Here is a 55,942-nt window from a genome sequence, read left to right as displayed (position 1 = left end):
TTGAGTCCAGTCGAATACCGAACTCAATCCAGCCAATCAGCTGCATAATAAAACTCTAATTTTTGGGGGTAACCACCCAATCCAAGCGTTTTCATCAATATTATTTAGAAACAGTGGTTCCTTGGAAGTAGTGGGTAAGGATTTGTACAGCGGTCCAGCCCTTTTCTGCATAGCCGCGTGCGCCGTATTGGCTCATCCCAATTCGGTGTCCCCATCCTTTTCCGTTTAGTGTAACAGAGGTAATGCCTGATCCGCCTTCATTGGAAACAACCCCGCCAGCTGTTTGAATGGATACTTTTGAATCGGAAAGGGTTACTTCGCCATTTGCTGTTAGCACCTTTTGACCTTTCATATCCTTAATGGTTTCAGTGCCGTTTGCTGTTTGAACAGACAGCTCCGATGGTGAACCATTTACCTGAATATCAAACCAGTTTGTATACAATTGATTATAAAGGTTTGAATCAGGAAGAGGGAATAGCTTGCGGATGACTGATTCATTTCCGGTTACCGTTTTCTCTCCTGCAGAAGTCTTTAGTGTTACTCCGCGAACTTCGCCGTTTGCTCCTGTTTTTGCTAAGGTAATATCAAGGATTTGGGCTGTTTCAGCAAATCCGAATGATTTTAATACTTGCGCAGCTGTAAACGTTTCACTCCAGCTGCTGTAAGGAGAGTTTTCATATGGATCTTCGACAGATACTAAGTAAGGAAAGTCGGATTGTCTAGAGTTCCATACATCGCCTACATTTGCCGTTCTGCCTCCGCTCGTTGAGAAGAAGAAGGTTTGGATCGGTTTGCCATTATATTTTACTAAAAGTCCTTCTGTTTCTTTAATGGCCGCATTCGTTCTAGCATCCTCTCCAGTGTATCCACGGTATACTTGGCTTGCTGCTGTTGTTGTTAACATGATCATGTTAGCTGCATAGCTTCGTGCAGAAATAGCTTGTGCCTTTAAAGCTTCCTTATGCCATGAAGCAGGCATTTCGCTAGGGACAACGCCCTTTAAATAGTCTTCCATATCTAGAATATTAATCACTTCTACTTTAGTGCCATTTGGTTTCAAAAAGAAGCTGCCACGATAAGTGACCCCATTGCTTACTCTTGCTAGAGATAAGCTGCTGCTGACCTGCTCTTGAACATCAAAACCTTTAGAAGCAGTTTCGGTAAAACCAGTGTAGCTTACAGTGACCCCAGCGCTGTCCTTTTTCACACTAATTGTCGTGTTCGGGGGAACTTCCGTTACATTTCCTGTATCCTTATTGCTGAGCTGATAAGAGCCGTTTAAAGAGATAGTCAAGTTTGCATTTAATAGAATCGATACATTTACTTTCGTTGGGTAGTTTACTAGTTCCGCTGCTTTTGAGTTAGTTGGTAAATAAACTAGCAGCAATAGAAGACTAGCAAAAATGGAAATAAACCTCTTCAATTTATTTCACCTCGCTAAGGCTGCCGATGATCCATCCTTTGACTCCTGCAGCTGTTTGAACATTATGCCAAACCTCGCCAGCCGCATTTGTGAAGGAGGAAATATACTTTAACGTTGTCCCTTTTGGAATCACTTGAAGGGATGCATAGCTTGTCGTCGCTCCTTTACGCAAATTCACATCTCCAAATGTAACAACCGTTTTCTCTGCATTCGCTGGCTTTTCTACAGAAACATCTCCAGAAAATACCCATCCCTTTAACGTAGAAGAAAGCTCAACACGATACCAAAGACCTGTTGCAGATTTATGTGAATCAATAACCTTTAATGAGGAGCCACTTGCTCTAGTAGCAACGACTTTATATTCTTTTGTTGCACCAGAATGAATGTTGACTGTTCCTTTTGCATAAACAGCTGAAGGCAGATCGCCAGTAACTGGTGGAGTAACGGGTGGTGGTGTTGTTCCTGGCTGAGAAATTTGAGCTTTCAGATTATTTATTTCCTGCTGCTGTGAGGCAATCTTTGATTCTAGCTCAGAAATCTTCGTTTTCATCGGATTTAATTGAGAGGTCACCCAATCAACACTTGCTAATACAACATTACTTGAAGCTTTCATTACTTGTGGAGTCGAAATAACCGCACCCGCTCCGAGGCCCAGTGTTAGCACACCTGCAGCCATTAATTTTTTTGATCGATTCATTTTTTTTCCTCCTTTTATATAAAAAACAAAAACTAGTAGTCCCAAAAAAGGATAACTCTGAAAAATGAGACATTCGTCCATGAAAAAAAATTTGGGTAACTAATAATAATTACCCAAATTTATATTCCTTTAGTAGAGTAGCATAATTATGCGTAATGGAAAATAGTTTACAAGTTTTTAGAAATTGTTAAAGTATTCCTCAAGCCCATTTGTAATTCCAACGGCAGCCTTTTTGCGGAAGTCGCTAGAATTAAGCAATTTTTCCTCTTTCGGGTTAGAAATAAAAGCAAGTTCTACTAAAATACTTGGCAGGTCATTCATACGATTTACATAGAAGTTTTGTTCCTTAACACCGCGATTATACGTGCTAAGAGAAGATATCATATTCTTCTGAACGGCGCTTCCTAATGTTTTGCTTCGAGGGCCGTTAAAGTTCACCGTAGAATTATAATAAGTCGTTGATCCATTAGAGGAAGAAGAGAAAGAATCTGCATGGACGCTTATAAACGCATCAGCACTTGATCTGTTGGCAATATCTGTTCGTTCTGATAATTCGAGAAATACATCTGTACTGCGAGTCATGATCACTGTTGCGCCATATTTTTCTATTTCCTCTTTAAGAGCTAATGCCGTTGAAAGAACAACATTCTTTTCTTTAATGCCAGTTGGTCCAACTGCACCAGAATCTTTTCCGCCATGACCAGCATCAATAATAATTGTTTTACCTTTCAAACCGAAGGGTACAATTTTAATAGATAGCTTGTCATTATAATTTCTCATCGTAAAGGAGTATCCTGGTTCAAACGTTAATACAACTGACTTTTCAGCCCCTGAAGCAAAGGTTTCAACAGATTGAATTCCAGGGACTTTTCCAGAAGGCAGTTCAACATCTGTTAATCCTCCTGTCAGTTTTAGACGATTGGAAGACAGCGTTGTGTAAGAAACGGAAAAGTTGCTCGCTTTTTTCCAGTTTAAGTATTGATCTCCACCCGATGTGGTTACTGTTGGAGAAAGCAGCTTCTTAGATACTAATTGGAAGGAAGCCATATCAGAGCTTAGAACCCAGCCTTTTTTTCCAGATGAGCTCAGAATATTGTACCATTGCTGACCAAGAGAATTCTTGAACTCGCCTAGTATCGTTACAGTTGTACCTTTTTTCAGTACTTCTGCTACCTTATACTGTGTAGAAGCTCCAGATCGTAAATTTATATTTGCTGCCCCTACTATGTACTTAGAGCCTACACTATATCCCGTCTGTTCCTGAGTGGAAACAATCGTTTCACTGATCCATGCTAATTGATTGGAGCTTGTTAGTACTTGATACCATACGTGGCCATCTGAACCCTTTTCAGATTTTACTGCATTTAAAAGTGATCCTTTAGTTGCCTGATCCAAAATCGAATAGCTCGTAGATGGGCCGCTTCTTAAATTAGCTACATCGGCAGTTACATACAAATCAAGATTCAATGACTCGGATGTACTAACTGAATCTGCTGGAATCCAGCCCGCTAATGATGAATTTACCTCAACTCTTAGCCAAGCTGTACCGTCTGTATGGGTAAAGTGGTCGATGACTTTTACTTTCTGGTTTAAAGAAAGCTTGTAGACGGACGCGTAAGAAGTGGTTGCTCCTTTTCTTACATCCAGTCCATTTTGTCCGCTATAGACATAGCTGCCAATATCGGGGAGGTCTGTTGTTTCAGAACCCGGAGGACTTGGCGGATTGGCAGTTGAATCAAATGCATCCTGATGAATCCACCCTTTTAATGACCCTAAATCTGCACGATACCATGTTTCGCCAGCTGCATTCTTAAACGTATCAATAATTGTCACCTTTTGGTTCTGGTAAACATATGAAACGATGCTGTATGAATTCGTTGCACCTTTTCGAACGGGAGCCTTAGCTGCATAAATTGTTTTGACTTCCGTGCTTGGCGGAGCAGGCTTATCATCATTGGATGGTGCGACATAGTCTTGGATTACCCAGCCTTTTACTGAGCCAACCTCAATACGATACCAAAGTTCGCCTGTGCTGTTTGTAAAGCTATCAATTACTTTGACTACTGTATTTTTTGAAAGTTTTGTTACTACTTGATAAGAGGTAGTAGCACCTTTCCTGACGTTTACATTGTTTTCAGTAATCAAAGCGTTCTTACCTGTTTGAATCATACTGCTGTTTGTTTTAATTTGTTCTACTAACGTACTTGCCGATGTATCTAGGCTTTCTGCTTGTACGATGGCAGGAAAGAGAGCAGCAGTAGCAAGAACAGAAGAAGCAATCAGTTTTTTCAAAGTTTTTTCCCTCCGTCGACAAAATTTTATTTCCGTATCTTATTCTAGCGAACTTTGTCAAATGTTCCAACCATAAATACTAAATATAGTCATTTATTATTAGAAAAATATAAATGAGAGTGGGTGCAAAGGGATATTCTTGGAATATTATTCAAAAAAAAGCCTGTTGCTGCGCATTTACGCTCACACCAGGCTTTAAATATATTAATTTAGTATTCTTCGTTATCCGCATTCTGTTCACTTTGCGAATCTTGTGTAGACTGGTAATCCGTTCCTACTGTTTTCTTTGTCTTTGTTAAGCTATCGTTTAAAGTCGTGCTTAATTCTTCAAGAGATTCATCGTCTGGAATATAATAATAAACACCATTAATATATTCGTCTTCACCTTCTAGTGTCAGGTTCTGAATTTCTGTATTCTTAATTTTGCTGTAAAGTTTTATGAAATTTGCAAATTTAGACGGGGGAATGTTTGTTTTTACATTCTCTCCTAAGTCACCTAATATATCATTAATTTTCGTAATCGTACCGAAGGATGTTCCTTTATCAATAATTGCCTTAATAACTTCCTTCTGTCTTTCGTTTCGTCCTTTATCCCCTTGAGGATCCTTTTTTCTCATTCTTACATAGGCAAGTGCTTCATTTCCGTTCAGGTCCATTGGTCCTTCATGAAAGGTTTTCCACTTTAAACTGCCTGTAAGCTGTGATTTAAAAGTAAACGGTACATTAACTTCTACTCCGCCAAGAGTGTCAACGATATCTTCAAAACCCTCAAAGTTAGTCGTAACATAATAATCGATTGGCACATCCAGCAATTCATCAACTGTTTCTATAGTCGATTCAACACCGCCGTAGCTAAAGGACTCTGTAATCTTTGTTTTCTTTCCAGCAGCCGGAACCATAATTCGTGTATCACGAGGAATACTTAACATGGAAACTTCTTCAGTAATTGGATTAACAGTTACAAGCAGAAGGACATCAGAACGCTGTCCGCCACCTTGTTCTTCAATTCCTAATAATAGGATGTTAAAAGGATCCTTCGTGATTTTAACTTCTTCTGTGCGATGATTTTCGACTTTTTCGCGATCAATTTCTTGGTAAATATTATCAGTAGCCTTTTTTGCGTGGTAAGCAATATCAAATGCAAAATACGATCCGCCACCAACTAAAAGGAGCAGGAGTAAAAGGACAAAAGTGCGCCAAAAACGCTTCTTTTTGCTTTTTCTCCTATTTGACCTAAGATTAGACATTTTATCCCCACTTTTTGTTTTATTAGTAAAAAACTTAGTGACTTTATTCTTTGTATGTTCTATTTGTTTCATTAAAAAAGACACATATTGCAGGCTGGGTTTGTAAAACACTAGTAAATCAATAGTTAATTTTACCGAAATTATCAGTAATCGTAAATATAATTATTTTTCCACGTCTTCCTCTAAATAAACAACTGCACCTTCTGCAATTTCTCCCTGTCCATTCGTTAGCTCAATCATCCACTCGGTAAAGGCAGAAGTTTGTTCTTCCTCCACATATGTTTCAATCTCCACTGTATCAAGATAATGGATTTCCTTAAGTGCATAGATTGAGGAGCGCAGTTCGTTTTCGAGCTTTCCAAGCCACGTATAGTCAACCTTCGTATGCATGACCCGCATCAGCTTTCTTTCAACAACCCCGGTGGCGTCGATTCCTTCTGAGGTGGATTTTCCGTAAGCGCGAATAAGTCCGCCGGCTCCAAGCTTGATTCCGCCAAAGTATCGAGTGATAACAACCACTGTATCTTTCAGCTGCTTTTTCTTGAGTACTTCCAGGATGGGTACGCCTGCCGTCCCGCTTGGTTCCCCGTCATCGTTTGCTTTCTGGATCTGATCATTTTCTCCGATCATATAGGCAGAGCAATTATGTGTGGCATCCCAATTTTGCTTTTTTATTTTCTGGATAAATGCTTGTGCTTCTTCTTCCGATTCCGCTCTTTCGACATAAGCGATAAATCGTGATTTTTGGATGATGATTTCGTGTTCTCCGTAACCTTTTACAGTATAGTAACGGGGCAGCATATAACCGCTCCTTTCCAATCTAATTCGCCTTTTTTACATATGCTAAGTCAATATAAATATTGAATCGGAGAAATGTCTGTCATAATTACCTATTAAAGTTGAGGACTCCACCTTCCGATAAATCAACATCGATTCACTAATGCTCACGTGTTCTTTTATCGAAAGAATGTGCTCTCCAATTAGTATGACGAGGAACAAGGCTTTTTCGCCTTTCTTCATTATAATTCGACAAGTTGCCAAACTTCAATTATAAGCTGAATGTAATGAAACTTTAATATTGTAAAAAAGTCTCCGTGATATAATAACAATATTCGAATGGTAGAAACCTTCTATATGTATATATAGTTTGTTGGTTAATAAAGATAATTCATGGTCATATTATAGGATATAAGTCATATGCATGAAACATAATACTGAGTCTTTTTACGGAATTTTGTTCTTTTTCGCCTGTTTTTAGGTGTTCAGAGATAGTATAAGAAGCGATTTCAAGCTAGAATAAAAGGGATTAGTGGAAGAAATTTGTTTAAAAGTAGGTCTATGCTGGGTAGAAGAGAAGCATTTACAGTACATAAGCTTTTTTCATAAGCTATACAGTCCATAGGTCGCTAAGCGGTACGCTTTTCGATTGGAGGATATTTAATGAGTAAAAAAAAGAAACTTGATACAAAGACGCTTGATTTAATATTAGAAAAAATGATTGATACGGTTGACATCAGCAAGAATGAAATATTTCGCATTGGGGAGCAATGCCGCAAGGATCATATGACTTTAAGTGATGAGCTTAAAGAAATGAAGGAACAAGTTGCGAAAACCATTAGCGAAGGGGACAGGCTGGATGGCCAAACTCGCTTTGCAAGAAAACGCCTTTCTGAAGTCAGCATGCACTTTAAGGATTATACAGAAGCGGAAGTTCGTGATGCGTATGAAAAAGCGCATCAGCTGCAAATGAATTATTCGATGAACCAGCAATTGGAGAAGCAGCTTCGGGATCGTCGCGATGATATTGAGAGAAGGCTTGTTGGACTTCAGGAAACGATTGAGCGCGCAGAGCATCTCATTTCTCAAATTACGGTTGTAATGAATTATTTAACAAGCGATCTTCAGCAAGTAGGTGAAATGCTTGAGGATGCTAAGATGAAACAAGACTTTGGTTTGAAAATCATCGCAGCCCAAGAGGAAGAGCGGAAACGTGTATCAAGGGAAATTCATGATGGTCCTGCGCAAATGATGGCAAACGTTATGATGCGTTCGGATTTAATTGAAAGGGTGTATCGGGAAAGAGGCAGTAATGAAGCGTTCAAAGAAATTCGCGACCTGAAAAAAATGGTGCGAAATGCACTATATGAGGTCCGGAGAATTATTTATGACCTGCGTCCGATGGCTCTTGACGATTTAGGCTTAGTTCCGACCCTCAAAAAATACTTGCAGACAACCGAAGAATATCATAAGAAAACAAAAATAGTTTTTGCAAATTTAAAAGAAGAAAAAAGACTCCCAGCAAATTATGAAGTAGCCCTTTTTCGACTCATCCAAGAATCTGTACAAAATGCGATTAAGCACGCCCAGCCATCTGAAATACAAGTAAAGCTTGAAATCGATAAGTCTAAGGTTTCTGCTGTCATTAAAGATGATGGGATCGGCTTTGATACCTCTCTGAAAAAGACGAATTCATTTGGCTTAATCGGCATGAGAGAAAGGGTCGAGTTATTAGAAGGCGAGCTTTCCATTGATTCAAGAATAGGAAAAGGGACGGTTGTCCTTATACAGGTTCCTATTATTTGCGACTCGAAAAATTGAGGATTGGCAATAGGGAATTTGAATAATTATTTCACAAATATACTAGCAAATAGAAACTAGCAATTACTTAGATAAAATCTATGTGAAGAATGCAGGAGGGGTAAAGATGACTACGAAGATTGTCATAATTGATGACCACCAATTATTTAGAGAAGGCGTAAAACGCATCTTAGATTTTGAAAAAACGTTTGAGGTAGTAGCTGAAGGGGATGATGGAGGTGAAGCTGTTTCCATCGTAGAACAGCACCATCCAGATGTTATTATTATGGATATTAATATGCCAAGTACAAATGGCGTAGAGGCAACTCGTCAGCTGATTGAAAAATTTCCAGAATCAAAGGTTATTATCCTTTCTATTCATGATGATGAAAACTATGTTTCGCATGCGTTAAAAACTGGTGCAAGCGGATATCTGCTGAAGGAAATGGATGCAGACGCATTAATTGAAGCTGTTAAAGTAGTAGCCGATGGCGGTTCATACTTACATCCAAAGGTAACCCATAATCTAGTAAATGAATACCGCAGACTGGCATTAGAGGAATCAGGACAAGGTCAATCCTATATGCCTCGCGTAGAAATACGCCGTCCGCTTCATCTGCTTACTCGCCGTGAATGCGAAGTACTTCAGCTTCTTGCAGACGGAAAAAGCAACCGCGGAATTGGGGAAGCCATCTTCATTAGTGAAAAAACAGTTAAAAACCATGTCAGCAATATTTTACAAAAAATGAACGTTAACGACCGCACACAAGCCGTAGTTGTCGCAATTAAAAATGGCTGGGTAGAGGTTCGGTAGTATTATTGAGAAAAGAGCTGTTGCATAAAGGGCAATGGCTCTTTTTTAATTTCGGATCGGTTTGGTGAAAAAAGCGAGCTCGTATCTGGACCTGAGATAGGAATCATTTTAACACTGCAGCTGCGAGAGTTTGTAAAATACTTTTTATTTCGGAGCCTCTTTTTTGTGCACAGCGAATCATAAATAATACTTCTTCTATTTCCTGTGGAGTAGAAACTTCAGCGAGCCACTCGGCTAAATCCTCTCCAGTAATAGAATATTTAAGTGGAGAAATTCGAATTGTTTTATAAGGTTTTACGATATTTTTGAATGCATGAACATTACTCCTGTGTTCTTTGCCAAGGTAATGCGAATTAGAATGGGCCTTCTTCTGCATAGTGAACGCCACCTTAATTTTATAATCTCTAACTATTCTTTCCTTCAATAGAGTGGGGACATACCAAGACTTACGAGAAAATGTATAATTCATGACACTTCCTTTATGCCTGTTTACAAAATAGGTATTTTTAACCAAAATAGGGGTATATGCATGAAGGAGTGTGTGAATATGTCAGGTATAGAGAAACTGCCAGATTTATTATTAGTCGAAACGTACTATAAAGCACTTGCTATTGATGTTGAACCGAAATTTATTGAATTTCTATTATTGGAAATTAATAAAAGGGGCTTAGAAATTTATTATCAAAAACAATTGAATTAATCGTATGTGTAACATTCCTCTTCAAAGCACTTTCATTTCCTACTTGATTTATACCCATTCCCATAGTAATTGTAACGTTTTTCTTTTCGATCGTTTCTGTACATGATAAAAGTTTTTCTCTTCAGCCTAATCCTTAAATCCACCCCAAATTTAATGCATTTCCTTTCAATTTCATATAAAATGGGAAATAGAAAATGAATAAGGATGGTATCCCAAATATGAAAACGGCAGTAGTCACGGATAGTACGGCCTATATCCCAAAGGAACTACGGGAAAAATTAAATATATATATGATTCCACTAAGTGTTATTTTTGGACATGAAACCTATCAGGAAGAAATCGATATAAGCGCTTCTGACTTCTATGAGGAAGTAAAGCATAAAGAGCTCCCGACAACGTCACAGCCTCCAGTTGGACAGTTTGTTGAGCTATTTGAAAAGCTATCGAAGGAATATGATGCTGTCATCACCGTGCACTTATCAAGCGGGATTAGCGGCACATTCCAAGGTGCGGTCACAGCTGGCGGCATGGTGGAAGGCATTAAGGTCTATCCATTTGATTCCGAAATCAGCTGTATGGTGCAAGGCTTTTATGTGCTAGAAGCAGCAGAAATGGCTTCTGCAGGCCATACACCAAAGGAAATAATGGCACGCCTTGAAGAAATGAAGCATTCCATTCGTGCTTATTTCATGGTCGATGACTTATCCCATTTGCAGCGCGGCGGAAGGCTTTCCAGTGCTCAAGCGCTCATTGGCAGCTTGCTTCAGGTAAAACCGCTTCTTCATTTTGAAGAAAAAGTCATTGTCCCGTTTGAAAAAATTCGGACACGTAAAAAGGCAATGAAACGAATTGTCGAACTGCTAGAAGAGGACGCCAAGAGCGGTGCCCCTTACCGTGCAGCTATTATTCATGCAAATCGAGAAGCAGAGGCAAACGAATGGAAAGCCGAGCTTGAGGCCCAATTCCCAAATGTTGAATTTATGATCAGCTACTTTGGTCCTGTTATAGGTACCCATCTTGGTGAGGGATCGATGGGACTGGGTTGGGTGAAAAAGAGAGAAGGTTAAATGTTTTTTAAATAGATACATAGCGGGAGTGGAAAGTAAGTATCTATCACCGATATCCCGCATACCTAAAAGAATAAGCTTTCATTCTGAAAAGCAGTCAAAATAGCTATATAATGCAGCAAAAAAATAACAGAGGTATTCGGATCGTATGCCGGGTGCCTCCAATACTACTGAGGTGATCCTTTGCGATTTGCCATCGTCCATTCAAAACTCCTGCCCGATAAACTTCTTCATTCCTCTCAAAAAACATACCCAATCTCATCTATTGATCAAATCCCCGTTCTGCAGATGAATCCAAGTTATTCCTACAACATAGAGCTCCAAAAACAGCTATCAGGCAAACAGCTGTTGTTAGATGATCTTACTTTTCCCCTCGAAGAAATCCAGGAACATTATGAACAGGGCCACCTCATTTACCGGAAAGGAATTCACGTAGAAAAAAATAAACCTATTTGTACCCGTTGCGGCAATGAAAGTAATCTATTTTTTGCTCACTTTCCATGTGCTAGGTGTGGAGAAAAGTGCCTCTACTGCCGGAAGTGCATTATGATGGGAAGGATTAGCGCATGCACCCCGCTCATCAGCTGGACAGGACCGGCTGCTCAAGTTGAAATGAACCGCACACAGCTTTCTTGGGATGGCTCCCTATCCGACGGACAGCAGGCGGCCTCTGAACGAGTGATTCAGGCAATTAATGAAAACAAGGAGCTCCTCGTATGGGCGGTGTGTGGGGCTGGGAAAACTGAAGTGCTTTTCCAAGGCATCGATGCTGCGCTTGCCTCGGGAAAAAGAGTGTGTCTGGCAACACCAAGAACAGATGTAGTGCTTGAGTTAACCCCCCGTCTAAAAAACGTTTTCCCCCACATCCAGGTTGCTTCACTTTATGGCGGCAGTGAAGACCGCCATTTGAATGCCTCTTTAACCATTACAACAACCCACCAGCTTCTGCGATTCTACCGGGCTTTTGATACTGTTATTCTCGATGAAGTCGATGCCTTTCCATATTCTGTCGAGGAATCTCTCCAATACGCTGTCCGCCAAGCGCGAAAACAGTCATCCTCCATGATCTACCTTACAGCAACTCCGAATGAAAAATGGCAAACAGAATGCCTTCATGGAAAAAAGGACTTTGTTACAATCCCCGCTCGCTATCATCGCCATCCTCTTCCAGTCCCGCGTTTTCAATGGTGTGGGAACTGGGAAAAAGGACTCAAAAAGAATAAGCTTCCTCCAAACATCCTTCAATGGGTAAAAAAACGTTTAGACGCCAATAAGCAATGCCTCCTATTCATTCCAAAAATAGATAAAATGGAAAAAATCCTTCCGCTCATACGATTGCTCCATCCGAAAATAGAAGCCGTCCATGCGGAAGATCCCCATCGGAAGGAGAAGATATTAGCAATGCGGAACAAAGAAATCCCCATGTTGCTCACGACAACGATTTTAGAAAGAGGGGTGACATTCCCGAATATCGATGTGGCTGTGCTCGGCGCAGAGGATCGCATTTTCACCGAAAGTGCCCTTGTGCAAATTGCCGGCCGAGTGGGACGGAGTGCGCAGGCTCCGGGTGGAGACATTACATTCTTTCATTATGGAAAAACAAACGCGATGATTCGCGCGAAAAACCAAATTTTAAAAATGAATGAGGAAGCACGGAAGAAAGGACTGATTGATTATTAATCATTGCCTAGTTTGCTTTTCAGAATTGATGCCGCAAATGGGCTGGACAACGTTATTTTCAAAAGAAGAATCACACTACATGTGTACGGAATGCTACGTGAAATTTGAAAAAATTGAAGGAGAAACCTGTAAGAGCTGTGATCGTCCATTAGCGGAAACAGAACCGCAATTTAAAGTGGCAAATCGGTGCTTAGATTGCATCCGGTGGGAGGAGGATCACGAATGGGTAGGTACGCTTGAGAGAAACCATTCACTTGTCCATTACAACGATTTTGCCAAAGAAGTGATTGCACGCTACAAATACCGTGGGGATTATTTGCTTTCGTATCTTTTTGTCCCGTTAATCAAGAAAAAGCTCCAATTGATTTCTTTCGATGCAATCGTTCCGATCCCATTAAGCGAGGAACGGCTCTATGAGAGAGGATTCAATCAAGCAGAAGCTATAATTTTGGCCTATGGCTATCAGCCAAACAATCTCCTCACTAGAATCCATTCAGAAAAGCAATCAAAGAAATCCCGCTCAGAGCGTATCCACCTTTCACAAGTTTTTCAAACAAAGATCAACATTCCAAATAAAAAAATCCTCCTCATTGACGATATATATACTACAGGTTCTACACTTAGACATGCCGCGAAAGTCCTTAAAGAAGCAGGCGCCCAATCAATAACCTCGCTGACAATAGCAAGAGGGTAACAGAATTTCGGAAATCTGCCATTTTCTAATTTCCGGCATTCAAGCTATAATTGTGGAAAAAGAGATCTTAAAGATAATAAGGAGGAGCCAGCGTGTCTGAACTGACAAACTGTCCAAACTGTAATGACATATTCGTAAAAAACCAATTCCGTGACATCTGCCAAAATTGCTGGAAAGAGGAAGAAAAGGCATACGAAACAGTCTACCAATTCATCCGCAAACGTGAAAACCGTGCGGCAACAATGGAACAAGTAGTAAGCGCAACCGGAGTAGAAGAAGAGCTAATCTTAAAATTCATCAAAACAGGACGTCTCAAATTAACCCAATTTCCAAACCTTGGATACCCATGTGACAAATGCGGAGCGATTATTCGTACAGGAAAGCTTTGTGATCATTGTGCAGACGTTCTGCGAAAAGAGCTTGATGTTTTCGCAATGGAAGAAGAGCGAAGATTGGAAATTGAGAGAAGAGAAAAGAATGCAACTTATTTTGCGATGGATGAGAAGATTAAAGGGAGAAATTAACATTGGTATAATTACCTGTGAGAAATATGGACGGATTATGATTCATCAAATGAGTCGATAATCTGAACGTATGTCTTACAGGTTTTTTATTTCAGGCGCTAGTGCAAATTAAACAAATGTACATTCATTTCAATAGGTATTTAGAGTTAATTTTAGCTAATCTAAAAATATTATTTAAAAACTTTACATTTTTACCGATAATAAATATATAGAAATTCGCTCGGAGTGAAAGTGAGGGATATCAATGAAAATCAATAACTTTGGCACTTCAGGTGTAAACCCATATAAACGCCAAATGAATAAACTTGATAATATAGCAAAAACAACTGCAAACGCAACAGATAAAATAGAAATCTCAACAACAGCAAAAGAAATGCAGCAAGTCTCCCAATATGCGGTCAACCGCCAAACAAAAGTAGATGAACTGAAAATTCAAGTAGAGAACGGAAACTATAAGATCAACCCAAATGAGGTAGCAAAAAGTATTCTCAATTTCTATAAAAGATAAGGATTGGAGGGAAACGCATGTCCGCCGAATTGCTATACGCATCCATGGAAAAGCTGTGCAAGCTTCACAAAAGCCTTTATGAGCTCGCGGTGAACAAAACAGACATTATCAAAACAGGGGACATGGATGCCCTAAACCAATTATTAAAAGATGAACAATCCCATATTGCGGCTATCGATCAAATGGAGAAAGAACGCCAAAAAGCAGCAAAGGCTCTTGCGCCTCATATTGACCAACCGACAGTTACAGATTGTATGGATCATCTTTCAACTGCTGAACAGGACAAGATTACAGATATTGCCAATGAACTCATCCAACAAGTCCTTCATTTAAAAGAACAAAACAATCTCAATCAGCAGCTCATTCATAATTCTCTGCAATTCGTCAATGTTTCTATGAATTTACTGCGTCCGCAGCCTGAAAATATGAACTATGGACCACCTAAAAAAACTAAAAAGACTTCCGAAAAAAGCGCCCAAGGGATGTTTAATTCGAAAGCATAACAGAACGGAGGAACAATCATGCGCCCGACATTTATGGGACTTGAAACAGCCCGCCGAGGTATGTTCACTCAGCAAAGTGCTTTATATATAACAGGACATAATATTTCAAATGCGAATACACCAGGATTTTCTAGACAACGAGTTAATTTTCAGCCAACTATTCCATATCCAGGTAATGGGATAAATCGTCCGTACATGCCTGGGCAAATGGGTACAGGTGTCGAAGCAGGTAGTATTCAGAGAATTCGTGATAGCTTTATTGATGCTAGATATAGAAGCGAAAGTAACCAGTTAGGATATTACGGAGCAAGATCAGATGCGCTGACCCGAATGGAAGATGTAATGAACGAGCCTACATCTGAAGGATTATCAGCGGCAATGGACAACTTCTGGAATTCCCTGCAAACATTAGGAACAAACCCGAATGAGAGCGGTGCGAGAGAAAGTGTCTTAGCGCAAGGAAATGCGATGGCAGATACTTTTAATTATCTCTCTACTACCCTTAATTCTATTCGTGACGATTTAAAGCAGAGTATTAGTGTAAATGTTGATAAAATAAATACTTTAGCTTATCAGATCAATGAAATTAATAAACAAATAGGTCAGGTGGAACCACATGGAGATCTTCCGAATGACTTATATGATGAAAGAGACCGACTAGTCGATGAACTTTCACAATTAGTGAATATCAAAGTGACAAATCAGCAAAGTGGAGGAATCCCATCACCGATTGCTGAAGGAACGTATAAAATAGAAATTCTGGATCATTCAGGGAAAAGCTTAGGGACGTTAGTTGATAAGAATACAATTGGCGGGGAACCAAATAAGATATCCTACAAAATGAATAATGATGGTTATGTTGAATCCTTATCAATAGGAAATGGCTCACCAGTAAAAGTAGAAGATTTCTCAAAAGGAGCCCTAAGATCAGATATAGAGGCTTATGGTTATGTAGATAAAAGCGGGAACCAAGTGGGTACATATCCTGATATGGTCGATCAGCTTGATAAGCTAGCTTTTGCTTTAATTAAGGAATACAATCATGTCCATAGAAGCGGAATTGATCTTGACGGGAATAGTGGGAAAAACTTCTTCCAGGATCTTTCAAGTTATAAAGGGGCAGCTGGTAAAATTTCAGTAGCACTCACTAACCCGAATGAAATCGCTGCTTCCCTCAATGGAAAAGGGAATGGGGATAATGCCTATAAATTGGCTGAGGTACTTAGGAAGGATCTTTCAGAGTTTGAAGCACAGATTAAAGATTCCGCAGGCAACTTAATTAATTTAAAAGATTTCGCTCAGAATGATTTGAAGATGTCAGGGAATATTAAGTCCTTCTACGGAGGATTAATTACATCCCTAGGTGTTAAAACACGAGAAGCGAATACTTTAACGAATAATACACTAACGCTATTAGATTCAGTAGATAGACAGCGGCAATCCGTTTCTGGTGTATCACTTGATGAAGAAATGTCAAATTTAATTAGATTCCAGCATGCGTATAATGCATCTGCTAGAAATATCACAGTTTTAGACGAAATGTTAGACAAAATCATTAATGGCATGGGTACAGTAGGAAGGTAGGGATAAATAAATGCGTGTAACACAATCGATGCTTACTAATAATATGCTACGAAACTTAACAAGTAGTTACCATAAACTCGGTAAATATCAAGAACAGCTAAGTTCTCAAAAGAAAATTTCAAGGCCTTCCGATGATCCAGTTGTTGTATTTAAAGGCATTTCTTATAGAACAAGTGTAAATGATGTTTCACAATACCAAAGAAATATGTCTGAGGTAAATGTGTGGCTGGAAAATACAGAAGATGCACTTGAAAAGGCAGGTTCATCTATTCATCGGTTAACAGATTTAGTCACTCAAGCAAACACTGGAACAGTAACTGATGACGATAGAAAGAAAATCGAAGATGAAATCGAGGAAATCAAAAAACAGCTCGTTTCCATTGCTAATACAAAAATATCAGGAAAATATATTTTTAATGGCTCTGATATTTATAATGCGCCAGTCAACTATGATGGGACGAACGTAACAATGAAATATAATAACGATGCAGTAAATATTGAAGTTTCTGCAGGCATTAAACTCCAAGTAAACTATTTAGGATCAAATGTATTTGGTGACGAGAAAAGTGGCATGTTTGCGGATCTGGAAGCTTTGCAGAATGATTTGAAAAATGGGAACGAACCAGACTTGGGGAAGTTCATTGATGCATTTCAAAGTCATTTAAATACAGTTACATCCGCTAGATCTAGTATCGGTGCGTCAATGAACCGTGTAGATATGATTCAAAATCGCTTAGATTCTCAAGAAATCATTGCGACTAAGACAATGTCAGAGAATGAAGATATTGATGTGGAAAAAGTAATTTTAAATCTGCAAACCCAACAAAGTATTCATAGAGCAGCCCTAAGCGTTGGTTCAAGTATCATTCAGCCGAGTTTAGTTGACTTCTTAAGGTAAAAATAAAGCTATCTATATAGATAGCTTTTCTTTTTAGGGAGAGAATAATATGCAAATACCACAAATTCGAATAGAATCACAAGCTGGTAAAATTGGTTTGAATATTAATAAACCCATTCAATCGATTGAACAGCCTCAAGCTGATTTGAGCATAGAACAGCCTCCTGCCGAAATGACAATAAATCGTCAACCTGGCAGATTAACAATTGATCAAACTCTAGCAAGAGAAAATCTAGACCTTAAATCAATTTTTAAAAGAAATGATGAAAATGCACAGCTTGGCTATCAAACTTTAATGGAGTATATTAGTAAAACTGTTCAAGAAGGCGATGAACTAATGAAAATTGAAAATGGTGGCCAGCCGCTGATTGATCAAGTTGTAAGAGCGATGGATCGCGAGTCTGTATTCAATACTGGCAATACTCCTTCTCAAGACAGTGTCCAAATAGACTATGCACCTGCAAAGGTTGAAATAGAATGGAATCGAAATAAACCTAATATTCAGGTTCAACTGAATAAGCCTATTCATGATTATACGCCTGGTAAGGTAGAGGTTTTTATGCAACAATACCCATCATTAAATATAGACTTTACAATCTAAAGACTGTGGGGAGATAAAAGTGAAAATCAAAACAAGGTATCATGAAGAAATTGAGGCAAGCAAAGAGGATATTATTTACTTTGGAAGCGGAATACCGGGATTTCCAGAAGATAAGGAATTCATCAACCTTCCTCTGGGAATGGACTCGTCTTTCAGTATCCTCCAATCAATAAATAATGAAGAACTTGGCTTTGTGATTGCTGAACCATTCTCCTTCTTCAAGGAATATGAATTTGACTTAGATGAATCGGTTATTACTCAACTGAAGATTAAGGACAAAACAGATATCATTATCTATTCAATTGTTACACTCGGAGATTCATTAGCCTCATCAACCGTTAATCTGCAAGCCCCTATTATCATTAATAAAAGAGAACGTTTAGGGAAGCAGGCCATTCTAAACACTGATAAATATCACACAAAGCATGTATTAGCAACAAAAAAACAAATGGGTCAGGAGGGGTAACGATGCTAGTTCTAACAAGAAGAAGAAACGAAAGTGTTATCCTGAATGAAAACATTGAAATTACCATACTAGAAATTGATGGAGATCAAGTGAAGGTTGGAATAAAGGCTCCGAAAGAAGTAGAAATCCTTCGCAAAGAGATAATAGTGAAAATTGAAGAAGAAAATATGAACGCATTAAAGGGAAATCACGACTTAAAAAAATTTTTTTAAAAGAAAACAAAAAAAGTGTAAAAACTTCGAGAACCCTGTCGATATAATAAATAGTTACATAGGAAATAAGTCGGCCGACGAAATACTATGTCAAACTAACCACATGGAAGTGGGAACTTTCAAACTCAAGGAGGAAATTCAAAATGAGAATTAACCACAATATTTCAGCGATGAACACTCATCGTCAATTATCTTACAACAACAATGCTTCAGCTAAATCAATGGAAAAATTATCTTCAGGATACCGCATCAACCGTGCAGCTGACGATGCAGCAGGTCTTGCAATCTCTGAAAAAATGCGTAACCAAATCCGTGGATTAGACCAAGCAGCATCTAACTCACAAGATGCAATCTCTTTAATCCAAACGGCTGAAGGTGCATTAAATGAAACTCATGCAATGCTTCAACGTATGGCTGAGTTAACAACAAAAGCTGCTAACGAAACGTTAACAACTTCTGATACTGCGAAAATTCAAGAAGAAATTACTCAATTAACAGACCAAATTGGTGCGATTGCAGATCAAACTAAGTTTAATACTAAAAATATCCTTAATTCATCATCTTCTTTAACTTTCCAAGTAGGTGCTAACTCAGGTGAAACTATTAAGTTAAACTTAGTAGATGCTACTGTTACTGCTCTTAAGCTTGATGCAGCTGGTGGTATTAAAGACCTAGTAAGTGATGTAACATCAACTGTTGATGGAACTTTAAACGGTGTTGCAAAAGGTAACTTAGATATTATCCAAAATGCTATTAACACAGTTTCACAAAACCGTTCTAACCTGGGTGCTGTTCAAAACCGTTTAGAGCACACTATTAACAACCTAGGAACAACTTCTGAAAACTTACAAGCTGCTGAATCTCGTATTCGTGACGTAGATATGGCTAAAGAAATGATGACTATGACTAAGAACAACATTCTTACTCAAGCTGCTCAAGCTATGCTTGCACAAGCTAACCAACAGCCACAAGGAGTTCTTCAACTTCTTCGTTAATATTCTAAAGAATAAAAGAGATCTTAGAATTCCTAAGATCTCTTTTTTTTAGGTAAAATACCCCTGTCCTTAATGTTTTTAATTAAAAGTCGATAATAGTAATAGAACTTTAGAATTTAAAAGGTGGCTATCATGGGTAAAAATACTATATCACTATGTATGATTGTTAAAGATGAGGAAACGTACTTAAGAAGGTGTTTGAATAGTGTTAAAAATCAAGTGGATGAAATCATAATAGTTGATACTGGTTCAACAGATTTAACTATAGACATTGCAAGAGAATTTGGGGCTAGCATTTTTACTTATAAGTGGGACAATGACTTTGCCTCAGCAAGGAATTTCTCTTTAGATAAGGCACAATCTGAGTATGTTATAGTACTTGATGCCGATGAATATTTAGATGAGAAAACAAACCTACAAAAGGAAATCGAAAAGCGAAAAGATTTTTATATCATAAATTTTAGGAATTATATGGATGGGGGCTATGTATCAAAACATCAAGCCATTCGATTATTTAAAAATAATATCAACCTAAGATATTATGGGAAAATTCATGAGCACTTAAATATTGATGCATTTAAGAATTTAACTAATGATTTTGTTGACTTTGTTATCCATCATGATGGCTATAAAAAAGAAACCTATGATAAAAAGAATAAGTTTGAACGAAATTTAAAGATTTTAGAAAAGGAAGTAAAAGATACACCTACTGGATATAATATGTATCATTTAGGTACGCAGTATAGAATAGATGGCGACTATGCCAAAGCGTTAGATTTGTTTAGAAAAGCTTATCCACTAAGTAAAACCCAGATTTATTTACCCTATCTTCTTTATCTTATGGGAGATTGCTTATTACAGTTAGGTAGGTATAAAGAGGGGATTAATCTAATTAAAGATTCTATCGAAATATTTCCAAAGTATACTGGTTACTATTATTTAATAGGATTAATCTATGAACAACTAGACTATTTAAAGGAAGCAGAGAGGGCATTTGAGAGATGCCTTGAATTGGGAGAGGTTGAGGACTTGCAATCCTTAGAAGGGGTTGGCAGCTACTTTGCTCATATTAAATTATCAGAAGTACATCAAAAACAAGGTAATTTAATAAAGGCACTAGAATCATCATTCTCTGCATTGGAATTTAATAAGAATTTTCCACCTGCACTCTCACAGTATATTTCTGTATTAAAGTCTGCTGGCATTAATGAAAGTGATATAAAAGAAAATTTGATAAAGTCTTACCCAATCAATGATGTTAAGAAATTAGAGATTCTTACTGGTGTCTTATATGCTCATAGAAATAAACTCCTTCAGTTTTATGTTGATGAGTTTAACATAAATGTAAATAAATCAGTTTTAGCAATTGCAGCCCTTTATAATAATGAATATGAGAAAGCTTATAAATATTGGAATGAAGAAGAAATATTAGATAAGAGTAATTTTAGTGATATCGTTACATTGCTGGTAGTTCAAAAAAACCAAGACTTGTTGGAGAAATTATTAAAGGCAATGAATCTTAATAAAAAAGAAAAGAAGGTGATGTCTTCTATAGTGGATGGAAAGGGAGAGATATTAAATTATTTTCCAGATACATTATTTGAAACTATAAAAGATGCATGTATAAATTTACTAACAATAGAAGAAGAGGCAGTTTTTTTAGATTTATTAAAAAGGTTAAATTTAAATGTACAAGAAAAAGAGCAATTAGTAAGATCAATATTAAATAAAGGTTATCTAGAGGTAGCTATATATTTAATAAATGAAGAATTAAAAATAAATAATACAAATTATGAATTAATTGGATTGCTAGGAGATGCATATGCTAGGCAAAATAAATATAAGGAAGCACTTGGTCTTTATACTCAATTGATTGAAAAAATAGGAGATTATTCTTCTTATAATAGATTATTTTGCTTATATGAAAAGATTAATTACAGTGATGGACTACCCATGTTAAAAATTCAAATGAACAGAATCTTGGAAACTGAATTAGGGGTTAATATAATATCCTAGCTAATGTCTTGATTAGAAACAACGTGAAAAAGTTAATATTAATTAGTTCTCCTTATTTTATGGGTTTTTAGAATAGCTAAAAACCTGAAATAAGGAGATTTTTTCTATTTAGGAAGGAACTGTGAAGTTTGAGAAATATTTCCTAATTAATTGAATTCTCTATATGAAGTTAAGAACCAATAAAAAGTGCCGATAATAGTATAGAAGTATTTTGACTTTTTTTGTCGAATAATGCGGATTGAAAATGGATGAGGTGGATATATTGCTTACGAGCATAATCATACTAACTTACAATAATTTAGAATACACAAAACAATGTTTAGAAAGTATAAGAAAGTATACAGATCGAGATACTTATGAATTAATCATAATTGATAATAATTCTGTGGATGATACTAAAGAATGGTTATTAAAGCAAGATGACATAAGAGTAATAATAAACAAGGAGAATCTTGGCTTTCCTAGAGGCTGCAATCAAGGTATTGAAATAGCTAAAGGGGAAAATATTCTACTATTAAATAATGACGTCATTGTAACTGAGAATTGGCTAAGTAATATGGTTAATAGTCTGTATAGTGAGGACAGAATCGGTGCAGTTGGTCCAGTTACCAATTCTGCAGCATATTATACTGCAATCCCAGTAGAATACTCCAATTTAAATGAAATGCACAATTTCGCACAAGATTTTAATAAGTCTGATTCCGAAAAATGGGAAGAAAGATTGAAACTAATCGGCTATTGCATGCTTATCAAAAGAGATGTGGTTGACAAAATTGGACTTTTAGACGAAAGATTTACTCCTGGGAATTTTGAGGATGATGATTACTCTGTTAGAATTCGACAAGCGGGTTATAAGCTCCTACTATGTAAAGATACATTTATTCATCATTATGGAAGTGTTTCATGGAAAGAAAATATTTCTGGATATGGAGAATTATTATCTGAGAATGAGAAGAAATTTATGGAAAAGTGGGGAACGAATTCACATTCATATATTATCCATAATGATTTGATAGATGAAATTCCTTTTAAAAAAGATGATTATATTAATGTTCTGCATATTGGCTGTGAAGCTGGAGGAACGTTACTAAAAATAAAGGATACATATAAGAAATCTTCTTTATATGGTATTGAAAAGAATAAATCTGCAGCTACTGAAGCAGAGAGATTTGCAAATGTTTTGCATTATCCAGTTGAGAAAGCTATTAACGAGTATAAAGAAAATAGATTTGATGTAATTCTTATTACTGATTGGAGTAATATTACAAATCTTCAAATCTTTATGTCAGCTATTAAGAATTTATTAAAACAGGATGGAATAATCCTTTCTTCAATAAATAATGCGAATCATGTTAGCCTAATAAACTCCTTAATGCTAGGAAAGAATCCTTTCTTAGAAAATCGATATATGTCATTACAGGATATTAATAGAGTTTTCAAAGAAGAGTCAGGGCTTAAACACAGTGTTAAAAATGTTAAAAACAATTTGGATGAAAATGAAAAGAAAATAGTAGAGTTGTATTGCTCACTTACTGAAAAAAATATGAATAATCAGTATGAAACTTATAAATATATAATTATGGCACAGAATTTTAATGAATATCTAGAAAATAATATTATGAATATAAAAAATGAATTTGAGGTTGAAAAGAATTTACAAGAACTAGAGCAATATTCTGAGGAAGAAATAATAGATTGTATACTAGATAGATTTGAAGATAGGGTTCAGGTTTTACAAATGCTTGCAATATTGGATTTTAGCAGAAACAAGCATGACAATGTTTTAACATATCTTCATAAAGCTTTTGAACTTGATAATAATAATTCTGACACACTATATAACCTTGGGATCGTTCTTTATTCGTATAATGAAAAGGAAATAGCCAAGAAATATTTAGATCGTCTTGATGAAGTGGAAAAGGATGAAGAGGTTAAGAAGATTCTTGCTGAAGTAAAATTCGAGGAAGAGCAAAAGAAAAGAAAGTTAGTTTATCTACTAAGAAGACTTGAACATGAAATAGATTTTGAAGATTCCAGAAACGAATTGGTTCAATGTATATCTTACGAAGTATATTCAGAACAAGAAATTATGGAAGCCATTCTAAATTCAACTATAGATAAGGAAAAAGTATTAAATATAGTCGGGATAAATGCTTTTGAAAATGGTTTGAATGATAGTATCTTTCCTTTTTTAAATAAGGCGTATGAATTAAATTCAAATAATGATGATACTTTGTTTAATTTGGGCTATATATTAGCAGAACTTGGAGAAAATGTGCCTGCCCTATCTTTTTTGAATAAAATAGCAGTTCAGGATAAAGATGTAATTGATATGATCCAAAAAGTAAAAGGGTGACTAGAATGAATGAAAATAAAATTTGTTTTATTATTAATGGTCATGATGAGATAAAGTATCAGGAGTCCTTAAAGTATATAAACGCACTGATTATACCTGAGGGATTTGAAATAGAAATTCTAACAAGTGTTAAACATATTAATACGCCAGCCTTCTATAATACTGCAATGTTATCATCTGATGCAAAATATAAAATTTATTTAGAAGAAAGCACAAGTATTATAGATAAACAGTTTTTGTACAGTCTAATCAGTCTCTTTAGGGCTAATCAAGATATAGGTATGGTAGGTGCAATAGGGGCTAAACAAATTCCTGAAACTTTTAATTGGATCGAAAGTAATTATAAGGTTGGAAGTATTTATGCTTATCAAGGCGAATGTATAGAGTTCATTGAATATTCCCCTTCAGTCTCAGGTTTTGAAGAAACTGTTGTGCTTGATTCCTCAATTCTAGCAACTCAATTTGATATTCCTTTTTGTGAAGAAGATTTAATATATGACTTGTCACAAAGTGTTAAGTTTATTGAGAATGGATACAATATAGGGGTTCTTATTAAAGATCAGCCTTTTGTAGTTTTAGACCGAAAATTAAATAATGAACGTAGTTCTAAACTGCCATTAGATATAAAAAAAATAAATTCTAGATTAAATGTAGAGTGGAAAAGTGACTTGCCTTTAGTTAGTATATTAATTCCTACTTATAACAGGCCAGATTATTTTGAATTAGCTCTTAAAAGTGCCCTTGAACAAACTTATGAAAATATCGAAATTATAATTGGAGACGATAGTACAAATAACCTTACAGAATCCCTAGTGAAAGATAAATATTTGCCTTATTATAACAATATTCGCTACATCAGAAATGAAACAAATTTAGGACAATTTGATAATGATTTAAAATTGATGGAGCTTTCCAGTGGGGAATATATTAACTTCCTAATGGATGATGATTTATTTCATCCGAAAAAAATTGAAAAAATGATGGATTATTTTATTAATGATAAAGAGGGAGAAATTGTCCTCGTAACATCTCATAGAAGATTAATAAATGAAATGGGCGAACCATACAAAGATGGTGGTGTCACGGAAAAGGTATTCAAAGAAGATACCATTATGGATGGTATAGAATTTGGTAATATCTTATTAAAATTTAATTTTAACTTTATTGGCGAACCTACAACAGTTCTATTTCGCAAAAAAGATCTTACTGAACCATTTGGAACATTTGTTGGTAGAAAGTATGGATGTAATGTCGATAGTGCAACTTGGCTTACCCTATTATCAAAGGGAAAAGGTGTATACATTAGTGAAACCTTAAGTTTCTTTAGGATACATGGTAATCAACAGTTGCAATCTAAAAAAATGAAAGTTTTAGGTGCAATTGATTATGCATTTCAAGTTGTTTCTTCTAAAGGAAATGGTTTCTTGAAGAATAATGAGGATTACATGATTGCCCTTATAAACAGTTTGAAATATGCAATGAGTATAGTTGAAGAACATAAATTAAATGAAATAGAAAACAAAGAATTATTCCTTATACTAAATTATATTAATTATGAAATAAATAATATTAATGAAACTAGAGTTAAAATAGCAACAGATAAAATGCAAGAGACTTACCAAAAGGATTCTGACAGTCTAATTATATTTTTAGTTCCCGGAATTAACTTTATTTCAGGTGGAATTAGGTCTATATATTCTATTTACGAAGAAACTAAAAAACTATTTTATATTCATGGGTCTGAAACCATTATGTCAACTTTACCTAATGCACCGTGGCTAGACAAAAATACTAATTTTGATAATGATGTATATATTTTTCCTTTTGATCTTACATTAGCTTATTTTAGCAACTTAAAAAAGTGTATTATTCATATACCTGAAGTGTATGTTTCAAATTTTATTAATAATTTAAATCAAGATAGGTGGAGCGTATTAAGAAGTATAGATAACCTACAAATTAATATTCTTAATCAAAATGACGAAATGATGCCGGAAATTGAGTTTATAAATCAGTTGAAAGGAATTACTAATAATATAACTTGCACAACTGCTCATGATCGGTATACCACCAAGGAAAAACGAATAGAGTACGGAGTACCTTTACATCTACTCTCGACAAAAGTAAATGCAGAAGATTATAGTTATAAACTTTATTGCGAAAAGGAAAATTTACTTTTAGTTTCACCTGATCCACATCCTGAAAAAGAAAAAATACTTAGTTTGGTTAAAAGGGAATTTCCAGAATTAGAAGTAGTCATTGTTCAAAATATGAAGTATGAGGAATATAGAGATTTAGTCGCCAAGGCAAGATGGACACTTACATTTGGTGAGGGATTAGATGGATACTTTGTGGAAACTATCCTTAGTGGAGGGATTGGCTTAGCAGCTTATAATCCTATTTTCTTTACTCAAGAATTTCAAAATTTATATGGTATCTTTGATGATTATGATAATATATACCGAAAAATAACTAATTTCCTAAAAGATAGTAATGAAAAAGAGTATTATACACATGTCCAAAAGGTTCAATTGGAATTAATAAATAAAATTTATAATTATAATAAATATCTAAATAATATTAAAAATTATTATTTAGGCAACTACGATTTGAAATAAAAATCTTCATTTAAGGGAAAGAAGACATGGGAATTCAGAGAGAAATTGGTGGTTTTTTTGACTTGTCATTACCATTTAATGATGAAGCTGAATATCATAAAAATGCTTTAAGGTTAAATAGCGGAAGAAATGCATTTCTCTATATATTAAAAAGTAAAAAAGTTAAAAAGCTTTATTTACCTTTGTATATTTGTGATAGTATTTTGGATACTATTGATGACCGTTTTATTGATATCGAATATTACCATATAAATGAGAATATGGAACCAGTCCAAGAGTTTAATTTAGGAACGAATGAATATTTATTATATGTAAACTACTTTGGGATTAACCAGGAAAATGTGTATAGACTGTTAAAAAAGTATGATCAGGTTATTGTTGATAATACTCAGGCTTTCTATTACTTCCCTTTTGGAAACGAGCCTACTTTTTATTCGCCTAGAAAATTTTTTGGTGTAGCTGATGGTGCCTACTTATATATTGACACTTTTTTAAAGGAAAGCTTGGAGAAGGACTATTCGTTTGAAAGATACGAACATCTATTAAAACGAGTAGAACTCCCTGCTAACGAAACATATAATGTTTTTATAGGAAATGAAGAGAAACTAAACAGACTATCATTAAAAAAAATGTCGCGCTTGACGAGTTTATTTCTACAAAACATTGATTATGATAGCTTTAAGGTAGTAAGAGAAAGTAATTTCAATTATTATCATACTCGGCTAAGGTCAATTAATAAGTTAAATATTGACATTCGTCAGTTAAATGGTCCGATGGTATATCCTTTATTATGTGAAGTTGAAGGTCTAAAAGAATTTTTAATTGAAAATAAGATTTATATACCAACCTATTGGAATGATGTATTGAAGAGAATAACTCAAGCAAATTTTGAATACAAAATGGTGAGATATCTTTTTCCTTTACCCATCGACCAAAGATACAATTGTAATGACTTAGATAGAATAGTTAAGTTAATAGAAAAATATATAAGCAATTAAAAGAAATAGTGAATTTATAGTAGGTGTTATTTTTGGAGAAAACAAAGGTATTAGTCTTTCCTTGTGGTTCACAACCAGCTATTGATATTAATTTTTCTTTGCGGTATTTGTTAAGAGTAGAGGTATATGGAGCTTCGAGTATAGAAGATCATGGTAGTTTTATTTATAAGAAATACTTTGGAGGCATTCCCAATATTTCAGAGGATAACTTCATTGAAGAGTTCAATAATATTATCTCTGACAATAAGATTGATTTTGTTATCCCGACACACGATACAGTGTCACTATTTTTAATTGAGAATCAAGAATTTATTAATGCAAGGATAATCACATCAGATTTAAAAACTAATAGAATTTGCAGGTCTAAAAAGCTAACTTATAATACATTTTTTGGATGTACTTTTACACCAAAAATATATGGTGATATATCAGAAGTTAATACATATCCAGTTTTTCTAAAACCAGACCAAGGGCAGGGTGGAAAAGGGACAAAATTATTATCAAATATAGAAGAGCTGAAATATTTTGCAGCAAAAAATAGGGATTTTCTTATTACTGAATATCTGCCTGGTGAGGAATTAACTATTGATTGTTTTACCGATAAAAAAGGAACTATAAGATTATTGAGCGCTAGAACAAGGGAAAGGATTTTTGGGGGAATAAGTGTAAAATCTAAGCTAACGCCTGTGACAGAAGAGATAACAAGTATCGCACATAAAATAAATCAAGAACTTAATTTTAGAGGATACTGGTATTTTCAAATAAAGAGGGATTCAGAAGAGATATTTAAACTTCTGGAAATCTCAACCAGAATGGCAGGGACCTCAGTTCTAACTGTAAGTAATGGTATTAATATTCCTCTATTATCTATATTGGAATTTCAAGATTTAGAATATGAAATCAATGCAAATAATTTATTAATAGAATTAGAACGTGCTCTGATAAACAGGTACAAGTTTAACTTGAATTATAAAAGAGTATATGTGGATTTAGATGACACTATTATTTTCGGGAATAGTCAGATAAATAATTATTTAATGATGTTTTTATATCAGTGTATAAATAAGAAACAAGAAATTGTATTAATTACAAAACATTCAAAAAAAGTGAATGAAACTTTATCCGAATATAACATTTGTCCCACAATTTTCACAAGAATTATTCATATAAATCAAAAGGAATACAAATATCATTATATGGATAATGAAGTTGAATCAATTTTCATAGACAATTCCTTTCTAGAAAGAAAGCAAGTGAAAGATAATCTTAATATTCCTACCTTTGATTTAAATAACGTAGAGTGCTTAATAGATTGGAGAGGTTAGTTCTGTTAGATATTGTAAATAAAAAACCTGAAATTATAAATAACACAAAGGAATTGTATAACAAGATATATGATCCTAGCATCCCAAAATATATACTAGGAATTAACTATTTAAGTGACAGAATAATAGATTCTTTTGCAAAAGAAAATATTAACTTACAAGGCATTATAGATGATTATAGTGACGAAACAAAGTATAGAAATATAAAAATTTTTAAGTTGAGTGATGTTTCTAAAGATAGCCTTGTAATATCTTGTGTGGTTGATGGAAGGTTACAAACTGCTATGGAAAATATAGACTCTAACTCAATATTATATAAATTGAATTATTTCGAACTTTGTCTGCATAACAGTGAGTTGTTTGATTACCCGCAATTTTGCGAAAATAATCTAGCTGATATTGATACACATGGTAAAGAATATGAGTGGCTGTATGGAATCCTAGATGACGATAAATCTAGAGAAATATTAAATTGCCTAATTGATTTGAGATACAATTTTAATATAAATGCAACTAAACACTTTGAATTGAATCTGGACTTACAATATTATGACGATTTTATCAAATTTGGATCAAATGAAGTATTTGTTGATTGTGGTGGTTTTGATGGTACTTCCTCATTAGAATTTATTAAAAGAAATCCCGAGTATAAGAAAGTATTTTTCTTTGAGCCAACCTCAAAGTATTATTACTTAGCTAAAGAAAGATTTAAATCAAGTAGAAATATTATGTTATTTAACAATGCTGTATATGAAAAAAACTGTACACTAACATTTGATTCTACAAAAGGTTCTGCAAGTGGACTTTCAATTAATGGGGATGTCTTGGTTAGAGCGATAAAGCTGGATGATATAATTAATGAATATATTACTTATATGAAATTTGATGTAGAGGGCGCAGAATACAGTACTATCCTTGGTGCAGAAACATTAATAAAAAAATATAAACCTAAACTTGCGGTATGTGTATATCACAATCAAGAAGATTTCTGGAGAATTCCCAAATTGGTGCTGAAATATAATCCTGAGTATAAAGTATACCTTAGACATTATACTGAGGGGTTGCTTGAGACAGTTATGTATTTTATCTAAAAAGGATCTGGAGTTTGATAATGAGAATAGCAGTAATGCAGCCATACCTATTTCCGTATATAGGATATTTTCAACTAATACATGATGTGGATAAATTTGTTATATATGATGATGTTCAATATATTAAAGGCGGATGGATAAATAGAAATAAGTTACTTGTTAATAATCAAGAGTATATGTTTACTTTTAGTGTTCAGGAAGCTGAAATGAAGGCAAAAATTAATGATAGATGTTTATCAACCAAGTTTTTATATGAGAAAGATAAATTTATTAAAACTATATCACAAAATTATAAAAAGGCTCCCTATTTCAGTGAGGCCTTTGATCTAATTCTTGAAATTCTTACTACAGAAGAAAGAAATTTATCAGACTTTATATATCAATCGATTTTGAAAATTAATAAATATTTAGAGATAGATACTGAAGTTTTACGTTCTTCCAATCTTCCTATTAGAACTTTTTTAAATAGAGAAGAAAAATTAATTGATATAGTGAAGAGATTAAACGGGAATGTATATATAAACTCAATAGGTGGTATAAAACTTTATTCTAAAGAGAATTTTAAAAGGGAGGGAATTGACGTCTATTTTCTTAACTCTAAGCCATTTTTGTACTTCCAATATCGAGAACCGTTTATTCCAAATTTATCAGTAATTGATGCTCTCATGTTCAATTCTAAAGAAGAGTTAAAGGATTTGTTGAATAATTATGAATTGGTCTAAATTCAATCTTAAACTTAATCCTATAATTAAAAACGGCAGTTATGAATAATTTAATTTATATAAGATAGTAAAATAGACATGCACCTTTAGATAGGGGGATTACTGTGCCTCATTCAAAAAAAATAATAGTATTTGGCACTACAGAAATTACTGAGATATTTATAAATAATGAATTTTATGAGGTTGCTTACATTATTGATAATATTGAAGAAAAATGGGGAAAGAGATTTTTTAATAAATTAGTTTATAATCCAGAGAAAATTAAAGAGGAAAAACTTTCGGAAATTCAGATCCTATTAGCTTTTTCCCCCTCGGGATCCACTAATAAGATGGTTTCAAATCAATTAAAAGATATGGGTTTAATTGAAGATTATCATTTTATGAATATATATGATATTTTACCTTATAGTTATCCATATCAAAAGATTACTCCTCTATCAACGTATGCTCCTTGGCAAACAGATACAGATTTTCAATACTACTATAATGTAATTAAAGATATGACATTAGTTGATATATATAGATGTTATGAACTTTGGAATATGATAGAACAGGTATCAGAATTAGAAGGTGCTTTGATAGAAATTGGTGTTTGGAAAGGCGGGACTGGGGGATTAATAGCAAAGAAGTCTGAGTTATGTGGGATTGAAGACTCAGTATACCTTTGCGATACTTTCAGTGGTGTTGTAAAAGCCAATCCTATACATGACAATGTTTATAGAGGAGGAGAGCATAGCGATACTAATGAGAAACTAGTTAAAGATTTAGTTTATGATCAATTACAACTTAATAACGTAAAAGTATTAAAAGGAATTTTCCCAAATGATACAGAGTTTCTTGTAGAAGATCAATTATTTCGTTTTTGTCACATAGATGTAGATGTGTATAATTCAGCGAAAGATATTTTTGAGTGGGTTTGGGATAGGATGATCATTGGAGGAATTGTAGTATTTGATGATTATGGGTTTATTACATGTCAAGGTGTAACAAAGTATGTGAATGAATTAAGAGAAAACAAGGATAATATTTTCATCCATAATTTAAATGGTCATGGAGTTTTTATAAAAATAAAGTGAAGCATTTTAAGAGGTGTTATGTAAGCTTCCAAGAATGTTATTTCATAATATTAATATCCTTCAGTTTTTCCAAAATATAGTTTTATTTGAGTATAACATTAAGAGAGGAAAAACATAAAATGGAAACTGAAATAATAACAATACCTTTTCTTAAACCAAATGTAGTAAAAAAAGAGTCTTACTTACATTATCTTTCTAAAATAGATGAGAATAAAATATATACAAACTATGGACCGCTAAATAGTCAGTTTGAGAAAAGAATACTGGAGGAATACTTTAAAGGAAAAGGAAATGTAACCACAGTAAATAATGCAACAATGGGTCTTATACTAAGTATTGCAGAGCTCAAGCGCCCTCAAGCAAAATATGCCATTATGCCTAGTTTTACTTTCTCTGCTACTCCGTTGGCTGCGATGTGGTGCGGTTTAGAACCTTATTTTATTGATGTTGATAAGGAAACTTGGTTAATGGATGAGGAAAAATTGGTAGAGGCTTTAAACTTACTAGGAAATGAAGTCGCAATTGTAGTTCCGTACGCAACTTTTGGTTCATACCTTAGATTATCGTTTTACAATCAACTTCAGGAGACAGGGATTCCAGTGGTAATTGATGCAGCTCCATGTTTTGGTACGACATATGGAGATATTCATATAGGGGAAAATTTCCAAGGATCTATTGTTTTTAGTTTTCATGCGACAAAATCGTTTGGAATTGGTGAAGGTGGTTTAGTATACAGCCAAGATTCGGAATTAATACAAAGAATAAAAACTGCATCAAATTTCGGTTATTATGGAACACGCGAGTCTATTAGCTTAGGTATTAATTCAAAGCTTTCGGAATATCATGCTGCCATCGGGTTAGCGACTCTAGATGTATACCAAGTAAAGATTCAGAAGCGGCAGAAAATATATGAATTTTATTTAGAAGAAATTAATAATTATAGATTGCTTGAAAAAGGATGGGAGATTCAAAAAACAGTTGGATCAATTCCGTATCAATTTTTCGCCATACTATGTCCTAAAGGTAAAAAAAATAGAAAATACGTTGAAAAATTAGAAAAAAGCTCTATAATGGCTGTTTCGTATTATAATCCTTCCTGCCATCAGCAACACCAATTTCAAAACTATCTTCATTCAGAATTAACGGTAACAAATGAATTAACTGATAGAATTCTATGTCTCCCTTTTTGGGAAGATATGAATAATTCTATCGTTAAAAGAGTAATTAAAGCATTAATATCATAGATAAATGTGATATTTTTGGAGGGACTATCATGAAAGGCATAATCCTAGCAGGAGGTACAGGCTCTCGCCTGTACCCTTTAACAAAAGTAACAAATAAACATTTACTTCCAGTTGGGAAGTATCCAATGATATATCATGCAATTTTTAAATTAGTAGAAGCTGACATAAATGATATTTTAATAGTAACAGGAAAAGAACATATGGGCGATGTTGTCAATTTACTTGGAAGCGGATCAGATTTCGGTGTTACTTTTACATATAAAGTTCAAGATCAGGCTGGCGGAATTGCACAAGCTCTTAGTCTTTGTGAAACTTTTGTTGGAACGGATAGTATGACTGTGATTCTTGGAGATAATGTGTTTTCAGATAATATCACTGAATATGTACAAAAGTATAAACAGCAAAAGAACGGGGCGAAAATCTTAATAAAAGAAGTTACAGATCCACATAGGTTTGGTGTTCCCGAGTTAAAGGGTTCTTTTATTAAAAGTATAGAAGAAAAACCAAAAGATCCAAAAAGTAATTATGCAGTAACGGGGATATATATGTTTGATTCCTCTGTATTTGATATCGTACGAGGTCTTAAGCCTTCTAATCGAGGAGAGCTGGAGATTACGGATGTTAACAATGCCTATATTGAAAAGGGTACTCTTACTTATGATGTTTTGTCAGGCTGGTGGACAGATGCAGGTACACACCAGTCACTGGCTAAGGCAAATGAGCTTGCAGCAGGAACTGATTTAGGTGAGTATTTTAATGTACATATGAAGCTATAAGGGAGTTTAATATGGAGGTAATTAATACTAAATTTTCTGATGTGAAAATTCTTTGTCCAAAAGTTCACGGTGATCACCGAGGATTTTTTATGGAGTCCTTTAACGAATCTGTACTGGAAAAAATGGGTTTGAATTACAAATTTGTTCAAGACAATCAATCTTTATCTAAAGAAGCTGGAACCATTAGGGGATTACACTACCAGTTATCTCCAAAGTCTCAAACAAAGTTAGTGCGGGTACTGAGTGGAGCAGTGTATGACGTTGTCTTAGATATACGAAAGGATTCACCAACTTTTGGACAATGGGAAGGATTTGTATTGTCAGAATATAATTTTCGGCAATTGCTTGTTCCAAAAGGGTTTGCACATGGATTTTGTACGCTTGTTCCAAATACACAAATTCTTTATAAGGTGGATGAATATTATTCACCTGAACACGATCGGGGTATTCTTTGGAACGACCCGGAATTAAATATTTCTTGGCCAACTTCGAACCCGACTTTATCAAAAAAAGATGAAATATGGCCAGTGCTGAAAAAAGCAGAAATAAACTTTTAAGGGGATAGGTAAGTGAATATTCTAGTAACAGGTGGAGCGGGGTTTATTGGGAGTAATTTTGTGAGATACATGCTGGATACTTATCCAGATTATCAACTTATTAATTATGACCTTTTGACTTATGCAGGTAACTTAGAGAACCTTAAAGAGTATGAAAATCGAAAGAATTATTCTTTTATAAAAGGAGATATCCGGAACAAAGAACTTCTTCAATATGTTGTTAAAAAGCATCGTGTAAATGTCATAATTAATTTTGCAGCTGAATCTCATGTAGATAGAAGTATTTCTGATCCCGGTATTTTTGTGAAGACGAATGTTTTAGGAACTCAAGTTCTATTGGATGTGGCTAAAGAAAATAATATCGTGAAATACGTTCAAATTTCAACAGATGAAGTATATGGTTCGTTGGGGGAAGATGGATTTTTCATCGAAACGACACCACTTTCACCCAATAGTCCTTATTCAGCTAGTAAGGCAAGTTCCGACTTATTAGTACAAGCCTACCATGAGACGTATGGAATGAATGTTAACATAACAAGATGTTCTAATAATTACGGCCCATTTCATTTTCCGGAAAAATTAATTCCGCTGGTGATTACTAACGCATTGGAAGGGAAAAGTCTACCAGTATATGGAGACGGAAAAAATGTACGTGACTGGCTTCATGTTTCTGATCATTGTTCGGCGATAGATTTGGTTCTGCATAATGGAGCGCCAGGAGAAGTATATAATATTGGCGGTCATAATGAGAAACTAAATATTGATGTAATTAAAGAGATATTAAATATTTTAGAGAAACCTCATAGTTTGATCCAATTCATTGAGGATCGAGCAGGTCATGATCGAAGATACGCAATTGATGCGACGAAAATAAGAGATGATCTTGGTTGGAAACCCACTTATGATTTTGAAAAGGGATTACTTGAAACAGTACACTGGTACTTAAATAATGAAACATGGTGGAGCAGAATTAAATCAGGAGAATATCAACGATACTATAAAACTCAATATGGTGTACTGCAATGAGTAAAGGAAAAGTCCTGATAACTGGTGGTACAGGCCAATTAGGTTCAGATATTGGGGAGTTGTTGCTTAAACAGCGGTATCAAGTATATTCTTTTTCAAAGAAAGAACTAGATGTATCGAACTATGAACAGGTTGAAAAGACTATCAATGAAATAAAGCCTGATGTAGTGATTCATTCTGCCGCATATACAAAGGTAGACTTATCAGAAGATAATCAGGATACCGCATATTTAGTCAACGCTATAGGTACAAGAAATATTGCTATAGCATGTGAGGTTATACAAGCTAAGTTGGTCTATATTAGTACGGATTATGTTTTTGATGGGAACAAACAGGGAAGATACAATGAGTTTGATATTCCTACTCCCATTAATGTTTATGGAAGTTCAAAATTAGCTGGTGAAAATATGGTTAAGGATTTTCATAGTCAATATTTCATTGTTCGTACCTCATGGCTTTATGGGGAAAATGGTAACAATTTTGTTAAAACCATGTTGAATCTTGCTGAAAACAGCAGGCGGATTAACGTTGTAAATGACCAATCTGGTTCCCCTACTTGGACAGTAGATGTCGCTATCAAAGTTTCCGAGCTGATAAAAACAAAATTATACGGTGTTTATCATGTTACAAACTCAGGTGAATGCACATGGTATGAATTTGCTTCGAAAATATTTGAATTGGCTCAAAAAAAGGTAGACTTAGTACCTGTTAGTTCAGAGGAGTTTGTTCAAAAGGCAAATCGGCCTAAAAACTCCGTGTTAGATCATATGGGATTAAGGTTAAATGATTTTTCCGAGATGAGGCATTGGGGAGATGCGTTGGAAGAATATTTTTTAAAAACTTCGCAAAAGACAACTGTCGAAAAATAGAAGAGAGATATAAGGTGTTAACCGTGAATACTCGTACATCTTAAAAAAGATGATCACGTAATTTTTTTCGAGTACTCCTTTATTTCTATATAATTATTAGCTGTGGAGCAATTATTCACAGCTTTTTTATTTTTAACACAATAATGTTTTAGGTTTATCGAAAGATTACTCTTTTCTCATGTATTCAAATATTCCAATCCAAGTCGATATTAAAAGAAGTTAGTCATATTAAAGGAGAACAAAATGCCAAACATTTCTTTAGTTATGATCGTAAAAGATGAATCGGAACACTTAAATACCTGTTTAGAGTCAGTTAAAGATCATGTAAATGAAATCATTATCGTAGATACGGGCTCTACAGATAATACGATAGAAATTGCAAAGACACATGGTGCATCAGTCTATGAATATACTTGGACCAAAGATTTTGCTGCTGCCCGTAATTTTGCGTTATCTAAATCAACGTCTGACTGGAACTTAATTCTCGATGCCGATGAGCAGATTACCAGCTGGGATAAAGACAAAGTAAATAAATTGCTCCAAACAGATCGTTTTATCGGGAAAATTAATATAAAAAGTAATTTTAAGCAAAATAATGAAGAGCGTTACTCACAAATATATATTTCACGTTTGCTTCCAAAGGGAGCTTATTATTCTGGGAAAATACATGAGCAGGTGATGTCTAAGCTGCCGCGGGTTGAGCTGCCTATTGATGTATTCCATACAGGTTATTTTCAAACGGATAAATCAGAGCGTAATCTTATCATTTTAGAGGAAGAGCTATCTAAGAATCCGAAGAATGCTTATATCTTATATCAGCTCGCTCGGCAATATAAAACAATGAATCTCTATCAGGAAGCGGTCAATTTTTTTAAGGAAAGTTATCAGACTGCTGATCGTTCAGAGGAGTACTTCACAGACTTGGCCGTCAATTATATTTATACTTTAGTTGAATTGAAGCAATACTACCCTGCTTTTGAAATTATTGACCAAATGAATGTACCTTTAGGGAACAGTCCAGATTATCAGTTTGTTTGCGGCATCTTTTATATGAATTTTGTGTTAAGTGATACGGCTAAGAATATTGATTTTCTACCTCTTATTGAAAGGTCCTACCTTATCTGTCTTGCATTAGGAAATCAGAATGAAAGAGAAATTGTATTAGGTACAGGCTCCTTCCTTGCAGCATATAATTTAGGAGTTTATTATGAGATGTTTAATCAAAAGGAAAAAGCAAAAGAATTCTATGAAATTTCCGCAGCTTATCATTATTTACCTGCCAAAAGCAGATTATTGACCCTATAAATGTTAATAATTTGATGAAATATCCGATGTAATAAGTAGAACAATTACTAGGGGGATTTAGATGGGCTCTGTTGATTCAATTTCCAGAACTTCTGTAGATAATATTAGCTTTGAAAGTAATAAATCTATTAAAGTACAGGAACAACCAACATACATCTTAGAACAGCAGCCTGAGAATAGTAACCAAACAGCTATTGAAGAAAAAGATTTAGAGCAAGTTGTGACAGATATAAATCAAGTATTAGGTAACACCCATACTTCTTTAAAGTATATGTACCACGAAAAATTGCAGACGTATTATGTTACTTTAATCAATGATCAAACAAAGGAAACAGTAAGAGAAATACCTCCAAAGAAGCTATTAGATATGTATGCTTCTATGAGGGAATACTTAGGGTTGTTTGTTGATAACAAAATTTAACGGAGGTGTCCTATATGGTTAATAATACAATGAGAATTACGGGTTTTGCATCTGGGCTTGATACAGATACGATAATTAGGGACTTAATGAAAGCTGAGCGTGCTCCACTAGATAAATTATTTCAGAAAAAAGAATGGATGTCGTGGCAGCGTGATGCTTATCGAGATGTGAATCTTGAGCTTAGCGCCTTTCAAAAAAAGGTTGATAAACTAAGGTTTTCTTCGGATTTTAATGGATTTAAAGCTACTTCTTCAAATACAGCAAATGCATTAGTTTCCGCGAAAGGTAATGCGATACAAGGTTCGTACGATTTGAAAATTGAGCAATTAGCTGAGGTAGCAAAAATAAAGTCAGGTTCTGCCATAAACAATAATGTTGATGGCAAGGCGGCGAAGGCGACAGACAACGTTTTAGTGCCAGGACAGGGTGACTCAACATTTGAAGTCAAAACTTCCAGTGGTACAGCAACAATAACTGTTACTGAAAATGATACTTTTGCATCTCTAGCAACTAAAATTGGTTCAGCTGTTGATTCAAATGGTAAGTCCTTAGGTTTGAGGGCATCCTTTGATGAGGTAACGTCGAGCTTTGTCATTTCTACAAAGGATATGGGTAAAGATCAAAAAATAGATTTAACGCATAAAACAGGTTCGTCAGATGTAGCATCACTAGTTTTTAATGGAGGAACCATTGCTGCTGCACCTGCGACACCAACAACTTATAGTGCGAATGGCAAGAATGCCAAAATCACATTTGATGGAACGGTTATTGATAACTTAACATCCAATAAAGCAACCATCTACGGGGTGGAATTGACACTTTTAAAAGCTGATCCGACAGCAACAACTACAATCAATGTTGAATCAGATACAGATGCCATTTTTACCAAAATCAAAGATTTTGTTGATAGCTATAACTCAATGATTGATAGTCTGAATTCTAAAGTCAAAACTCATCGTAATCGAGAGTATCAGCCTTTAACGGAGGAACAAAGAGAAAGCCTATCGGAAAAAGAGGCTGAGAAATGGGATGAAAAGGCAAAAGAAGGGTTATTGTATAATGATCAAATTATCAGGGATACGTTAACAACACTAAGAGGTAAAATGTATAATACTGTTTCGGGAATTCCTGATGGTCAACTAAGAATGTTATCCGAAATAGGTATACAATCAGCCTATATGTCGAAGGATGGAAAGCTAGAGATTAACGAAGATAAGTTAAAAGAGGCAATTGCTAACAACCCTGATGAAATCTCAAACCTATTTACTAGTGAAGATGGAATTGCCACGAGAATATATAAAGAAGTAGGCAGTTCGATTGAAAAGTTAAACAAAAAGGCAGGCCGCCCAAATACAGCGAGCACTATTGATGTAAGTACACTTGGAGACTCAATCAAGGATGTTACAACTCAAATGAAAACATGGGAAGATAAGCTGAAATTGATTGAAAACCGTTATTGGAAGCAGTTCACGGCGATGGAGCAAGCGATTAGCAAGATGAATGCACAAAGCAGCTCTATTGTAGGAATGCTGGGACAATAGATTAGAATTACTTACGTGTTATCTTTTAGGAGGATATTTAAACATGCAAAAACAATATGAAGCATATCAACAGAATTCTGTTTTAACTGCTTCTCCTGGTGAATTGACACTGATGTTATACAATGGCTGCCTGAAATTTTTAAATCAAGCCAAAAGAGCGGTTCAAGAAAAAAATATCGAAGCGAAGCATACAAATCTTTCAAAAGCACAAAATATCATTTCAGAGTTAATGGTTACTTTAAACTTTGATTATGATATTGCCAAAGATATGAGAAAGTTATATGACTATATGAATCGGAGATTAATTGAGGCTAATATTAAGAATGATATTGATATTATAAGTGAAGTAGAAGAGTTGGTAACAGAGTTCCGTGACACATGGAAGGAAGCACTGATTATTAACCGCAAGAAACAATATAATACAAGCGGGCTTGTTTGATGGAAGTCATTGAAAAGCTATACGAAATTACTAAACAATTACAGTCGACTGCTTCTAATGGAAATCAAGGAGAAAGAGAGAAGCAAATTGAAGAGTTAGAAGCGTACCTTGAAACACGTGGGAAGCTGTTAGATAGTGTAGATCAATCTCTATTAACTAACGATGATAAACAAAAATTGAGAGAAATTCTTTCCATAAGTGAAGATGTAATAAAACAAATGGGGAAGATTAAGACATCTATTCAGCAAAATATTTTGAATGCAAAGAAAGGGAAGTCAGCATTTAAAGGATATAACGACCCTTATGCATCCGCATCATTTGATGGGCATTATTTTGATAGGAAAAAATAAGGTACAAAGATTAGAAGGTATAATATATTTGTTAAAACCTGCCTTGAAAAAAGCAGGTTTTTATTTATGAAAAATTGGGATCAGTATCCTCCTCCGTTATATCAGTTTTAAAAATAAAGGATTTTTTGCATTTCATCCAATTATAAAAACACAGCTAAATCTAGCTGTGCCCTATACCTTTATATCAATAAATTGTGAGAATGGAGAAGGTTGTTGTATTTTACGTATATTTTTCGCTGGGTCTTCCATTACATCTATGATCTTTTCTTTTATGGCAGTCTCTGCTATTTGTTTATTGATGACAACAAATTGTGAGACTGGTCCTTCTCCAACACCGCCGATAACCGCCATTCGAAACCCTCCTATTTATTGTTATAAAATATACATTCTCTGAAGGGTTTCATTTCTCCTGCACTAACTTGGTAATTATATCCATAAAATTAATATGGAAATTAGTCAAGTAAATCTAATAAGATGAATAGTTTTACTAAATATAAACGAACATGATTATAATACTAAATGTATTTTCCTATGTTAGATGTATATATATGAAATTTATAGGTTTCAGAAACTATAGACCTAGTTATGCTCTAACCCCATGTTCCTCATCCACAAGACTCTCAATTCGCACCCCTGTTTCCCTCCGTAAATCCATATATTCCTCCCCAACCTTCACCAATGGCTGATAAGGCTCATTCTCGTGGATAAAAACAATTTGTGCTTCCTCTCCATTGCTCAACTTCACTTTTTGCAACAGGTTTTGCCTCATGATGTAGCGGACAAAAGGGATGACAATGGCAGGGTTTAACTCATTTTGTTGTGCTTTCTCGATTAGTTCGTAAACGCCAGCGAAATGAGATATCTCTCCATCTTCATCCTTCAAATGCATATATGCTGTATTAAAGCAATCCGCAACGGAAACAATTTGTACGAAATAAGGGATGTCCTTTTCTTTCAATTGTCCGGGATATCCCGTTCCATTGATTCTTTCATGATGATGAAGGGCAGCCAATGGAATGAGTGAATTGATGTAAGGAATCGAACTTAATAGTTTATGCCCGATCTCTGTATGTTTTTGAACCTCTTCAGTAGGGGTCGAAATTGTATTTTTATAAATATTTTTGTCTATTCCTAGCATGCCAATTTCGTGAAAAAGTCCCATATCTGCTAACAGAAGGCAATCTTTTTTCTTGTAGCCTAGCAATTTGCCAATGATGCTAGAAAGAATTCCGACATTTATACTATGCTGGCATAGTCTATCTTCGGTGTTTCCTTCTGCTTGAAGGACTTTTAGGATAGAAACATCACAAAGGGAAAGCTCGACAAGAGAGTGAAAGCGCTCTCTTAAAAGTGCAATATTTATTTCTTTGCTTCTATAGAAGCTTTGAAAAGTTTCCTTTATGTAAGCTTGAATCGTTTGATAAGGTTTAGCAGTTGGTGATTCTTTATGTACCTTTTCGTTTAAATCTACAGAAACCGTTGTTCCAAATCGGTACTTTTGTAACAGCAAAATATGAACCTCTTTTAATATCGTTCCTTTTTTTAATAATAAAATCCCTTGCTCTGAAAAAATATCTTCTCCAAGCTCACTTCCGACTAAATCGAATGATATTTGTGCTTGATCCATGATTGATCCCCCTATTTCTGTATAACAGAAAAATTACCCAAAACTATCTTGTCTATATCCTAAATTTATCATTTTACTAGGGGGAAATATACTAAAATTAGCCTATTTTGTAAAAATGGGTAAAGTGTCCTGTATAAAATGTCCTATTGTTGACATTTATTGAATTCATGGTTATATTAGCCAATGGATGAAATTTATTACTATCTGTATATAATTTTTGTAAAGGTGATAAAAATGAGTGCTGCAGAAATGAATGATAATACAGGGAAGAATATTATACTAACTAAGTATGATTATCATAAAAACTGTTTAAAAAGAGAAATATACGCAGTGAAATCTATTAAAATACCAACACAAAACTATTCTATTACTCAAAAGGAATTAGCTGATTGGATTATCGATGTCTCTTCTCCAAAGGAAATTGAAACGATTCTTAGTGAAATTAGAATTGTGAAAAAACGAACAAATAATATTAAGCCATTCTTAGCAACTATCGCGGTTGGTTTAATAAACAAGGCTGAATAAGGAATATACCTGAATTTAAAAATCTTAACTACCTGCTATAGCGGGTATCTTTTTTCTAAGTGAACAAATAAGTCCTTATTAAATACAAGCCATGTTTGAGTACCCTTTTAAGATCAATGTGGATGCAATCGAAAAGGTGAAGATAAACGGTATTCATTTTTCCGTAAATTTCCGCAAGTGCGATTGCTGAACAGCAAGAACAAATTGATCGACATAAAGATGAGTAGGATCAGAATCCAAAATTTCTTCACACCAAATTGTTCGCAAATTGACTTTGGAAGATTTTATCATTACCGCTTGTGGAAGGGAACAAAATTTCAATGATGGTATCTGAAGAACCGATCATTTTTTTCTCTGTTACAATGTGGAGATCGTTATTTAAAATATAAACCATATCAGGTCATTAAAATTCACATCGGTGGGTAAGGTTAGTCGAGTCCATTTGGTGCACAAGTATCTTCTAAACACTTCCACATATATGTTACATATAGCGGATGATTTAATGATGGAGCTGTCAATATATCGTACCCAACCCTCTTCAATAATTTTAAACAGTTCTTCCTTAAAGCTAAAAAACCTAACTGTTCCACTACTTTTTCCTTCTTTTAAGCCATGTTACTGTTCTCCTAAAAGCAAGTCCTTTCCTAAAAATTATACTAAAGATAATTTTTTTAATAATCAATTAATTAGTGTGAAACGAATTGTCTTTCACCAATCCGACAAAATTCTCAAACTTTTTTCATGTACTAGCAGGAGTTTTATGGGGTAAAATAGAAATGTAATATATAGTCTTTTTATTAAGGCTAAGTGTCTTTTACAAAGGAAGCCCAGTAGGCTAAAAAAAGGCGCGCAGTATTTGTATAATGAAAAGGAGGAGTTCGCTTATGAATTTTAACATTCGTGGTGAAAACATTGAGGTAACTCCAGCAATTAGAGAATACGTAGAGAAGAAAATTGCCAAATTGGAGCGGTATTTTACTGAATCTCCAGATGCAACTGTACATGTAAATTTAAAAACGTACCAAGATAAAACCTCCAAAGTAGAAGTAACGATTCCAATGCCGAATCTAGTTCTTCGTGCAGAGGAAGTTCATGATGATATGTATGCAGCTATTGACTTGATTACTGATAAATTAGAACGCCAAATCCGCAAGCATAAAACGAAGGTAAACCGTAAATTCCGTGAAAAAGGGAATGTGGCAGATATGTTCGTTACGCTTGATGAATCTGAAAGAATTCCAATGGATGAAGACCAAGAGCTTGAAGTTGTCCGTCAGAAGAGCTTTGATTTAAAGCCGATGGACAGTGAAGAGGCGATTCTGCAAATGAATATGCTAGGCCACAATTTCTATGTGTTCACGAATGCAGAAACTAGCTTAACTAACGTTGTCTACAAGCGAAAAGATGGCCGATATGGTCTGATTGAAGCACAATAATAAGGAAACCCCGCTGTCAAAGGCGGGGTTTCTTACGTTCGTTGGTCAGAATCAGATAGTATTTGTGCGGGTTGAATTTGTATCCTTGGCGGGTTTTTTACCTCTGAAGTAATTGATGATGTATAAGTTGTTTCAAGTATACTTCAAAAGGCAAAGATTACTAGCCATTTTTGTAATGCTGCGGTTTTCAATTAAATGATTTCTCCTCTTTTGTATAAAATGTGGGCAAGAGAGAGTGCTTACACCGCAAATTCCTCCTTTATTTTAAGCGGGGTTCCTTATTTTGTCTTTGCGTGTTTTTCATCAATTCTTTTCTCGATTTTTTCCAGCTCATGCTTGTCCTTTAATAACTCTTCTTTGTTCTTCTTCGTTAACTCCTCAAGTGAAAATCGGATCTTTTTATTCATGTGTATTCCTCCAATATTGTATAGGTATTGTACTTGCTTGTTGTTGATTGTTAGTCTCAATTATTCAGCTGGCCAATAAAAAAGGCCTTTACCATCATGGGTAAAGGCCATAAATAAAGACCTCTACCGCTTGGTAAAGGTCTGGCTAACAATTTTTAGGCTGCCAGCAATGCCGAGAGCAAGTGCTCTGAAATGACGACAATGCTGTAAAAGCTACTCCCCTTTAGGAGAACAACTATTCAATTAATGATATTATATAAATTGCAGGAGAAAATGTCAACGATAGTAGTTTTACATTTTCATAATGTGTCAAAACTGATAGATAAAGATGGTATCGTAATAGAATAGATGTAAAAAAGATCGATAGGGAAGAGGGGGAAAGCGGCGAAATGTCTATTGTAAAAGTCAGTCGGAATGAACCATGTCCGTGCGGAAGCGGGAAGAAGTATAAGAAATGCTGTGGGAGCAAGGATACGGTTCTAATCACAGATGTGATTGATCATGAAGTGTTGGAGCTGCAAAAGGAAGCTAGAATTTTTGCTATGCAACGGTATGGATATGCAATAAGTGATGATTTTGAAGACTTGCTTCAAGTATTGGAGGATGCAGGTGAAGAAGATGAGGATTTCTATGAGTTTCTGCATCCTTTTTGGTTTCTTGTATTTGAACCATTAGAAGATGGCAAAACCATTATGAAGAACTTTATTGAACAGAAACTTCTTAAAGTTTCACGCACAAGAGTGAAAGCGATTCTGGAATCTTGGCAGAAGGGCTATGCTGTTGCAGGAGTAGTGAAAGAATCTCATGAAAAGAGTCTTATTATTGAGGATACACTGACAGGCAAACAGTATCCAGTCGTTTTATTTGAGCATTCGCAAAATTATAAGGAAGGTGTCTTTGCGTTTGCAATTTTGCACCCGTATGAAGATAAATACACTGTTTTTCCAACCTTATTTGAACTTTCAATCGAGCATACAGCTGATTATGAAGCATTTATACGCAGTGAATTTTTGAGTTCGGGCTATAGCAGTCCAGAGGGTTTTCTGGAAGAAAACTTTCTCGAAATGATGCACGAGACGCCAAAGGCGGGAGCCACACTTGATTTATCAGGCTTTGAATGGCCAAGCAATGGGGCTAAGACGGTGGCGGATTTATTTGAAAAGGATATGAAAGCGGCTGGCGAGCTTACCTGGATCATCCAAATGGGCGTGACGTTTTGGATCGAATATTGCAAGCAGACAAATAAGAAAATTCAAAAGCCCGAAAATTATGTGGCCGCCCTTCGCTACCTCGTTTCCACACTAGCTCCGGTAAAAGTTGAACTCACACAGAAACAGGCTGGCGAGCTGTATGGATTGGCAGCTAATCGTGTATCGAGCTACTATAGTGACATTTACTTTGTGGTCGAGGATAAAATTAGCGCAATGTTGGAACATGAGCAGTTCCAGCAAGGACATGTTCTGGGAGCAGAATTACACGAAGTATTAAAGGAAATTGAAGAAAATCAATTTGAAAATATGGAGGAAATAAATGACTTCCTGCAAGCAAGAATAAATGATCCTAAACCGAAAACGAAGACGATCCGTCATTCAAAGGATGAGGCACAAGAGCTTATATACGCAGCGCTTGAATCTGTCGGGAAAGATAGATACAGACTTGCGCAAAAGGCATTAGCATTAAATCCTTTCCATGCGGATGGATATACGATTTTAGCTGAACAAGCGGACTCCCTGCAATCCGCAGCCAAGCTTTTTAAAAAAGGGATGCTTGCTGGCCGTGAAGAGTTAGGTGAGGAATTTTTCAAGGAGAATAAAGGCTACTTCTGGGGGTTAATTGAAACAAGGCCGTTTATGCGAGCAGCCATGAACTATGCACTTGCCATACAAGGGCTTGGCGAATTAAAAGCTGCTATTTCTCAGTATGAAGAACTGCTTGAATTAAATCCGGCAGACAATCAAGGAATTCGCTATATGCTCTTTATTGCCTATTGTGAGGATAAACAAATTCGAAAAGCTTCGGAGCTCTTGAAAAGATTCCCAGAAGACAATGCACAAGGAACGTATAATAAAGCATTAATCGAGATTTTATCAAATGGTTTAACAGCGAAAGCGGATCAATTGATTCATCAAGCTAAAAAGGCAAATAAGCATGTTGTTGATTTTTTAACTGGCAAAAAGAAACTTCCAGCTGATAGTCCTGATTATTATGGCCACGGTGATAAAAATGAAGCGGTCGTGTATGTAAGCGAGCATCAGCATCTTTGGAACCAAATGCCTAATTTGAAGGAATGGCTCAGTAAATAAACGGAGAGCATTGGTGCTCTTCGTTTTTTTGTCAATTGACCGAAATATAAGGTGAAACGACCGGAATATGAAAAATTTGACCGGAATAATGGAGAAAGTGACCGGAATATCAAAATTTTGACCGGATTATATGAAAAATGTGAATAAAAAAGTAAATCTAGTAAAGCCTGAAGGAGTTTTTCGATCGATAATAGAATGTATGAGGGGATTCAGAAAGGAGACGAGAATGTTGATTATAAAAGAACGTACAATTCCTATCAGGATTCAAAAAATTAAAGCGCTTTTAAGAAGAATTCCGGAAAATCATTGGAAAAGAGCAGAAATGGAAGCTGATCTCGCCAAACGATGGGCCGGATTCAGAGGAGAACAGACGCTAGACTTTCCACTTAGCAAGCTTCCGGAAAAGGACTTTATGATATTCCACGGACTGCGCCTCTCCAACGGAAGACACTTCTTCCAAATAGACACCCTACTCCTCACTACTTCTTTTGCACTTATTCTTGAAGTGAAAAATTACATCGGAACACTGTACTTTGATCCCATACTGAATCAGCTCATTCAAACCACTCCAAATGGGGAAGTAAAAGGATATGCCAATCCAATTGAACAGGCTCGCCAGCAGCAGACGGAGATGGAAAAGTGGCTGGAAAAACGTAATATTTCTATTCCAATTGAGTTCCTGATTGTTATTAGCAAGCCCTCTACCATCATCCAAACAGCTCCTGGATACATGAACACGCTCCGAAAGGTTCTTCATGTTCAATTTCTATTAAAAAGGATAGAAAAAATAGAATCTCCCTATAAACAGGGGATGTTTCAACCAAAAGATCTCAAAAAAGTTTGCAGAATCCTATTAAAACAACATTTTCCAGAAACCTTTGATGTCCTGAAATTTTATAATATCCCTCAAAATGAAATCCTCACGGGTGCTTTATGTTCAAATTGCCCATCTCCTATAGCTCTGAAAAGACACCATGGAACCTGGTTCTGCACAAATTGCCATAAAAAGGATAAAGTAGCTCATATCAAGGCTATAAATGATTATTTTCTTCTAACAAATGATTCTCCTATCACAAATGAGCAATTACGTGAATTTCTCCATCTTTCTTCCGCAGATATAGCTAAAAAGTTATTGACTGGAATGAAGTTGCCTCATAAAGGTACCACCAAAGGAAGAGTATACCTCCCTGCTTCTGATTACCAAAGTATTACTGAAGTAAAAAGATAGTTTTGCCACTGAACTCATCCACCCCACTCTCATAAGTTGTCACCCCCTAGTGAAAGTGGTAATATTATTAGGAATAATATGAGATTTCATGGGAGATTTTTACCAAAATCTTCTCCATCCAATATAAAGGAGCGTTTTAAATGCTTGGGATTTTAAATAAGGTGTTTGATCAAAATAAACGCGAACTAAAACGACTCACAAAAATCGCAGAACAAATTGAGGCACTTGCGGCTGATACGGAAAAATTAACAGATGATGAGCTTCGCGGCAAAACTGAGGAATTTAAAGCACGCTACCAAAAGGGTGAAACGTTAGATGATTTGCTTGTTGAAACGTTTGCTGTTGTACGCGAAGGCGCAAAGCGTGTGCTTGGATTGTATCCATATCCAGTGCAATTAATGGGGGGAGCTTCCCTTCATGATGGAAACATCTCTGAAATGAAAACAGGGGAAGGGAAAACACTTACTGCGACGATGCCAGTATACTTAAATGCCATTTCTGGCAAAGGCGTTCACGTTGTGACTGTCAACGAATACCTTGCTAGCCGTGATGCTAATGAAATGGGCCAGCTGTATGAATTTTTGGGACTAACCGTTGGATTAAACTTAAACGGGCTCACAAAGGAAGAAAAGCAGGCAGCCTATGCTGCTGATATTACGTATAGCACGAACAACGAATTGGGCTTTGATTACCTGCGTGATAACATGGTTCTTTATAAAGAGCAAAAGGTACAGCGTCCGCTTTTCTATGCGGTCATCGATGAGGTAGACTCGATTTTAATCGATGAAGCGCGTACACCGCTGATTATTTCTGGTACAGCGCAAAAGTCGACGGCTCTTTATATTCAAGCTAATGCTTTTGTTCGTACGCTGAAAAAAGAAGAAGATTTCACATATGATGAAAAAACAAAAGGCGTTCAGCTGACAGAAGAAGGGATGACAAAAGCGGAGAGAGCTTTCGGCATCGAGAACCTTTTCGATATTTCGCATGTCACGCTGAATCACCATATTACACAAGCTTTAAAGGCGCATTCAAGCATGCATCTTGATGTGGATTACGTTGTTCAAGAGGGCGAAATCGTCATCGTTGACCAATTTACTGGCCGTTTAATGAAGGGACGCCGCTATAGTGACGGTCTTCACCAGGCGATTGAGGCAAAAGAGGGCCTTGAAATTCAAAATGAAAGCATGACCCTTGCAACGATTACATTCCAGAACTACTTCCGTATGTATGAAAAGCTGGCTGGTATGACTGGTACAGCGAAAACAGAGGAAGAGGAGTTCCGCAATATTTATAATATGAATGTTGTTGTCATTCCAACCAACCGCCCGATTGCCCGTGATGACCGTGCAGATTTAATATATTCATCAATTGACGGGAAATTCCGAGCGGTTGTAGAGGATATTGCTGAGCGCCATAAAAAAGGCCAGCCTGTTCTTGTAGGTACGGTTGCGATTGAAACATCCGAGATTATTTCAAAATATTTAACGAAAAAAGGCGTGCACCATAATGTCCTGAATGCCAAGAACCACGGACGTGAAGCAGAAATCATCCTTGACGCCGGTAAACAAGGTGCAGTTACGATTGCGACGAACATGGCCGGCCGTGGTACGGATATCAAGCTTGGTGAAGGGGTTAAAGAATTAGGGGGACTAGCTGTCATTGGTACGGAGCGACATGAGAGCAGACGGATTGATAACCAGCTGCGTGGACGTTCTGGCCGTCAAGGAGATCCAGGGATTACCCAATTCTATCTCTCCATGGAAGATGAATTAATGCGTCGCTTCGGTTCTGATAATATGAAATCGATGATGGAGCGTCTTGGCATGGATGATACCCAGCCAATTCAAAGTAAAATGGTTTCAAAAGCGGTTGAATCTGCTCAGAAGCGTGTAGAGGGCAATAACTTTGATGCGCGTAAACAGCTTCTTTCCTATGATGATGTTCTTCGTCAGCAGCGTGAAATCTTATATGGACAGCGTAATGAAGTGCTGGAATCAGAAAATCTTCGCGAAATCGTTGAGAAAATGCTGATGACATCTCTTGAGCGCAATGTTCATGCTTTTGCACCAGTGGGCGGGGATGAAGAAGAATGGAATCTTCCAGGTCTGATTGACTATGTAAATGGAAATCTGCTGCATGAGGGAGATATCACGGTTGATGATCTAAGAGGCAAGGATACGGAAGAGATTATTGAAGCCATTTTTGCAAAGGTGAAAGAACGCTATGATGAAAAAGAAGAGCTTCTTCAGCCTGAACAAATGCGTGAATTTGAAAAGGTTATCGTTCTTCGTGCAGTTGATACGAAGTGGATTGACCATATTGATGCGATGGATCAGCTTCGTCAAGGGATCCACCTTCGTGCGTACGGCCAAATTAACCCGCTTCAGGAATATCAGCATGAAGGCTTTGCGATGTTTGAAAATATGATTGCTGCGGTAGAAGAGGATGTTGCAAAATACATCATGAAGGCTGAAATCCGCAACAATCTAGAACGTCAGGAAGTAGCAAAGGGGCAAGCTGTTAACCCGAAGGAAGACGGGGAAAAGGTGAAGAAGAAGCCAGTTGTGAAACAGCTTGATGTTGGCCGAAATGATCCATGTATATGTGGAAGCGGCAAAAAGTATAAAAACTGCTGTGGAATTGGAAAATAAAAAAAGCCCGGCAAGCTGTTCAATGAATAGCTTTGCCGGTGTTTTTTGCTTTTTAAGTGTGATTTTATTCAATGTAACAGTATAATAATAAATGGCTGAGTGAACAAAGTATAAAAAAGCAGCTCAAAAATTTTAAGAGGTGAAAGCATGGAATTAGCAGATATTCGGAATGAATTAGAGAAAATGGCTAAACGATTAGCGGACTTTAGGGGGTCTCTTTGACTTAGAAAACAAAGAGGCTCGTATTGCGGAGCTTGATGATACAATGCTCCATCCAGGATTTTGGGATGACCAGCAAAAGGCACAAGTGGTCATCGGAGAGCTTAATGGGCTGAAGGATCAGGTTCATGAGCTTTATGATTTGAATGAAACATTTGAAAACCTTGAATTAACGTACGAGCTTGTGAAGGAAGAAGCAGACGCTGAGCTTCAAGCCGAGTTAGAGGAAGAATTAAAGGATTTGGCCAAGCGTCTGAATGAGTTTGAACTGCAGCTTCTTTTAAGCGAGCCTTATGATAAAAACAATGCGATTCTTGAACTTCATCCAGGAGCTGGCGGAACAGAATCACAAGATTGGGGATCCCTGCTGCTGCGTATGTACACAAGATGGGCAGAGAAAAAGGGCTTCAAAGTGGAAACGCTTGATTATCTGCCAGGGGATGAGGCTGGAATAAAAAGCGTCACACTAGGCATCAAAGGTCATAATGCCTATGGCTACTTAAAGGCAGAAAAAGGTGTACACCGCCTTGTGCGTATTTCACCATTTGATTCTTCAGGCCGCCGTCATACATCTTTTGTGTCATGTGAAGTGATGCCAGAATTTAATGATGAGATTGAAATTGATATCCGAACAGAAGACTTGAAAATAGATACCTACCGTGCAAGTGGAGCAGGTGGACAGCATATTAACACAACCGATTCAGCAGTCCGAATCACCCATACGCCAACAGGTGTGGTTGTTACCTGCCAAACGGAGCGCTCGCAAATTAAAAACCGCGACCGTGCGATGAAAATGCTCCAAGCAAAGCTTTATCAGCGAAAAATTGAGGAGCAGGAGCAGCAATTAGCAGAAATTCGCGGAGAGCAAAAAGAAATCGGCTGGGGCAGTCAAATCCGTTCTTACGTTTTCCATCCTTATTCCATGGTGAAGGATCACCGCACGAATACGGAAAGTGGAAACACTCAGGCAGTGATGGACGGAGACATTGACCCATTTATTGATGCATACCTGCGTTCAAAATTAAGCTAATATGGGAATAAAAAGCCTTTGCACGGTCTTTTATCAGATCGTCAGAGGCTTTATTCTTTTGAATCTGGCGTTTGTCAATGTGAGTGAAGAGGTGCTAGACTTGGTTTCTTTTATCTAGCTAATTCAATTTTGTTTCGTGAACTAAGATTTCACTATGTTGTTTAATTTTGTTTCTATTTGCATAAAATGATTTCTAAATTCTTTTGCAAGGCTAGTGGTCCAATCTAATAAGGCTGTTATCAACATTCTTTAGAAGGATATCAACAGTGTAATCTGCTTTCTGCATTTACAAAACGGTTATCCACATTGTCTAATTTATTTTTGACATTTACTAAGCGTTTATCAACATTGCGTAATCTGAATTCATATTTACTAAGTGGTTATCAACATTGTGTAATCTGAAATCACATTTATTAAGCGGTTATCAACAATATGTAATCTGTATTCTCATTTACTTAATAGTTATCAACATTATCAAATCTGCTTTTTCAGCATTTACAAAACGTTTATCAACAAGTCCAATCGATTTTTAACATTTACTAACGGGTTATCAACATAGTTAATCTACTTTTAACATTTACAAAACGTATATTAACATAGTCAAATCGATTTTCGACCTATAACTAAGCGGTTATCCACATTATCTAAACTACTCTCGGCAATTCCTATCCTGCCTTGTACACCCCTAATTTTTCTATCGATAGATATCAAAATGCTTCGTGTGTCCTTCAGAACTTATTCTCTCAATTTTTTCCATATGCTACCATACTATCTGTAGCCCATTCTTATCTTTATTAATAGTTCATAGCAAAAATCCGCAACCTAAGATGAAGCTATTTACTCCTTTAACACAGCACACTATTGGCATTTACAGTTAAATAGCACCATGCTATACTCACTGTCGGTATCTGTCGAAAGTCATGAATTTTATTTGCGAAAATTCGGGGTAGTGGCAGCCACTACAAAGGAGAAGAATGATGCAAAAACAGAAACGAGAGATTGCACTTCAGACAAAAAGAGAAATTTTGAAGGAATATGTGTATGTACTAATTGGTGCAGCTATTGTAGCCATTACTTTCAATGTATTCTTACTGCCAAATCGGGTTGCTTCGGGCGGAGTAAGCGGGATTAGTACAATCTTAGATGCAGTAATTGGGTGGGAGCCTGCGTATGTGCAATGGGCATTTAATATCCCTCTTTTTATTGCTGGAGTTGTGTTTCTTGGTAAGCAATTCGGTGCCAAAACACTGGTCGGAACAATTTTCTTGCCGTTTGTCGTTTTTTTAACAAAGGATTTTGGGGCGTGGACGAATGATCCTTTGCTTGCTTCGTTATTCGGCGGTATCGGTGTCGGTCTTGGCCTTGGTGTTGTTTTTAGAGGGAAGGCATCAACAGGTGGAACAGACCTTGCAGCACAAATTATTAATAAATATACTGGTCTTTCGTTAGGTACTTGTGTGGCGATCATTGATGGACTTATTGTACTTACAGCAGCCATGGTATTCGATATCGAAAGAGGCCTATACGCATTGCTTGCCTTGTTTGTTACTAGCAAAACAATTGATCTCGTTCAAGTAGGTTTAGGCAGGACAAAAATGACGATGATAATTACTGAAAAACAAGTTGAAGTTCGTGAAGGAATTTTGAATAAAATTGATAGAGGTGTGACAAAACTAACAGCATACGGTGGTTATACTGATAGTGAGCGCCCGATTCTCATGTGTGTAGTTGATCAGTCGGAGTTCACAAAATTGAAACAATTGGTTAAAAGCATTGATCCGACTGCGTTTATCATTGTTACCGATGCATCTGAGGTGCTTGGTGAGGGTTTCAATCGCGCTTAATATTGGTATAATATAACTGTGATATGAATATTACCAGAGGGGGATTTTCAAGTGAAAAAGAAGCTTCTAGCATTACTTTTAGGGTCTTCTCTTGTTCTTGCTCTTGCTGCTTGCGGCGGCGGGGATGACGACGCAACGAAAGAGAAGGACACAGGTACAACAGGCGGGGAAACAACAACAGCTGATGCTGGCGATGCCGAAAAGCTTTTCAATCAAAAATGCTCAAGCTGCCATGGCGGCAATCTTGAAGGTGGCGTAGGCCCTGCTCTTGACAAGGCTGGTTCAACTCATTCTAAAGAAGATATTGAATCAATCATTGCTAATGGACAAGGTGCAATGCCAGCTGGATTGCTAAGCGGAGATGAAGCAACTCAAGTTGCTGAATGGTTAGCTGCTAAGAAGTAATAGTAAATACAAGAAACGTTCTGTTTTTTTACAGAACGTTTTTTTTTTGCCTTTTTCCCGCCAGCAGTACCAAAGATGAGCCGCAGCCAGATGGTAGAGCTCCTCTAGTTTTTGCGGCGATGATCATGGCGCTCGTGAGTTTCTGTTTTCTTTGAAAAGAAACTGTAATAATTTTTCAGGGATTTTTAATGATTGTTGATGTTATAATGAAAGCTGAATGAAAATAAAGTTGGTTTTTATCCTTTTTTGTCTGGAAGATGTCGTTTTTTGCCGAAATTATAGATTCTCTCAAATATAAATAATTTAAATAAAAAGATATTGATTCGTGAGTCGAAACTGCGAACAATTTATATAAACAGAAAAGATATTGGGTGTGATAGATATGATAGAAATGAAGGATGTATTTAAGAAGTATCCAAACGGAGTAGTTGCTGCGAATGGGATTGACGTATCGATCAAAGCAGGAGAGTTTGTTTATGTAGTTGGTCCGAGTGGTGCTGGTAAATCAACATTTATTAAAATGATGTATAGAGAAGAAAAACCATCTAGCGGTACGATTATGATTAATGGGATTAATCTTGCAAAATTAAAAACAAGCAAGGTTCCTCTTCTGAGACGTAATATCGGTGTGGTTTTCCAGGATTTTAAATTACTTCCAACGCTAACTGTCTATGAAAATGTAGCCTTTGCCCTCGAAGTAACAGAAGAACAGCCGAAGTATATAAAAAAGCAAGTCATGGAGACACTGGATCTTGTTAATTTAAAGCATAAAGCACGCATGCTCCCAACTGAATTATCAGGTGGAGAGCAGCAGCGCGTCTCGATTGCCCGATCGATCGTAAACTCCCCGAAAGTAGTAATTGCGGACGAGCCGACGGGAAATCTTGATCCTGAAACATCATGGGAAATTATGAATATTTTTGATGAAATTAATACTAGAGGAACAACAGTCCTTATGGCAACCCATAATAAAGACATTGTTAATAAAATTAAACATCGTGTAATCGCAATAGAGGGTGGAAGAATTGTCCGTGACGAGCAAAGGGGGGAATATGGCTATGAAAGCTAGAACCTTAAGCCGTCATTTCAAAGAAAGTGTAAAAAGTCTCGGAAGAAATGGCTGGATGACGTTTGCCTCAGCAAGTGCGGTAACTGTCACGCTTATTTTGGTCGGGGTATTTTTCGTCATTATGATGAATCTTAATAAAGTAGCAACAACGCTTGAACAGGAAGTAGAAGTTCGTGTTCATATTGATGTTGCTGCTAATAAAGAAGATCAAAAGGCATTGGAAAAGAAGATTGAAGGCATGCCAGAAGTCAAATCCGTTCGTTTTTCTCCAAAGGATGAGGAGCTCGATAACCTCATTGAGAGTTTTGGAGAAGAAGGAGAAGCCTATAAGCTTTTTGAACAGGACAATCCGTTAAATGATGTGTTAGTTATAAAAACAAAAGATCCGGAAGATGTCATGAAGGTTGCCGGTAAAATAGAAAAAATGGAATATGCTGCAAAGGTAAAGTATGGTCAGGGTGAAGTTGAAAAGCTATTCTCTTTCCTTAATGGGGCTAGAAATGTTGGACTTGTTCTGATTGTTGGCTTGCTGTTTACAGCTATGTTTTTAATCTCAAATACAATCAAAATCACAATCGTATCTAGAAGAAGAGAAATTGAGATTATGCGATTAGTAGGGGCAACAAACGGATTCATTCGTTGGCCATTCTTCCTTGAAGGCTTATGGCTTGGCGTACTTGGGTCCATTCTGCCAATCGTGCTTATTGCTGTCTCATATAACTATGTTTATGACTATCTGGCACCGAAACTGCAAGGAAACTTTATGGAAATTCTTGAGTTTAGTCCATTCGTTTACCAGGTATCTGGATTATTGCTCTTAATGGGTGCATTAATTGGCGTCTGGGGCAGTATGATGTCCGTACGTAAATTTCTTAAAATATAAAAAGGAAGGAGCTAAGCTCCTTTCTTCAGATTGTCGACAAAAGGGGTTCGGAATGGTCTCATTCCGAACCCCTTTTTATAAAAAAGTCCTTAATTTTTTA

General features: G+C 36.0%; 50 protein-coding genes and 3 pseudogenes. 44 read left to right on the top strand and 9 right to left on the bottom strand.

The window, feature by feature from the left end:
- Positions 1-100 precede the first annotated feature (100 nt).
- The 5 genes from ASU02_RS22305 to ASU02_RS22285 form a co-directional block, all read right to left on the bottom strand.
- Positions 101-1,423: a SpoIID/LytB domain-containing protein gene (locus ASU02_RS22305; protein ID WP_057767628.1), complete on the bottom strand. Its 1,323-nt coding sequence runs from the start codon at positions 1,421-1,423 to the stop codon at positions 101-103.
- A gap of 1 nt (position 1,424) precedes the next feature.
- A complete protein-coding gene (locus ASU02_RS22300; RefSeq protein WP_057767627.1) occupies positions 1,425-2,120 on the bottom strand; it encodes an SH3 domain-containing protein in 696 nt (231 codons plus the stop codon).
- 177 nt (positions 2,121-2,297) lie between these two features.
- Positions 2,298-4,412, bottom strand: coding sequence for an N-acetylmuramoyl-L-alanine amidase (locus tag ASU02_RS22295; RefSeq protein ID WP_057767626.1), 2,115 nt, complete (start codon positions 4,410-4,412; stop codon positions 2,298-2,300).
- Positions 4,413-4,621: 209 nt separating this feature from the next.
- The gene (locus tag ASU02_RS22290; RefSeq protein ID WP_057767625.1) at positions 4,622-5,659 is read right to left on the bottom strand and encodes an LCP family protein; all 1,038 of its coding nucleotides are present in this window, start codon (positions 5,657-5,659) and stop codon (positions 4,622-4,624) included.
- Between the two features lie 162 nt (positions 5,660-5,821).
- Positions 5,822-6,460: a YigZ family protein gene (locus ASU02_RS22285; RefSeq protein ID WP_057767624.1), complete on the bottom strand. Its 639-nt coding sequence runs from the start codon at positions 6,458-6,460 to the stop codon at positions 5,822-5,824.
- A 639-nt stretch (positions 6,461-7,099) separates the two neighbouring features.
- Between ASU02_RS22285 and ASU02_RS22280 the strand changes: the two genes are divergently transcribed.
- Together ASU02_RS22280 and ASU02_RS22275 are read left to right on the top strand one after the other, a co-directional pair.
- The gene (locus ASU02_RS22280; RefSeq protein WP_057767623.1) at positions 7,100-8,257 is read left to right on the top strand and encodes a sensor histidine kinase; all 1,158 of its coding nucleotides are present in this window, start codon (positions 7,100-7,102) and stop codon (positions 8,255-8,257) included.
- Positions 8,258-8,363: 106 nt separating this feature from the next.
- Entirely contained in the window at positions 8,364-9,050 is a 687-nt protein-coding gene (locus ASU02_RS22275; RefSeq protein ID WP_057767622.1) for a response regulator, read from the top strand.
- Between the two features lie 103 nt (positions 9,051-9,153).
- Here the strand turns inward: ASU02_RS22275 and ASU02_RS22270 are convergent, their stop codons facing one another.
- The gene (locus ASU02_RS22270) at positions 9,154-9,426 is read right to left on the bottom strand and encodes a hypothetical protein (RefSeq protein ID WP_057767621.1); all 273 of its coding nucleotides are present in this window, start codon (positions 9,424-9,426) and stop codon (positions 9,154-9,156) included.
- 153 nt (positions 9,427-9,579) lie between these two features.
- Between ASU02_RS22270 and sda the strand changes: the two genes are divergently transcribed.
- The 32 genes and pseudogenes from sda (at position 9,580) to ASU02_RS22120 (ending at position 40,212) form a co-directional block, all read left to right on the top strand.
- Positions 9,580-9,750 (top strand): sporulation histidine kinase inhibitor Sda, encoded by a 171-nt coding sequence (gene sda / locus ASU02_RS26100; protein WP_232426321.1) that lies wholly within the window; start codon positions 9,580-9,582, stop codon positions 9,748-9,750.
- Between the two features lie 218 nt (positions 9,751-9,968).
- Complete coding sequence (locus tag ASU02_RS22265) at positions 9,969-10,817, top strand: DegV family protein (protein WP_057767631.1); 849 nt, start codon at positions 9,969-9,971, stop codon at positions 10,815-10,817.
- Positions 10,818-11,000: 183 nt separating this feature from the next.
- Positions 11,001-12,497 carry a DEAD/DEAH box helicase gene (locus ASU02_RS22260; RefSeq protein WP_057767620.1) on the top strand — a complete coding sequence of 499 codons (1,497 nt, stop codon included), beginning with the start codon at positions 11,001-11,003 and terminating at the stop codon, positions 12,495-12,497.
- Positions 12,487-13,191: a ComF family protein gene (locus tag ASU02_RS22255; protein ID WP_332307660.1), complete on the top strand. Its 705-nt coding sequence runs from the start codon at positions 12,487-12,489 to the stop codon at positions 13,189-13,191. The genes ASU02_RS22260 and ASU02_RS22255 overlap by 11 nt, the downstream gene beginning before the upstream one ends.
- Before the next feature lie 92 nt (positions 13,192-13,283).
- Positions 13,284-13,715, top strand: a complete 432-nt coding sequence (locus ASU02_RS22250; RefSeq protein ID WP_057767619.1) for a TIGR03826 family flagellar region protein — start codon at positions 13,284-13,286, stop codon at positions 13,713-13,715.
- A 244-nt stretch (positions 13,716-13,959) separates the two neighbouring features.
- On the top strand, positions 13,960-14,223 hold the full coding sequence (gene flgM, locus ASU02_RS22245) for a flagellar biosynthesis anti-sigma factor FlgM (RefSeq protein ID WP_056686570.1): 264 nt from the start codon (positions 13,960-13,962) through the stop codon (positions 14,221-14,223).
- Positions 14,224-14,240: 17 nt separating this feature from the next.
- Positions 14,241-14,726 (top strand): flagellar protein FlgN, encoded by a 486-nt coding sequence (locus tag ASU02_RS22240; protein ID WP_057767618.1) that lies wholly within the window; start codon positions 14,241-14,243, stop codon positions 14,724-14,726.
- An 18-nt stretch (positions 14,727-14,744) separates the two neighbouring features.
- The gene (flgK, locus tag ASU02_RS22235) at positions 14,745-16,310 is read left to right on the top strand and encodes a flagellar hook-associated protein FlgK (RefSeq protein WP_057767617.1); all 1,566 of its coding nucleotides are present in this window, start codon (positions 14,745-14,747) and stop codon (positions 16,308-16,310) included.
- 10 nt (positions 16,311-16,320) lie between these two features.
- Positions 16,321-17,208 carry a flagellar hook-associated protein FlgL gene (gene flgL, locus ASU02_RS22230; RefSeq protein WP_057767616.1) on the top strand — a complete coding sequence of 296 codons (888 nt, stop codon included), beginning with the start codon at positions 16,321-16,323 and terminating at the stop codon, positions 17,206-17,208.
- A 49-nt stretch (positions 17,209-17,257) separates the two neighbouring features.
- A complete protein-coding gene (locus tag ASU02_RS22225; RefSeq protein ID WP_057767615.1) occupies positions 17,258-17,809 on the top strand; it encodes a DUF6470 family protein in 552 nt (183 codons plus the stop codon).
- 19 nt (positions 17,810-17,828) lie between these two features.
- Positions 17,829-18,275 (top strand): flagellar assembly protein FliW, encoded by a 447-nt coding sequence (gene fliW, locus ASU02_RS22220; RefSeq protein WP_057767614.1) that lies wholly within the window; start codon positions 17,829-17,831, stop codon positions 18,273-18,275.
- Positions 18,276-18,277: 2 nt separating this feature from the next.
- Positions 18,278-18,487: a carbon storage regulator CsrA gene (csrA, locus tag ASU02_RS22215; protein ID WP_057767613.1), complete on the top strand. Its 210-nt coding sequence runs from the start codon at positions 18,278-18,280 to the stop codon at positions 18,485-18,487.
- A 143-nt stretch (positions 18,488-18,630) separates the two neighbouring features.
- Positions 18,631-19,482, top strand: a complete 852-nt coding sequence (locus tag ASU02_RS22210) for a flagellin N-terminal helical domain-containing protein (RefSeq protein WP_057767612.1) — start codon at positions 18,631-18,633, stop codon at positions 19,480-19,482.
- Positions 19,483-19,614: 132 nt separating this feature from the next.
- The gene (locus tag ASU02_RS22205; RefSeq protein WP_057767611.1) at positions 19,615-21,498 is read left to right on the top strand and encodes a TPR domain-containing glycosyltransferase; all 1,884 of its coding nucleotides are present in this window, start codon (positions 19,615-19,617) and stop codon (positions 21,496-21,498) included.
- Positions 21,499-21,760: 262 nt separating this feature from the next.
- Positions 21,761-22,864 (top strand): annotated as a pseudogene (locus ASU02_RS27435) (glycosyltransferase); the annotation flags it as partial.
- Between the two features lie 995 nt (positions 22,865-23,859).
- A pseudogene (locus tag ASU02_RS27430) lies at positions 23,860-24,429 on the top strand (glycosyltransferase); the annotation flags it as partial.
- Positions 24,430-24,486: 57 nt separating this feature from the next.
- Positions 24,487-25,419: pseudogene (locus ASU02_RS27425) on the top strand (glycosyltransferase family 2 protein); the annotation flags it as partial.
- Positions 25,420-26,498: 1,079 nt separating this feature from the next.
- A complete protein-coding gene (locus ASU02_RS22190) occupies positions 26,499-27,470 on the top strand; it encodes a hypothetical protein (protein WP_057767610.1) in 972 nt (323 codons plus the stop codon).
- Between the two features lie 32 nt (positions 27,471-27,502).
- Positions 27,503-28,795: an ATP-grasp domain-containing protein gene (locus ASU02_RS22185; protein ID WP_057767609.1), complete on the top strand. Its 1,293-nt coding sequence runs from the start codon at positions 27,503-27,505 to the stop codon at positions 28,793-28,795.
- Positions 28,783-29,886, top strand: coding sequence for an FkbM family methyltransferase (locus ASU02_RS22180; RefSeq protein ID WP_057767608.1), 1,104 nt, complete (start codon positions 28,783-28,785; stop codon positions 29,884-29,886). Before ASU02_RS22185 ends, ASU02_RS22180 begins: the two co-directional genes overlap by 13 nt.
- Positions 29,887-29,906: 20 nt before the next feature.
- Entirely contained in the window at positions 29,907-30,608 is a 702-nt protein-coding gene (locus tag ASU02_RS22175; protein WP_057767607.1) for a WbqC family protein, read from the top strand.
- A 104-nt stretch (positions 30,609-30,712) separates the two neighbouring features.
- Entirely contained in the window at positions 30,713-31,684 is a 972-nt protein-coding gene (locus tag ASU02_RS22170; RefSeq protein ID WP_198317478.1) for a TylF/MycF/NovP-related O-methyltransferase, read from the top strand.
- A 131-nt stretch (positions 31,685-31,815) separates the two neighbouring features.
- Positions 31,816-32,928: an aminotransferase class I/II-fold pyridoxal phosphate-dependent enzyme gene (locus tag ASU02_RS22165; RefSeq protein ID WP_095396753.1), complete on the top strand. Its 1,113-nt coding sequence runs from the start codon at positions 31,816-31,818 to the stop codon at positions 32,926-32,928.
- A gap of 29 nt (positions 32,929-32,957) precedes the next feature.
- Entirely contained in the window at positions 32,958-33,704 is a 747-nt protein-coding gene (locus ASU02_RS22160; RefSeq protein WP_057767605.1) for a sugar phosphate nucleotidyltransferase, read from the top strand.
- An 11-nt stretch (positions 33,705-33,715) separates the two neighbouring features.
- Positions 33,716-34,261 carry a dTDP-4-dehydrorhamnose 3,5-epimerase gene (gene rfbC, locus ASU02_RS22155; RefSeq protein ID WP_057767604.1) on the top strand — a complete coding sequence of 182 codons (546 nt, stop codon included), beginning with the start codon at positions 33,716-33,718 and terminating at the stop codon, positions 34,259-34,261.
- 12 nt (positions 34,262-34,273) lie between these two features.
- The gene (rfbB, locus tag ASU02_RS22150) at positions 34,274-35,287 is read left to right on the top strand and encodes a dTDP-glucose 4,6-dehydratase (RefSeq protein ID WP_057767603.1); all 1,014 of its coding nucleotides are present in this window, start codon (positions 34,274-34,276) and stop codon (positions 35,285-35,287) included.
- Positions 35,284-36,156 (top strand): dTDP-4-dehydrorhamnose reductase, encoded by an 873-nt coding sequence (gene rfbD / locus ASU02_RS22145; RefSeq protein WP_057767602.1) that lies wholly within the window; start codon positions 35,284-35,286, stop codon positions 36,154-36,156. The genes rfbB and rfbD overlap by 4 nt, the downstream gene beginning before the upstream one ends.
- A gap of 243 nt (positions 36,157-36,399) precedes the next feature.
- Positions 36,400-37,461 (top strand): glycosyltransferase family 2 protein, encoded by a 1,062-nt coding sequence (locus ASU02_RS22140; protein WP_057767601.1) that lies wholly within the window; start codon positions 36,400-36,402, stop codon positions 37,459-37,461.
- A 61-nt stretch (positions 37,462-37,522) separates the two neighbouring features.
- Positions 37,523-37,882, top strand: a complete 360-nt coding sequence (gene flaG, locus ASU02_RS22135; protein ID WP_057767600.1) for a flagellar protein FlaG — start codon at positions 37,523-37,525, stop codon at positions 37,880-37,882.
- A 14-nt stretch (positions 37,883-37,896) separates the two neighbouring features.
- Positions 37,897-39,423: a flagellar filament capping protein FliD gene (gene fliD / locus ASU02_RS22130; RefSeq protein ID WP_057767599.1), complete on the top strand. Its 1,527-nt coding sequence runs from the start codon at positions 37,897-37,899 to the stop codon at positions 39,421-39,423.
- A 43-nt stretch (positions 39,424-39,466) separates the two neighbouring features.
- Positions 39,467-39,862, top strand: coding sequence for a flagellar export chaperone FliS (gene fliS / locus ASU02_RS22125; protein WP_057767598.1), 396 nt, complete (start codon positions 39,467-39,469; stop codon positions 39,860-39,862).
- The gene (locus ASU02_RS22120; protein WP_057767597.1) at positions 39,862-40,212 is read left to right on the top strand and encodes a flagellar protein FliT; all 351 of its coding nucleotides are present in this window, start codon (positions 39,862-39,864) and stop codon (positions 40,210-40,212) included. Before fliS ends, ASU02_RS22120 begins: the two co-directional genes overlap by 1 nt.
- 171 nt (positions 40,213-40,383) lie before the next feature.
- On the opposite strand, the gene ASU02_RS22115 is transcribed toward ASU02_RS22120, so the two are convergent.
- Positions 40,384-40,563 (bottom strand): hypothetical protein, encoded by a 180-nt coding sequence (locus tag ASU02_RS22115; protein WP_057767596.1) that lies wholly within the window; start codon positions 40,561-40,563, stop codon positions 40,384-40,386.
- A 232-nt stretch (positions 40,564-40,795) separates the two neighbouring features.
- The gene (locus tag ASU02_RS22110; protein WP_057767595.1) at positions 40,796-41,839 is read right to left on the bottom strand and encodes an HD-GYP domain-containing protein; all 1,044 of its coding nucleotides are present in this window, start codon (positions 41,837-41,839) and stop codon (positions 40,796-40,798) included.
- A 234-nt stretch (positions 41,840-42,073) separates the two neighbouring features.
- Between ASU02_RS22110 and ASU02_RS22105 the strand changes: the two genes are divergently transcribed.
- Positions 42,074-42,364, top strand: coding sequence for a hypothetical protein (locus ASU02_RS22105; protein WP_057767594.1), 291 nt, complete (start codon positions 42,074-42,076; stop codon positions 42,362-42,364).
- Between the two features lie 884 nt (positions 42,365-43,248).
- Positions 43,249-43,800 (top strand): ribosome hibernation-promoting factor, HPF/YfiA family, encoded by a 552-nt coding sequence (gene hpf / locus ASU02_RS22100; RefSeq protein ID WP_057767593.1) that lies wholly within the window; start codon positions 43,249-43,251, stop codon positions 43,798-43,800.
- A gap of 278 nt (positions 43,801-44,078) precedes the next feature.
- Here hpf and ASU02_RS26085 read toward each other — a convergent pair whose 3' ends face one another.
- Positions 44,079-44,207 carry an FbpB family small basic protein gene (locus tag ASU02_RS26085; protein ID WP_082631898.1) on the bottom strand — a complete coding sequence of 43 codons (129 nt, stop codon included), beginning with the start codon at positions 44,205-44,207 and terminating at the stop codon, positions 44,079-44,081.
- 389 nt (positions 44,208-44,596) lie between these two features.
- Between ASU02_RS26085 and ASU02_RS26080 the strand changes: the two genes are divergently transcribed.
- The 8 genes from ASU02_RS26080 (at position 44,597) to ftsX (ending at position 55,842) form a co-directional block, all read left to right on the top strand.
- Positions 44,597-46,510, top strand: coding sequence for an SEC-C metal-binding domain-containing protein (locus ASU02_RS26080; protein WP_082631897.1), 1,914 nt, complete (start codon positions 44,597-44,599; stop codon positions 46,508-46,510).
- A 226-nt stretch (positions 46,511-46,736) separates the two neighbouring features.
- On the top strand, positions 46,737-47,738 hold the full coding sequence (locus tag ASU02_RS22090; protein WP_057767592.1) for a nuclease-related domain-containing protein: 1,002 nt from the start codon (positions 46,737-46,739) through the stop codon (positions 47,736-47,738).
- Between the two features lie 140 nt (positions 47,739-47,878).
- Positions 47,879-50,392 (top strand): preprotein translocase subunit SecA, encoded by a 2,514-nt coding sequence (gene secA, locus ASU02_RS22085; protein ID WP_057767591.1) that lies wholly within the window; start codon positions 47,879-47,881, stop codon positions 50,390-50,392.
- A gap of 147 nt (positions 50,393-50,539) precedes the next feature.
- Positions 50,540-51,641, top strand: a protein-coding gene (prfB, locus tag ASU02_RS22080) for a peptide chain release factor 2 (protein ID WP_131235710.1) whose coding sequence is annotated in 2 segments (ribosomal slippage) — positions 50,540-50,611 and positions 50,613-51,641 — 1,101 coding nt in all. Because the reading frame shifts where the segments join, the coding sequence is not laid out codon by codon here.
- Positions 51,642-52,618: 977 nt separating this feature from the next.
- Positions 52,619-53,485 (top strand): YitT family protein, encoded by an 867-nt coding sequence (locus tag ASU02_RS22075; RefSeq protein WP_057767589.1) that lies wholly within the window; start codon positions 52,619-52,621, stop codon positions 53,483-53,485.
- Between the two features lie 51 nt (positions 53,486-53,536).
- Positions 53,537-53,890 carry a cytochrome c551 gene (cccB, locus tag ASU02_RS22070; protein WP_057767588.1) on the top strand — a complete coding sequence of 118 codons (354 nt, stop codon included), beginning with the start codon at positions 53,537-53,539 and terminating at the stop codon, positions 53,888-53,890.
- A gap of 382 nt (positions 53,891-54,272) precedes the next feature.
- On the top strand, positions 54,273-54,959 hold the full coding sequence (gene ftsE, locus ASU02_RS22065; protein ID WP_057767587.1) for a cell division ATP-binding protein FtsE: 687 nt from the start codon (positions 54,273-54,275) through the stop codon (positions 54,957-54,959).
- Positions 54,949-55,842 carry a permease-like cell division protein FtsX gene (gene ftsX, locus ASU02_RS22060; protein WP_057767586.1) on the top strand — a complete coding sequence of 298 codons (894 nt, stop codon included), beginning with the start codon at positions 54,949-54,951 and terminating at the stop codon, positions 55,840-55,842. The genes ftsE and ftsX overlap by 11 nt, the downstream gene beginning before the upstream one ends.
- The last annotated feature ends 100 nt before the right edge of the window (positions 55,843-55,942 follow it).

It is taken from the genome of Cytobacillus praedii (assembly GCF_001439605.1).
Taxonomy (GTDB): Bacteria; Bacillota; Bacilli; order Bacillales; family Cytobacillaceae; genus Cytobacillus; species Cytobacillus praedii.
Note: the sequence above shows the minus strand (reverse complement) of the source record. Positions and strands in the feature narration are given on the sequence as shown.

Coding starts and splice junctions, on each gene's coding strand:
- ASU02_RS22300 (WP_057767627.1), bottom strand. CDS start 2,120: ATGAATCGATCAAAAAAATTAATGGCTGCAGGTGTGCTAACACTGGGC.
- ASU02_RS22290 (WP_057767625.1), bottom strand. CDS start 5,659: ATGTCTAATCTTAGGTCAAATAGGAGAAAAAGCAAAAAGAAGCGTTTT.
- ASU02_RS22285 (WP_057767624.1), bottom strand. CDS start 6,460: ATGCTGCCCCGTTACTATACTGTAAAAGGTTACGGAGAACACGAAATC.
- ASU02_RS22280 (WP_057767623.1), top strand. CDS start 7,100: ATGAGTAAAAAAAAGAAACTTGATACAAAGACGCTTGATTTAATATTA.
- ASU02_RS22275 (WP_057767622.1), top strand. CDS start 8,364: ATGACTACGAAGATTGTCATAATTGATGACCACCAATTATTTAGAGAA.
- ASU02_RS22270 (WP_057767621.1), bottom strand. CDS start 9,426: ATGCAGAAGAAGGCCCATTCTAATTCGCATTACCTTGGCAAAGAACAC.
- sda (WP_232426321.1), top strand. CDS start 9,580: ATGAAGGAGTGTGTGAATATGTCAGGTATAGAGAAACTGCCAGATTTA.
- ASU02_RS22265 (WP_057767631.1), top strand. CDS start 9,969: ATGAAAACGGCAGTAGTCACGGATAGTACGGCCTATATCCCAAAGGAA.
- flgM (WP_056686570.1), top strand. CDS start 13,960: ATGAAAATCAATAACTTTGGCACTTCAGGTGTAAACCCATATAAACGC.
- ASU02_RS22240 (WP_057767618.1), top strand. CDS start 14,241: ATGTCCGCCGAATTGCTATACGCATCCATGGAAAAGCTGTGCAAGCTT.
- flgK (WP_057767617.1), top strand. CDS start 14,745: ATGCGCCCGACATTTATGGGACTTGAAACAGCCCGCCGAGGTATGTTC.
- flgL (WP_057767616.1), top strand. CDS start 16,321: ATGCGTGTAACACAATCGATGCTTACTAATAATATGCTACGAAACTTA.
- ASU02_RS22225 (WP_057767615.1), top strand. CDS start 17,258: ATGCAAATACCACAAATTCGAATAGAATCACAAGCTGGTAAAATTGGT.
- csrA (WP_057767613.1), top strand. CDS start 18,278: ATGCTAGTTCTAACAAGAAGAAGAAACGAAAGTGTTATCCTGAATGAA.
- ASU02_RS22210 (WP_057767612.1), top strand. CDS start 18,631: ATGAGAATTAACCACAATATTTCAGCGATGAACACTCATCGTCAATTA.
- ASU02_RS22205 (WP_057767611.1), top strand. CDS start 19,615: ATGGGTAAAAATACTATATCACTATGTATGATTGTTAAAGATGAGGAA.
- ASU02_RS22190 (WP_057767610.1), top strand. CDS start 26,499: ATGGGAATTCAGAGAGAAATTGGTGGTTTTTTTGACTTGTCATTACCA.
- ASU02_RS22175 (WP_057767607.1), top strand. CDS start 29,907: ATGAGAATAGCAGTAATGCAGCCATACCTATTTCCGTATATAGGATAT.
- ASU02_RS22160 (WP_057767605.1), top strand. CDS start 32,958: ATGAAAGGCATAATCCTAGCAGGAGGTACAGGCTCTCGCCTGTACCCT.
- rfbC (WP_057767604.1), top strand. CDS start 33,716: ATGGAGGTAATTAATACTAAATTTTCTGATGTGAAAATTCTTTGTCCA.
- rfbD (WP_057767602.1), top strand. CDS start 35,284: ATGAGTAAAGGAAAAGTCCTGATAACTGGTGGTACAGGCCAATTAGGT.
- ASU02_RS22140 (WP_057767601.1), top strand. CDS start 36,400: ATGCCAAACATTTCTTTAGTTATGATCGTAAAAGATGAATCGGAACAC.
- flaG (WP_057767600.1), top strand. CDS start 37,523: ATGGGCTCTGTTGATTCAATTTCCAGAACTTCTGTAGATAATATTAGC.
- fliD (WP_057767599.1), top strand. CDS start 37,897: ATGGTTAATAATACAATGAGAATTACGGGTTTTGCATCTGGGCTTGAT.
- fliS (WP_057767598.1), top strand. CDS start 39,467: ATGCAAAAACAATATGAAGCATATCAACAGAATTCTGTTTTAACTGCT.
- ASU02_RS22120 (WP_057767597.1), top strand. CDS start 39,862: ATGGAAGTCATTGAAAAGCTATACGAAATTACTAAACAATTACAGTCG.
- ASU02_RS22115 (WP_057767596.1), bottom strand. CDS start 40,563: ATGGCGGTTATCGGCGGTGTTGGAGAAGGACCAGTCTCACAATTTGTT.
- ASU02_RS22110 (WP_057767595.1), bottom strand. CDS start 41,839: ATGGATCAAGCACAAATATCATTCGATTTAGTCGGAAGTGAGCTTGGA.
- ASU02_RS22105 (WP_057767594.1), top strand. CDS start 42,074: ATGAGTGCTGCAGAAATGAATGATAATACAGGGAAGAATATTATACTA.
- hpf (WP_057767593.1), top strand. CDS start 43,249: ATGAATTTTAACATTCGTGGTGAAAACATTGAGGTAACTCCAGCAATT.
- ASU02_RS26085 (WP_082631898.1), bottom strand. CDS start 44,207: ATGAATAAAAAGATCCGATTTTCACTTGAGGAGTTAACGAAGAAGAAC.
- ASU02_RS26080 (WP_082631897.1), top strand. CDS start 44,597: ATGTCTATTGTAAAAGTCAGTCGGAATGAACCATGTCCGTGCGGAAGC.
- ASU02_RS22090 (WP_057767592.1), top strand. CDS start 46,737: ATGTTGATTATAAAAGAACGTACAATTCCTATCAGGATTCAAAAAATT.
- secA (WP_057767591.1), top strand. CDS start 47,879: ATGCTTGGGATTTTAAATAAGGTGTTTGATCAAAATAAACGCGAACTA.
- ASU02_RS22075 (WP_057767589.1), top strand. CDS start 52,619: ATGCAAAAACAGAAACGAGAGATTGCACTTCAGACAAAAAGAGAAATT.
- ftsE (WP_057767587.1), top strand. CDS start 54,273: ATGATAGAAATGAAGGATGTATTTAAGAAGTATCCAAACGGAGTAGTT.
- ftsX (WP_057767586.1), top strand. CDS start 54,949: ATGAAAGCTAGAACCTTAAGCCGTCATTTCAAAGAAAGTGTAAAAAGT.